The organism is Rhodoferax sp. PAMC 29310 (genome assembly GCF_017948265.1).
GTDB lineage: Bacteria > Pseudomonadota > Gammaproteobacteria > Burkholderiales > Burkholderiaceae_C > Rhodoferax.
This window is the reverse complement of the sequence record NZ_CP072852.1, coordinates 745,700-803,370: the sequence shown is the minus strand read 5'-3', so window position 1 is coordinate 803,370 and position 57,671 is coordinate 745,700. Positions and strand designations below refer to the sequence as shown.

At 57.9% G+C, this 57,671-nt stretch carries 46 protein-coding genes and 8 pseudogenes (2 of these 54 running past the window's edge); 21 read left to right on the top strand and 33 right to left on the bottom strand.

Annotation, left to right across the window (positions count from 1 at the left end; translation table 11 throughout):
* Positions 1-502: the 5' end (the start) of a YihY family inner membrane protein gene (locus tag J8G15_RS03715; protein ID WP_210546220.1), read on the bottom strand. It extends 737 nt beyond the left edge of the window; the window shows 502 of its 1,239 coding nt (coding positions 1-502); the start codon lies at positions 500-502; its stop codon lies beyond the left edge, outside the window.
* Between the two features lie 21 nt (positions 503-523).
* On the opposite strand from J8G15_RS03715, the gene J8G15_RS03710 reads away from it, so the two are divergent.
* From J8G15_RS03710 to xth, 7 genes are all read left to right on the top strand, one after another.
* Entirely contained in the window at positions 524-943 is a 420-nt protein-coding gene (locus tag J8G15_RS03710; RefSeq protein WP_210546219.1) for a DUF2069 domain-containing protein, read from the top strand.
* Entirely contained in the window at positions 924-2,357 is a 1,434-nt protein-coding gene (locus J8G15_RS03705) for an FAD-binding oxidoreductase (RefSeq protein WP_210546218.1), read from the top strand. The genes J8G15_RS03710 and J8G15_RS03705 overlap by 20 nt, the downstream gene beginning before the upstream one ends.
* Before the next feature lie 64 nt (positions 2,358-2,421).
* The gene (locus J8G15_RS03700) at positions 2,422-3,585 is read left to right on the top strand and encodes a sugar MFS transporter (protein WP_210546217.1); all 1,164 of its coding nucleotides are present in this window, start codon (positions 2,422-2,424) and stop codon (positions 3,583-3,585) included.
* A gap of 50 nt (positions 3,586-3,635) precedes the next feature.
* Complete coding sequence (locus J8G15_RS03695) at positions 3,636-4,460, top strand: thymidylate synthase (protein ID WP_210546216.1); 825 nt, start codon at positions 3,636-3,638, stop codon at positions 4,458-4,460.
* Positions 4,457-5,344: a DMT family transporter gene (locus tag J8G15_RS03690; protein WP_210546215.1), complete on the top strand. Its 888-nt coding sequence runs from the start codon at positions 4,457-4,459 to the stop codon at positions 5,342-5,344. Before J8G15_RS03695 ends, J8G15_RS03690 begins: the two co-directional genes overlap by 4 nt.
* Positions 5,341-5,835: a dihydrofolate reductase gene (locus J8G15_RS03685; RefSeq protein WP_210546214.1), complete on the top strand. Its 495-nt coding sequence runs from the start codon at positions 5,341-5,343 to the stop codon at positions 5,833-5,835. Before J8G15_RS03690 ends, J8G15_RS03685 begins: the two co-directional genes overlap by 4 nt.
* A gap of 56 nt (positions 5,836-5,891) precedes the next feature.
* Positions 5,892-6,662 carry an exodeoxyribonuclease III gene (gene xth / locus J8G15_RS03680; RefSeq protein ID WP_210546213.1) on the top strand — a complete coding sequence of 257 codons (771 nt, stop codon included), beginning with the start codon at positions 5,892-5,894 and terminating at the stop codon, positions 6,660-6,662.
* A 96-nt stretch (positions 6,663-6,758) separates the two neighbouring features.
* Here xth and J8G15_RS03675 read toward each other — a convergent pair whose 3' ends face one another.
* Positions 6,759-8,480, bottom strand: a complete 1,722-nt coding sequence (locus J8G15_RS03675; RefSeq protein ID WP_210546212.1) for a diguanylate cyclase — start codon at positions 8,478-8,480, stop codon at positions 6,759-6,761.
* Between the two features lie 1,116 nt (positions 8,481-9,596).
* On the opposite strand from J8G15_RS03675, the gene J8G15_RS21915 reads away from it, so the two are divergent.
* The gene (locus J8G15_RS21915; protein WP_304621854.1) at positions 9,597-11,168 is read left to right on the top strand and encodes a methyl-accepting chemotaxis protein; all 1,572 of its coding nucleotides are present in this window, start codon (positions 9,597-9,599) and stop codon (positions 11,166-11,168) included.
* Positions 11,169-11,264: 96 nt separating this feature from the next.
* On the opposite strand, the gene J8G15_RS03665 is transcribed toward J8G15_RS21915, so the two are convergent.
* Positions 11,265-12,143 (bottom strand): helix-turn-helix domain-containing protein, encoded by an 879-nt coding sequence (locus J8G15_RS03665; RefSeq protein WP_210546210.1) that lies wholly within the window; start codon positions 12,141-12,143, stop codon positions 11,265-11,267.
* A 159-nt stretch (positions 12,144-12,302) separates the two neighbouring features.
* Here J8G15_RS03665 and J8G15_RS03660 point away from each other — a divergent pair, with 159 nt between their 5' ends.
* Positions 12,303-12,512: a DUF2061 domain-containing protein gene (locus J8G15_RS03660; protein ID WP_210546209.1), complete on the top strand. Its 210-nt coding sequence runs from the start codon at positions 12,303-12,305 to the stop codon at positions 12,510-12,512.
* A gap of 82 nt (positions 12,513-12,594) precedes the next feature.
* Here J8G15_RS03660 and J8G15_RS03655 read toward each other — a convergent pair whose 3' ends face one another.
* From J8G15_RS03655 to J8G15_RS03645, 3 genes are all read right to left on the bottom strand, one after another.
* Entirely contained in the window at positions 12,595-13,908 is a 1,314-nt protein-coding gene (locus J8G15_RS03655; RefSeq protein ID WP_210546208.1) for a HAMP domain-containing sensor histidine kinase, read from the bottom strand.
* The gene (locus J8G15_RS03650; RefSeq protein WP_210546207.1) at positions 13,896-14,573 is read right to left on the bottom strand and encodes a response regulator transcription factor; all 678 of its coding nucleotides are present in this window, start codon (positions 14,571-14,573) and stop codon (positions 13,896-13,898) included. The genes J8G15_RS03655 and J8G15_RS03650 overlap by 13 nt, the downstream gene beginning before the upstream one ends.
* Before the next feature lie 184 nt (positions 14,574-14,757).
* Positions 14,758-15,057 (bottom strand): hypothetical protein, encoded by a 300-nt coding sequence (locus tag J8G15_RS03645; protein WP_210546206.1) that lies wholly within the window; start codon positions 15,055-15,057, stop codon positions 14,758-14,760.
* 310 nt (positions 15,058-15,367) lie between these two features.
* Between J8G15_RS03645 and J8G15_RS03640 the strand changes: the two genes are divergently transcribed.
* From J8G15_RS03640 to J8G15_RS03620, 5 genes are all read left to right on the top strand, one after another.
* Entirely contained in the window at positions 15,368-16,384 is a 1,017-nt protein-coding gene (locus J8G15_RS03640; protein ID WP_210546205.1) for a class I SAM-dependent rRNA methyltransferase, read from the top strand.
* Between the two features lie 302 nt (positions 16,385-16,686).
* A complete protein-coding gene (locus J8G15_RS03635; protein WP_210546204.1) occupies positions 16,687-18,315 on the top strand; it encodes a BCCT family transporter in 1,629 nt (542 codons plus the stop codon).
* Positions 18,316-18,320: 5 nt separating this feature from the next.
* Complete coding sequence (locus J8G15_RS03630) at positions 18,321-20,210, top strand: DUF294 nucleotidyltransferase-like domain-containing protein (protein WP_240538427.1); 1,890 nt, start codon at positions 18,321-18,323, stop codon at positions 20,208-20,210.
* Between the two features lie 2 nt (positions 20,211-20,212).
* Positions 20,213-20,962, top strand: a complete 750-nt coding sequence (locus J8G15_RS03625; RefSeq protein ID WP_210546203.1) for a 3'-5' exonuclease — start codon at positions 20,213-20,215, stop codon at positions 20,960-20,962.
* A gap of 420 nt (positions 20,963-21,382) precedes the next feature.
* Positions 21,383-21,724: a hypothetical protein gene (locus J8G15_RS03620; protein WP_210546202.1), complete on the top strand. Its 342-nt coding sequence runs from the start codon at positions 21,383-21,385 to the stop codon at positions 21,722-21,724.
* A gap of 349 nt (positions 21,725-22,073) precedes the next feature.
* On the opposite strand, the gene J8G15_RS03615 is transcribed toward J8G15_RS03620, so the two are convergent.
* The 3 genes from J8G15_RS03615 to J8G15_RS03605 are packed head-to-tail and all read right to left on the bottom strand — an operon-like array spanning position 22,074 to position 24,840.
* Positions 22,074-22,532: a hypothetical protein gene (locus J8G15_RS03615; protein ID WP_210546201.1), complete on the bottom strand. Its 459-nt coding sequence runs from the start codon at positions 22,530-22,532 to the stop codon at positions 22,074-22,076.
* A 27-nt stretch (positions 22,533-22,559) separates the two neighbouring features.
* Entirely contained in the window at positions 22,560-23,645 is a 1,086-nt protein-coding gene (locus J8G15_RS03610) for an acyl-CoA desaturase (RefSeq protein ID WP_210546200.1), read from the bottom strand.
* Between the two features lie 52 nt (positions 23,646-23,697).
* A complete protein-coding gene (locus tag J8G15_RS03605) occupies positions 23,698-24,840 on the bottom strand; it encodes a ferredoxin reductase (protein WP_210546199.1) in 1,143 nt (380 codons plus the stop codon).
* A 172-nt stretch (positions 24,841-25,012) separates the two neighbouring features.
* On the opposite strand from J8G15_RS03605, the gene fabR reads away from it, so the two are divergent.
* A complete protein-coding gene (gene fabR, locus J8G15_RS03600; RefSeq protein WP_210546198.1) occupies positions 25,013-25,711 on the top strand; it encodes an HTH-type transcriptional repressor FabR in 699 nt (232 codons plus the stop codon).
* 33 nt (positions 25,712-25,744) lie between these two features.
* Here fabR and J8G15_RS03595 read toward each other — a convergent pair whose 3' ends face one another.
* Positions 25,745-25,921, bottom strand: a complete 177-nt coding sequence (locus J8G15_RS03595) for a hypothetical protein (protein WP_210546197.1) — start codon at positions 25,919-25,921, stop codon at positions 25,745-25,747.
* Positions 25,922-26,152: 231 nt separating this feature from the next.
* On the opposite strand from J8G15_RS03595, the gene J8G15_RS03590 reads away from it, so the two are divergent.
* Positions 26,153-28,279, top strand: coding sequence for an acyl-CoA dehydrogenase (locus tag J8G15_RS03590; RefSeq protein WP_370627484.1), 2,127 nt, complete (start codon positions 26,153-26,155; stop codon positions 28,277-28,279).
* A gap of 317 nt (positions 28,280-28,596) precedes the next feature.
* Positions 28,597-29,028 carry a hypothetical protein gene (locus tag J8G15_RS03585; RefSeq protein ID WP_210546195.1) on the top strand — a complete coding sequence of 144 codons (432 nt, stop codon included), beginning with the start codon at positions 28,597-28,599 and terminating at the stop codon, positions 29,026-29,028.
* Positions 29,029-29,371: 343 nt separating this feature from the next.
* Here the strand turns inward: J8G15_RS03585 and J8G15_RS03580 are convergent, their stop codons facing one another.
* Complete coding sequence (locus J8G15_RS03580; protein ID WP_210546194.1) at positions 29,372-29,545, bottom strand: hypothetical protein; 174 nt, start codon at positions 29,543-29,545, stop codon at positions 29,372-29,374.
* A gap of 81 nt (positions 29,546-29,626) precedes the next feature.
* Positions 29,627-29,785: pseudogene (locus tag J8G15_RS03575) on the bottom strand (transposase); the annotation flags it as partial.
* Between the two features lie 32 nt (positions 29,786-29,817).
* On the opposite strand from J8G15_RS03575, the pseudogene J8G15_RS03570 reads away from it, so the two are divergent.
* A pseudogene (locus J8G15_RS03570) lies at positions 29,818-30,148 on the top strand (Tn3 family transposase); the annotation flags it as partial.
* 35 nt (positions 30,149-30,183) lie between these two features.
* Here J8G15_RS03570 and J8G15_RS03565 read toward each other — a convergent pair.
* The 6 genes and pseudogenes from J8G15_RS03565 to J8G15_RS03540 all read right to left on the bottom strand — a co-directional run.
* The gene (locus J8G15_RS03565) at positions 30,184-30,408 is read right to left on the bottom strand and encodes a DUF3079 domain-containing protein (RefSeq protein WP_210546191.1); all 225 of its coding nucleotides are present in this window, start codon (positions 30,406-30,408) and stop codon (positions 30,184-30,186) included.
* A 59-nt stretch (positions 30,409-30,467) separates the two neighbouring features.
* Positions 30,468-31,254 (bottom strand): annotated as a pseudogene (locus tag J8G15_RS03560) (FAD-dependent oxidoreductase); the annotation flags it as partial.
* Between the two features lie 403 nt (positions 31,255-31,657).
* Positions 31,658-32,110 (bottom strand): CHRD domain-containing protein, encoded by a 453-nt coding sequence (locus J8G15_RS03555; RefSeq protein ID WP_210546190.1) that lies wholly within the window; start codon positions 32,108-32,110, stop codon positions 31,658-31,660.
* A gap of 325 nt (positions 32,111-32,435) precedes the next feature.
* On the bottom strand, positions 32,436-32,774 hold the full coding sequence (locus tag J8G15_RS21375; protein ID WP_240538426.1) for a BLUF domain-containing protein: 339 nt from the start codon (positions 32,772-32,774) through the stop codon (positions 32,436-32,438).
* 510 nt (positions 32,775-33,284) lie between these two features.
* A pseudogene (locus tag J8G15_RS03545) lies at positions 33,285-33,614 on the bottom strand (IS91 family transposase); the annotation flags it as partial.
* A gap of 361 nt (positions 33,615-33,975) precedes the next feature.
* Positions 33,976-34,827: pseudogene (locus J8G15_RS03540) on the bottom strand (FAD-dependent oxidoreductase); the annotation flags it as partial.
* Positions 34,828-34,831: 4 nt separating this feature from the next.
* Between J8G15_RS03540 and J8G15_RS03535 the strand changes: the two are divergent.
* Positions 34,832-35,175: pseudogene (locus J8G15_RS03535) on the top strand (LysR substrate-binding domain-containing protein); the annotation flags it as partial.
* A 35-nt stretch (positions 35,176-35,210) separates the two neighbouring features.
* On the opposite strand, the gene J8G15_RS03530 reads toward J8G15_RS03535, so the two are convergent.
* The 7 genes from J8G15_RS03530 to J8G15_RS03500 all read right to left on the bottom strand — a co-directional run bounded on the left by J8G15_RS03530 (position 35,211) and on the right by J8G15_RS03500 (position 42,908).
* On the bottom strand, positions 35,211-36,197 hold the full coding sequence (locus J8G15_RS03530) for an NADPH:quinone reductase (RefSeq protein ID WP_210546188.1): 987 nt from the start codon (positions 36,195-36,197) through the stop codon (positions 35,211-35,213).
* Positions 36,198-36,252: 55 nt separating this feature from the next.
* A complete protein-coding gene (locus tag J8G15_RS03525) occupies positions 36,253-37,002 on the bottom strand; it encodes a hypothetical protein (RefSeq protein ID WP_210546187.1) in 750 nt (249 codons plus the stop codon).
* 15 nt (positions 37,003-37,017) lie between these two features.
* Positions 37,018-37,785, bottom strand: a complete 768-nt coding sequence (locus J8G15_RS03520) for an SDR family NAD(P)-dependent oxidoreductase (RefSeq protein ID WP_210546185.1) — start codon at positions 37,783-37,785, stop codon at positions 37,018-37,020.
* A gap of 78 nt (positions 37,786-37,863) precedes the next feature.
* The gene (locus tag J8G15_RS03515; protein WP_240538425.1) at positions 37,864-39,519 is read right to left on the bottom strand and encodes an ABC transporter ATP-binding protein; all 1,656 of its coding nucleotides are present in this window, start codon (positions 39,517-39,519) and stop codon (positions 37,864-37,866) included.
* Positions 39,512-40,342, bottom strand: coding sequence for an ABC transporter permease (locus tag J8G15_RS03510; RefSeq protein WP_210546184.1), 831 nt, complete (start codon positions 40,340-40,342; stop codon positions 39,512-39,514). The genes J8G15_RS03515 and J8G15_RS03510 overlap by 8 nt, the downstream gene beginning before the upstream one ends.
* A 9-nt stretch (positions 40,343-40,351) precedes the next feature.
* On the bottom strand, positions 40,352-41,308 hold the full coding sequence (locus tag J8G15_RS03505; protein WP_240538424.1) for an ABC transporter permease: 957 nt from the start codon (positions 41,306-41,308) through the stop codon (positions 40,352-40,354).
* Positions 41,309-41,321: 13 nt separating this feature from the next.
* The gene (locus tag J8G15_RS03500; protein ID WP_210546182.1) at positions 41,322-42,908 is read right to left on the bottom strand and encodes an ABC transporter substrate-binding protein; all 1,587 of its coding nucleotides are present in this window, start codon (positions 42,906-42,908) and stop codon (positions 41,322-41,324) included.
* A 221-nt stretch (positions 42,909-43,129) separates the two neighbouring features.
* Between J8G15_RS03500 and J8G15_RS03495 the strand changes: the two genes are divergently transcribed.
* Entirely contained in the window at positions 43,130-44,008 is an 879-nt protein-coding gene (locus J8G15_RS03495) for a LysR substrate-binding domain-containing protein (RefSeq protein WP_210546180.1), read from the top strand.
* A 73-nt stretch (positions 44,009-44,081) separates the two neighbouring features.
* Here J8G15_RS03495 and J8G15_RS03490 read toward each other — a convergent pair whose 3' ends face one another.
* The 8 genes and pseudogenes from J8G15_RS03490 to aceE form a co-directional block, all read right to left on the bottom strand.
* On the bottom strand, positions 44,082-45,119 hold the full coding sequence (locus J8G15_RS03490; RefSeq protein WP_210546178.1) for an IS630 family transposase: 1,038 nt from the start codon (positions 45,117-45,119) through the stop codon (positions 44,082-44,084).
* A 118-nt stretch (positions 45,120-45,237) separates the two neighbouring features.
* The gene (locus tag J8G15_RS03485; protein WP_210546176.1) at positions 45,238-45,837 is read right to left on the bottom strand and encodes a sensor histidine kinase KdpD; all 600 of its coding nucleotides are present in this window, start codon (positions 45,835-45,837) and stop codon (positions 45,238-45,240) included.
* 3 nt (positions 45,838-45,840) lie between these two features.
* Entirely contained in the window at positions 45,841-46,101 is a 261-nt protein-coding gene (locus J8G15_RS03480) for a HAMP domain-containing protein (protein WP_210546174.1), read from the bottom strand.
* A 219-nt stretch (positions 46,102-46,320) separates the two neighbouring features.
* Positions 46,321-47,685: pseudogene (locus tag J8G15_RS03475) on the bottom strand (IS1182 family transposase).
* Positions 47,686-47,980: 295 nt separating this feature from the next.
* A pseudogene (locus tag J8G15_RS03470) lies at positions 47,981-48,835 on the bottom strand (transposase zinc-binding domain-containing protein).
* Positions 48,836-49,116: 281 nt separating this feature from the next.
* The gene (gene lpdA, locus J8G15_RS03465; RefSeq protein WP_210546172.1) at positions 49,117-50,967 is read right to left on the bottom strand and encodes a dihydrolipoyl dehydrogenase; all 1,851 of its coding nucleotides are present in this window, start codon (positions 50,965-50,967) and stop codon (positions 49,117-49,119) included.
* A gap of 15 nt (positions 50,968-50,982) precedes the next feature.
* Positions 50,983-52,677, bottom strand: coding sequence for a dihydrolipoyllysine-residue acetyltransferase (aceF, locus tag J8G15_RS03460; protein ID WP_210546170.1), 1,695 nt, complete (start codon positions 52,675-52,677; stop codon positions 50,983-50,985).
* 66 nt (positions 52,678-52,743) lie between these two features.
* The gene (aceE, locus tag J8G15_RS03455; protein ID WP_210546169.1) at positions 52,744-55,455 is read right to left on the bottom strand and encodes a pyruvate dehydrogenase (acetyl-transferring), homodimeric type; all 2,712 of its coding nucleotides are present in this window, start codon (positions 55,453-55,455) and stop codon (positions 52,744-52,746) included.
* Positions 55,456-55,616: 161 nt separating this feature from the next.
* Between aceE and J8G15_RS03450 the strand changes: the two genes are divergently transcribed.
* Positions 55,617-57,671: the 5' portion of a PAS domain-containing sensor histidine kinase gene (locus tag J8G15_RS03450; protein WP_210546167.1), read on the top strand. Its footprint extends 474 nt past the window's final position; 2,055 of the gene's 2,529 nt are visible here — the first part of the coding sequence; it begins with the start codon at positions 55,617-55,619; its stop codon lies off the right edge, out of view.

Below are 57,671 nucleotides of genomic sequence, written 5' to 3'. Positions count from 1 at the left end.
ACCCCAACAACAAGGGTCCCAACGTCATGGCGGACCAATACACCAGCACCCGTTGTCCCAAATGACGGGGTTTGCGCACCCGCCAAATGCTGTTGAGCGTGCGGTCAATCGTCAAAATCAATGCCAGCGCCGAGGTGAACAAAATCACAGCGCCTGCGGCCCCCAGTTTGCTGGCCTGGCCGGCAAACTGGGTCAGGTATCCCAGGACTTGGCGCGCGATATTGTCGGGGATCAGGCTGGTCAGCAACCACTGGTGCAACACCTGCTGAAACTTGCCAAACATGGGAAAGGCAGTGAACACGGCCAGCGCGACCGTGAAAAATGGAACCAGCGCAATGGTGGTCGTGAAGGTCAAGCTACTCGCGGTCAGCCCGAGTCGGTCCTCCCGAAAGCGGGCGCGAAGCGTTTGCGCGGTGCTTTGCCACGGAAAATGGGTCAAATCACTCAACAAGACTTCCAGGCGCTGGGGCCAAGTCAGTGTCGGCGGAGTGGGGAAATTCATGGCCGCTATGATGCCACCCCAATGACCTCGTCTCTCACTCCCGAACAAAACATTCCTTCTCCCCAAGTGGCCCTCACCCGAATACTGGCCGTGGGCAGCCTGCTGGGTCTCATTGTGCTGGGCCTTGCCTGGGAACTGGTGATCGCACCGATACGGCCCGGTGGCTTTTTGCTTGCATTCAAGGTGCTGCCGCTTTGCTTTCCACTGGTGGGGCTGCTCAAAAACCGCATGTACACCTACCGTTGGGTCAGCTTGCTGGTGTGGCTCTACTTCACAGAAGGAGCGGTTCGCGCCTATAGCGACCGGGCGCCCGGCAATTACCTGGCCATGATTGAAGTGGTGTTGTGTCTGATACTGTTTACCGCCTGCGCCCTGCACGTTCGCCTTCGCCTGAGAAACGCCAAATCTGCCCAAACTGACCATGCAAACCCTGCTGACTGAACTCACCCGCATTGTGGGTGCTGCCCATGTCCTGACTGAGGGCGATCTGAGCGCGTGGGAGCAAGATTGGCGCCAACGCAGTCGTGGCAAGGCGCTGGCCGTGGTTCGCCCCGGTTCAACCGACGAAGTCGCCCAGGTGGTGAAAGCATGCGCCGCGCACCTGAGTCAACACCGCGGCTGCGGTTTGAGCCTGGTGCCGCAAGGCGGAAACACTGGCTTGGTGGTCGGTTCCACGCCCGACACCACAGGGCAACAAATCGTACTCAGCCTGCAGCGCATGAATGCGGTACGCCGCCTGGACGCTGACAACCTGACCGTCACGGTCGAGGCCGGCTGCATCCTGCAAAAGCTGCAAGAGCAGGCCCAAGCTGCTAAGCTGTTGTTTCCGCTCAGTCTGGCGGCCGAAGGCACCTGCACCATCGGTGGCAACCTGAGCACCAACGCCGGCGGCACGCAGGTGCTGCGCTACGGGAACACCCGCGAGTTGTGCCTAGGGCTTGAAGTGGTAACAGCGCAAGGCGAGGTGTGGCACGGCCTCTCGGGACTGCGCAAAGACAATACCGGCTATGACCTGCGTGACTTGTTCATTGGCTCGGAAGGCACATTGGGCATCATCACAGCGGCCACGCTCAAGGTTTACCCCCTGCCCTGCGCCCGCCTCACCGCATGGGCTGCTGTGCCCTCTTTGGCAGCGGCGGTGCAGTTGCTGGGCCTGGCGCACCGACACTTGAGTGCCGGACTCACTGGTTTTGAGGTGATGGGGCAGTTCGCACTGAGCTTGGTGAGCAAGCACTTTCCCGACATGCGGGTGCCATTTCAACAAACATCTGCGTTTTGCGTCCTGCTGGAAAACTCCGACCACGAATCCGAGGCGCATGCCCGGGCCTTGTTTGAGCAACTGCTGGAAACGGCTCTGGAGTCGGGGTGCGTCACAGACGCCGTGGTGGCCGAGAACCTGACGCAGGCCAAGCAGCTTTGGCACATTCGCGAGAGCATTCCCCTGGCCCAATCCAAAGAGGGCCTGAACATCAAACACGACATTTCATTACCCGTGTCCGCCATCCCGGAGTTCGTGACGGCGACCGACGCTTTGCTCGAAGCCGCTTTTCCCGGCGTGCGGCTGGTCAATTTTGGACATTTGGGCGACGGCAACCTGCATTACAACGTGCAAGCACCGGTTGGGGTGGACGCCGCGGCCTTCCTCAGAACACAGGAGGAGCAGGTCAACACGCTGGTGTTTGATTCGGTGACTCGCTTCAATGGCTCCATCTCTGCCGAGCACGGCGTGGGCAGTCTCAAGGTGGACCACCTCACGCATTACAAGTCACCCGTGGCATTGCAGCTCATGCGAGCCATCAAGGCGGGGCTGGACCCGCACAATCTGCTTAACCCCGGGCGAGTGATCCGCCCCTGACCCGGGTTCAGCCAGTGGCCACCCAACCACTGGCGGCGTCCCGCCCAACTCACCGAAAACCTCTGTGGCGCATTTCCTGCTGCTCGTCGTCATCTATATCGCCTTTGTGAGCCTGGGCTTGCCCGATGGTGTGCTGGGCGTGGCCTGGCCGGCCATGCGGGCGGATTTTGGCCAGCCCCTCGCGGCGGTAGGCCTGATCACCATTGTGATGACAGTCTGCGGCGCCTTTTCCGCGATCTTCAGCGGGCGCGTCATCGCGCGCTGGGGCACGGGCGTGGTCGTCATGCTCAGTGGCCTGCTAACCGGGTTGGCGCTGCTGGGGTTTTCATGGGCGCCCTCGTTTTGGTGGTTGTTGGCGCTGGCCACCCTGCTCGGGCTGGGTGCAGGGGCCGTTGATACCGGGTTGAACCACTTTGTGGCCAAACACTACTCCTCGCGACACATGAACTGGTTGCATGGTTTTTGGGGCCTTGGCGCGACCATGGGGCCATTCGTCATGGGCTCGGCCTTGGCAAGCAACGTAGGCTGGACTGGCGGTTACCGCACCATAGGTCTCGTTCAACTGTCGTTGGCCGCGCTTTTATGTGTGGCGCTGCCACTTTGGAAGCGCGAAAGCCCTGGAGAATCCAGCGACGACACAGAACAGAGTAGTGCGCTGGCCGGCTTCAAACCCATCAATCCGTGGGCGTTATGGCTGGCGCCCCTCACCTTCCTCCTGTATGTCGCTGCCGAAGTGGGCACGGCCCTGTGGGCCGCCAGTATTCTGATCACGTCGCGCCAACTGGATGCGCTGACGGCTGGCGTGTGGGTGTCGCTGTTTTTTGCATCCATCACCGCTGGTCGTTTTGGCATCGGCGTGGTGGCAAACCGGCTGGGCAACCGACACTTGGTTCGAGTCGGTCTTTGCACCGCTGTGGCGGGCGCCACGCTTTTTGCCATTCCGGTGTTGCCGCCGCCTGTTTCGTTGTTTGGTCTGATGCTGATGGGCCTGGGATGCGCGCCGGTTTACCCCTCGCTAATGCACGAGACCGCCCGACGCTTCCCGCCGCTCACGGCGCGCCGGGTGATTGGCCGCCAACTGATGTTTTCTTACGTGGGAGGTTCCTTCATGCCGGCCGCCTTTGGCGTGCTGGCCACCTATGCGGGACTGGTTTGGGTGATGCCGGTCGTGGTGGTCTTGTTGCTACTTCTGTTGGCAGTCACCCGCCCCCTGGACCAACAGACTTAATTCCCCTATCGGCTACTAGAATGGTCGGCTGTTTTCCGCGCTAACTCAAGATGTCAAACACCCCAGCAGCCCACCCCATTCGCAGCCAGTACGAAGATTTCATGCGCCATGTGGACACGCATGGCGTCCTCAAAGCCGACCGCACTGGCACAGGCACCAAGAGCGTGTTTGGCCACCAGATGCGTTTTGACTTGAATGAAGGCTTTCCACTGGTGACCACCAAAAAGGTGCACCTGCGCTCCATCATTCAAGAGTTGCTGTGGTTTCTCACAGGGTCCAGCAACAACAACTGGTTAAAAGAGCGCGGCGTGAGCATTTGGGACGAATGGGCCCGCCCCGATGGCGATTTGGGACCGGTTTATGGCGTTCAATGGCGCAGCTGGCCCACGCCAGACGGCGGCCAAATTGATCAGATCGCCGAGGTCATCAAAACCCTGAAAAGCAACCCCGACTCGCGCCGCATCATCGTCAGTGCCTGGAACGTGGCCGAGCTGGACAAAATGGCGCTCATGCCGTGCCACGCGTTCTTCCAGTTCTACGTGGCAGATGGCAAGCTGAGTTGCCAGCTTTACCAGCGCAGTGCCGACATTTTTCTGGGTGTACCCTTCAACATTGCCAGCTACGCCTTGCTCACCCACATGATGGCGCAGCAGTGTGATCTGGCCGTGGGCGACTTCATTTGGACGGGCGGCGACTGTCACATTTACAGCAACCATGAGGAGCAGGTCGCGCTACAACTCAGCCGGGCGCCCATGGCCTACCCAACACTGAACATCAAACGCCGCCCTGCCTCTATCTTTGACTACGAGTACGAAGATTTTGAAGTGATGGGCTATGAGTGCCACCCTGCCATTAAGGCCCCGGTGGCCGTGTGATCACCCGCCCCCAGCTGATTTCCCTGCTGGCCCTCACGCTGATGTGGGGGGTGAACTGGCCCATGATGAAGCTCTCACTGAGCGAACTGACCCCGATGTATTTCCGCGCGGTCACCATGTCGGGCGGTGCGTTGTGGTTGTTCATCTATTACCGCCTGAGAGGTTTGCGCATGCTGCCCCAAGGCAGCGAGTGGAAATCCATCGTGACGCTGGCATTGCCCAATATGCTCGGCTGGCACGCGGTGTCGATTTTGGGCGTCAAGGAGCTCGCATCGGGGCGGGCCGCCATCCTGGGCTTTACCATGCCCATTTGGACCGTGCTGATCGGCGTTTTGTTTTTAGGCGAGCGACTCACACGCCGGGTGGCCTTTGCCGCCGCCGCTGTGGGTCTGGCGATTGCCCTTTTGATTTCTCAAGAGTTTACTGCGCTGGCGGGGCGCCCCTTGGGCATTGCCTGGATGGAAATCGCTGCCGTGCTGTGGGCGATTGGCACCTTGATGATGCGCCGGGCCCGGCTTACCCTGCCCGTCGAGACTCTGATTGTCTGGATGATGCTGTTGACCAGCGCGCTGTTGTGGGTCGTGGCCTGGGTGAGTGAGCCTTTTCCCCAATGGCAGTTTTCGCAGCCCATGTGGCTGAGTCTGGCCTATGGCGTTATCTTTAACTACGGTTTTGCCCAGATCATCTGGGCCGGCCTGGCCCGCAACCTGCCGCCGGCCACTAGCGCCATGAGTATCATGGCTGTGCCCATGGTGGGCACCTTGTCGGCCACGCTGATTATGGGTGAGTGGCCGCTGTGGCAGGATTACGTCGCCATGATCTTTGTGATGAGTGCCATTGCAGCCGTGCTTTTACCCAGCCGAACCCGGGCCCCAACGCCATGAAACTGAACCTGATTTTCGCCCGAACCGCCAACGGTGTCATCGGCCTGAACAACGCCATGCCCTGGCATTTGCCCGAAGACCTGGCGCACTTCAAACGCCAGACTCTGGGTTGCCCCGTCATCATGGGCCGAAAAACATGGGACTCATTGCCCCCCCGTTTTCGACCCCTGCCGGGTCGCTTGAACATTGTGCTCAGCCGCCAGCCTGCCTGGCAGGCAGACGGCGCCCTGCGCGCCAGCACATTGACCGAAGCTTGTTCGCAATGCCCCGCCGACAGCGATGTCTGGGTCATTGGCGGCGCTGAGGTTTATGTGCAAGCCTTGCCAATGGCCACCAAAGTAGTCGTTACCGAGATTGACGCCACTTTTGAGGGCGACGCCTTCGCCCCCGAGTTGGGCGCAGAGTGGGTGGAAACAAGCCGTGACCGACAGGTGTCGGCTGCAGGTTTGGGCTTCAGCTTTGTGACCTACGAGCGAACGACACCCGTTTAACTATTATTTTAATAGCACCTTGCGCATATTTTGCGAGGGCTAGAGGACGTTTTTCTATGAAATTTTCCACCTGGAATGTCAACTCTCTGACGGTTCGCCTGCCCCAAGTTCTTGACTGGCTGGCCGCGAACCCGGTCGATGTACTGGTACTGCAAGAACTCAAAATGACGGACGACAAGTTTCCGGTAGAAGCGTTCATGCAAGCCGGTTACCACGCTCAATGGTTTGGCCAGAAAACCTACAACGGCGTCGCGCTGCTGTCGCGCACACCTGCCGAAAACGTCGTCAAGAACATTCCTGGTTTTGATGACGACATGGCCCGGGTCATCACTGGCGACGTGAATGGCGTGCGGGTCATTGGCGGTTACTTCCCGAACGGCCAGGAGCCCGGCAGCGACAAGTTCGAGTACAAGATGAACTGGCTCAAAGGCCTGCGCGACTGGGTGCGCACTGAATTGGTCACCCACCCGAACCTCGTGTTGATGGGCGACTACAACATCACCTTTGATGACGCCGACGTCTGGGACCCGGTCGGCTTGCAAGACACCATTCATTGCACCGAAGAAGAGCGTTACCACCTGCGCGCCCTGATCGCACTGGGTTTGCACGACGCCTACCGATTGTTCCCCCAAGAGGACAAGAGCTTCTCCTGGTGGGATTACCGCGACTTCGGTTTTCGCCGCAACCGGGGCATGCGCATTGACCACATCCTGATCAGCGACGCGCTTAAACCGCTGGCGACCAGTTGCATCATTGACAAAACGCCACGCAAAAACGAACGCCCCAGCGACCACACACCTGTCGTGGTGGATATTCAGCTGTCTTAGTTCGCCGCACCTGTATTTAGCCGGGCCGCTGCGCGAGCGACTGTGGAGCACTCTCAGAGTTGAAATTGATTGGACTCATCAGCCAGGGGTCAAGGGTCAGGTGCCCTGCAATACCCGGTTGCGCCCCGCGCTTTTCGCTTCATACAGTGCCTTGTCTGACGCAAGCAGGAGCGACTCAATCTTCGTGCCGTACGCTGGAAACTGCGCCAACCCAATTGATACCGTGATGCTGCCAACACTCTTGCCATCGACATGAAGTACCAATTGTTCAACGGCCATTCGCACCCGCTCGGCGCGCTCCATCGCCAGCTTGTCCGTGATGTCTGCCAGCAAGATGATGAACTCTTCCCCCCCGTAGCGCGCCGCAACGTCGCTGCCACGTGTCTGGGCCTGTAGTACCTGCGCCACTTCGCGCAGGACTTGGTCACCTACCTCATGGCCATGTTCGTCATTGAAGCGCTTGAAATGATCAATATCTATCATCATCAATGCCAACCCGGCGTAATCGCCCTTGGCCTGTTGTCGAACGGCCCGCAGCAACTCGCGCTGGGACGACTCGTCAAAGTAACGACGGTTGAACAGGCCAGTCAGGACATCCCGTATGGAAGCCTGGCGAAGTGATTCACGTAATTTCAGATTGCCAATCGACAGTCCAACCTGTTCGAGCGCAAAACGCCGGTTGCCCTCAATTTCCAGGCTCTCCTGCGAGTCGCTCACCTTGTCTGCCTCCAAAACAACAATACCCAGCAGCTCACCGTAAGCCATTAAGGGCAGGCATTGAATATGGTGGTCATGGGTGACACTCGCGCAGGCCGACTGTAGATGCGCGCATGAAGCAGAGCCTGTTTTGAATGGTTGAAGGAACGGTTGCCGTAGCCGAGCGGCCCAGCATTCTTCAGGTCCAAAAGAGTCGATAAATAACTTCTCACCCCAGATAAACGCCTGGCGCAGGGGTTCTGACACGGCATCTGCCAGGTAGAGTGCTCCGCTGGTCGCTCCCATCAAGGGCGGCAGGTGCTGTTTGAGCAATCCTGCGGCTTCCGCCTGATCTGCGCAAGATTGCAGAAAGCGATTCAACTCTGACAAGCCCTGCACATGGGCGTTTCGCCTTGCCGCAGTGGCAAGAAGCCGCGACAACTCGTTGTTGCGATCATCAAGCTCTCGTTGGGACGCATCTGACTGGATGGCAGCGTTTCGAAAGCGCAGGACCAAGCCGACCAGCAAAATCAAATTGGCGGCAATGGACGCCCCCAGCACCAGGTAGTAGTTCTCGATTTCCCGCTTGATGCCAGCCTGCGATAAATTCGTGCGCACGACTTGATCAGTTTCCAGGCCACGCAAAGCCACTCGCACAGCGTTCATCGTCTGGTTGGCAGAATCCGCGAGGACGGACTCCGCCGATTGAGTGGATCGCCCCTCACTTTTGAGGCTCAAGGCACGATCCAAGTCCTGCAATTTGGCCGCAATCGCCTTGTCCAGCCCCTCGAGTTGTGAAACTGTGGCCGGATCCTGACTCAACGCAATACCGAGATCCCCACGTGATTGCCGCATTTGCGACAACGCCGTGTAGTAAGGCTGTAAATACGGCGCACGACCGCTGAGAAGAAAACCGCGCTGACTGGTTTCAGCGTCCAGAACTTGAGTCCTCAGGTCTGTCAGGGCCTTGTTCACAATCAGAGAGTGTGCAACGACTTCGCGAGAGTCAGCCAGACGAGCCAGACTGCGCTGGGTTAGAACTGCGCTGGTGAAAATGCTCACAATCAGCAGGACCCACAGTGTTGTCGTCAGGCTTCTTACTCTGTTATTTTGGTTCGTCATCTGAGTTTCGGGGCATTGCCTTGAAGTAGAAACACGAACTTTGCGCTCTCTCGAATGATTCCTCTGTGCGTTGGCGCACTCACCGCGATTCACACCTTTCCCGGATGCTATCCCGAGGAGTTCAGTTTGACTCAGTGTTCGTCGGGTCGGAATCGCCACACCTTCACACAGCCATTTTTCCGTTGAACATCCTGCGTAGATAGGGCGGCCCGGATCGTAGAGGCAGAAAAAAATGTGGTTACGCCGAGCTACATCCCAGTGGGGGCAGAGTTTGGCGAAGTGATCCGTGACAAACACCTGTCGCGCTCAGCGACTCCAGGCACACCATTGCAGTTCCACACCGACACAGCACGTATGGCCGTTTCACGGTGCCGAAGTTCAGCCTGGTGCTTGCCCTCGGCTACAACATGGTGAAAGGCGAATAGCAACCCCAAGGCGCAGAGCAAAGCAAGCACCACTGGCATCATTGGCGCTCCCGCCAAAAGGTCACGTTTGATGACTAAGGAACTAAACCTCGTATGCTGACTTGTGATGTGGCCTGGACCGCTGTGAAGTATAAAAATAGGACCCCCAAGTATTGACTATGTGCTAGCAAAATTTGACAGCGCCTCGGATCAATTTTTGTTCGTGCGTGCACTTCCAAAAACCTCGATAGATTTCGTTGCCACCAAGCCCAGTGAAGACTGGCGGTTGAATACTATTGAGTTGGAGCGACTTGTTCTGTGCGCTTGCATACATAGCCAGAAATTTTTGAATAAGTGCAGACCTCAGCGCTGGTTGAACGCTACACCCCACCTCACCATGCGACGCGACAGGGGTGGCTCAAAACTCCGAAACGGTCATCGGCGACAAGCGAGAGAATCTGATGTTTGAACAGCTGATCCCGATCGTCCACGACCCCACATGCGGAGTCGGGCACCGACGCGGGGCGACTCACCTGAAATCGCGTGTCCACAATTAAAGTTCTGAACTTATCTGTCGTATATTGAAAAGGGCCAACGTCATACAACCACTCGCAAACGGTGGATCAATCACCAAGTAGGAAGTCATCCATCGGAAACCTCTGATCCAAGCCAAAAATCGATGTCCGCAGGGGTTTTCGGCTATCAAATCATAATGCTCGCTATTGCACTGAGCGCAATCACGAGCATCATTCTTGGCTTTCAGTTTATCGACTCAAGTTTGGCCATGGGTGCGACTCTGGTCTTGAGCGTCATCGCTGGACTGGTGTATGCCGGTGGCAAAGGCACGGCCACCAGTCGATACCTGCTGACCTTTGTATTGGTGAGCTTGGTCGCTCTGCACATTCAACTGGCCCGTGGCATGTTGGAGTTTCATTTTCGGGTCTTCGTCTCATTGGCCCTGTTGCTGGTTTATCGGGATTGGCGGGTTATTTTTTTTGGGGCCGCACTCTTCGCCGTCCATCATGTCGGGTTTGACCGATTGCAGGCAGCAGGCTTTGGCCTCTATTGTCTGACCGAGCCAGACTTTTCACGCGTTGTACTTCATGCTGTGTATGTGGTAGTTCAGACAGCCGTAGAAACCGTTTTGGTTATCGGCATGGCCCGTTTGGCACGAGAAGGGGAAGAGTTGGGTCTTCTTGTTCAGGCGGTCAATCAGGCGGATGGTATTGCACTCAATGTATCTAAGCTGGGCGTCGAAACGTCCGCAGGCACGGCACTGAAGGCCACGTTGGCGCGAATGGAAGAGGCTGTGTCGGCCGTTCGGACAAGCTCCTCAAGCATCGAGATCGCGTGCTCGGAAATTGCCAGTGGTAACCAAGATTTGAGTGCACGCACGGAGCAGACCGCCAGCAACCTCCAGCGCACCTCTAGCAATATGGAGCAGTTGACCAGCACGGTCCGCCAATCGGCAGACAACGCACGCAAGGCGAACCAATTGGCGATGAACGCAAGTACCGTGGCCATTCATGGCGGTGAGGTCGTGGGTCAAGTGGTCGAAACCATGAAAGGGATTAACGAGTCTTCCCGCAAAATATCAGACATCGTCGGCGTGATTGACGGGATTGCACTTCAAACCAATATTTTGGCGCTTAACGCAGCCGTGGAAGCAGCCCGGGCCGGCGAGCAAGGCCGAGGGTTTGCTGTGGTGGCCTCCGAGGTTCGAAGCTTGGCCGGTCGTTCCGCCGACGCAGCCAAGGAAATCAAGTCCTTGATCAATGCCAGTGTTGAGCGGGTTGAGCACGGCACAACGCTGGTGGACCGTGCAGGCGCGACGATGACTGACGTCGTTAACAGCATTCGTCACGTCACCGACATCATGGGCGAAATCAGCGCGGCAAGCAGCGAGCAGGCCAGTGGCGTTGCTGAGGTGGGTGAAGCGGTGACTCAAATGGACCAAGCGACACAGCAAAACGCGGCCCTGGTTGAGGAAATGGCGGCGGCCGGTAGTCTCAAAACCCAGGCTCAAGAACTGGTTCAAATCGTTGCCGTGTTCAAAGCCGATGGAGATCGGACCTCGCCGCGCCTACAAAATGTAGCGTCGCCTCGGTTGAACCAACCAGCTGTGCGCCAGCCTCCTCGGCCCAAACTCCCTGCACAGACTCGCGCCCAGCCCGCCCCAAGACTGTCAACTAAGCCAAAGACAAGCGGCGCCGTCAAGCCGACACCCGCTGCAAGCGACAACGACGATTGGGAGCCCTTAAGCGGCCCGCGTCAAAACCACTGACCAACAAGTGGGTTGCGACGAGCAATTTTCAGGATGTTGCCTGTCACAAGCACTCTTTTCCAAACAGGTCCGTTAAAAATTTTCGAACTGAGGGGGTCACACCCTGTTATGCGGTGCGCCGTCCACTGTCTTGGCAAGCCGGCGAAGCCAGGTGGCCGTCTCATGGCTCAGCACACTCGCATCCCTCACCAGCTGGTCAAAGTGACGTGTCAAGGTTTCCACATGCTCTCGGGTGTTGAACACAAAGTAAGCGCTGCCAACATAAATCACCGCGCGGCGTTGCCCAAAAACAGTCACCGGCGCGCTGTAGTGGCGACGCAAATCAAACAAATGAAGGCGGGTGCTGGGGTACAACTCCTCACACAGGTCTGCCATGCGAAGCAACTGGGCTTGCACTTGCTCTGGGCTCAGCGCCGCCCAAAGACCCGAACGATTCGCAAAGTCAACCAGACTTTGCTGGGAAAGTGCCAACTCGTGGTCCATGCCGGTGATGCGATTTAAACGCAATCGAATTTCGTTGCTGGCCATGACCTGTTCTGGCGACTTGCCCGGGTAAGTGGCGTATTCCAGTTCAATCACGGTGTCCATTTTCATGAACTCTGGCAGGGTAGTCGGCACATTTCTGATTTTTGTTCCCACCGACTCCTGTAACCAGCGGTCAATATTTTCGTCCGCCAAGGCCGGTCGGGCTGGTGCCACCTCCAACGATTCCCGGAGGATTTCTCCAGGCGCCAGCGTATGGCTGCTTAACCCCAACAGCCAGTCGGCGCTGACATTGAGCGCAGCCGCCAACTCGGCGACCACATGACCGGAAGGCAGGCGCACCTGATACTCCGAGAGCAATTGAGACACCGTGGACCTGTCGACCCCGGTGCGCTGCGCCAAAGTGGTCCGATTCAGTGCCTGCGCCAGCATGGCCTCTGACAGTCGCTCCCGAAAAAGTGTCGCGCGTTGGGATTTGGCCAAGTTTTCCATGATTCGATCATTTTAACAACCGCTGGTGATAAAAATCACCAAATGCTTGAAAACAATACAAAACAAACGTTGATTCACGTATTGATGAAAAACACAGTGGCCACTCCAACACGTGGAGCGTCATTCATACGTCGACCACATCAACTTCACAAAAGCAGCATGGAAGATAAAAAAAGAACCCTGACCAAAGCACTGACGTGGCAAGCCATTGGCTTTGTCTTGATGACCGCGATCAACTACTTCTACTTGGGTAGCTTGCGTGAGGGCGTGGGACTGTCCACCCTTCTCACCCTGATGGGACTCGTCAGCTACTACTGGCATGAGAAACTCTGGGCGCGCATTTCGTGGGGGCGACTCACCAAAAATTAACCTCATACCCAAGCGAGGTGCTTGTGACGCGAACCACAACGTGGACAAGGGAACTTCCCTCGCCGTCATGGCCTGGACCGAGTTATGTCGACATTGGAAAGCTGAGACGCACCAACAGCCCTTGGCCCTCTGACGGCGTCTCTAGCGACAAAGTGGCACCATGATTAAGCACCACCTCCTGAACAATAGACAACCCAAGTCCAGCCCCCTCAATGGCGGCATCAACACGCACAAAGGGAAGCAGCATGCGCTCGCGCAGCTCCGGCCCAATGCCTGGGCCATGATCTCGCAGCAGCAAAGTCACCTCCGAGCCTTGTCGGGTCAAGGTCATGGTTACCACCATATTTGGTGGCGAAAACTTCAAGGCGTTGCCCAGCAGGTTGTCCAGCAGAAGTCGCAAATCATCCGGATCCCCCTGCACCATTGCCTGGCCATCGATGTCCAGTTCGAACTCAACTCCACGGTGGCTGGCTAGTGCTGATAAATCCATCATGGATTGCTGGGCCAATTGCTGCAAGTCGACCGTGACTCGAGGACGGGGCTGTGTACGGGCCTCCAGGCGCGCCAGCGTCAGCATTTGCTGTAAAAGATGTTGCGCACGCTGCGTTCCCAGCTTCAAACGAGCGGCGGTTGCCAGCATGTGCGCGGGATCTTGGTCACGCAGCAGGTTATCCGCCTCCAGACTTAACGCCGTGATCGGTGTGCGCAATTCATGGGCGGCGTTCGCAATAAATCGCTTGTGGGCCTGCAAGCTGGTGTCCAGTTGCTGCAACAGGGTATTGAGCGTGGTCACCACACTGGCCAGCTCCATGGGTGCGTTCGCCAGTGAAACAGGCTGCAATGAGCCCGCATCGCGCCGACCCAATTCATCGTCAAGCTCACGGATAGGCTCGAGCTCCTTGCGAATTGTCATTGTCACCAGAATCGCCCCTACCAGCATGACCAGCATCGCGGGAATCAACACCTCCAATTCCGCATCCATGTGCAAAGCATCTCGCAGACCCTGCGCGTGCATTACCTGCACGGTGCGTTGTCCATTGCTGAGCGTAAACACCTTGAGTTTCACGGCATCACTTTGGTGGCCGCTTCGTACCGCCGATAACCCGGGGGACGTATCGAGGTCAACGTCTATCAGATCGCTGGATCGGTAGAGCAGCATGCCATCAGCATCCCAAATCTGGACATCCAGGTGCAGTGCGGGATCGGAATCCCAAGTCTGCACCGTGCCTTGCAAGTCGCTGAGGATGAGCGCTCTTGCAACTTGCTCAAGCTGATAATTCAACAGTTTTGACTGCTCTTGATGAACCTTCATACGAACCGTCACTCCCAGAACGATGCTGACCAGCAGTACGCCCCACAGAAGGCGGTTCCGGAGCCGCGTCTCTAGGGAGAACATGGCGCCTCTTCCCGGGGCACAAAGTAGCCCACGCCGCGAATGTTCAAAATACTGGACACGCCCAATTTGCGTCGGAGGTTGTGAATATTCACCTCTAGCGCATTGCTGGCCACCTCTTCGCCCCAACCCAGCAGTCGCTCTTCAAGTTGGGCCCGTGTCAGGGGCATGCCGGGGTGGCGCATCAGAAGCGCCAGCAAGGCAAATTCGCGCGCTGAAAGGCTCACAGCAATTCCATTCCTGGTCACGATTTTGGTGTCCGGGTGCAAAGCCAGCTCGCCACTGCGCATCACCGGGTCCGCCCTGCCCGACCGGCGTCGGATGGCTGACCTCAGGCGTGCAGCCAATTCATCCATTTCGAACGGTTTGAGAATGTAGTCATCAGCGCCCGCGTCCAGCCCGGCGACTCGGTCCGCAAGGGCATCGCGGGCTGTCACCACCAAAATTGGAAGCAGATTTCCAGCCTTGCGCAGGTCACGCAACACTTGCATGCCATCGCGCTTGGGTAGTCCCAGGTCGAGCACTACGGCGTCAAAAGGCTCACTTCGGGCACATTGCAGCCCCAACTCACCGTCACGCACCCAGTCGACGGTCATGCCCAGCCGGGCCAAGCCCACTCGAACGGCTTCACCAACCAACGAATCATCTTCTATGAGGAGTACGCGCATGGGAAATATAAATTCAATTGAAATTGTCAGGATCAGAGCCGCCATGTATTCAACGGCATCGTTGATGGCACCTGCATCTTAAGTTTGTACACGCCCGTTAGGCACACCAGACGTAAAAAAGGCCACGACAGGTGACGCAGCCTTTTGGGATCAAGGCGAGCCGAGGCCCGCCCTGGTAGGGCCCTTACATGGCCGCAGGTGCCTTGGCAGCTTCTTTTTTGGCTTTAGCCGCTGCGTGTTTCTTGACGATTTTTTTCGCAGGCGTTGTCACAGCTGCGGCAACCGGAGCCGCTGCAGGCGCGGCAGCTGCTGGTGTAGGCGCTGGCGCGACCACGGCGGCAGGTGCAGGTGCAGCAACGGCCAGCTTGGCAGCTGGCGCGACCGCGGCAGCTGGTGCGGCGGCAGGTGCTGGAGTCGTTGCAAATGTCACGGCTGAACCCAACAGGCCGGCGGCGACAAACAGAGCGGTGAGACTTGATTTCATGATGGATCCTAAAAGTAATGACCATTTGGTCGGTTGCGGTTACGTTGGTTTGGAACCAACTGGGAGTGACTTTAAGCGTCCAAACTTAGGTTGAGCTTAAGGTTGGCTTAAGAGAGACTTAGGCTACAAAATAGTCCACGGCCACTCAGACCCCCGCCGGGATTCAGGCCAGCAATAAGGCAGCGCATCAAAATGCGTAGGCGCCCCAGCAACTCCGACACCAAAAACTGAGCCCAAGCGCATTGAAATGAAGTCTCGGCCCGGGTTACTTGGTAGACTTCGCGACTTTTCAACTTAGGGGCCTTTGCGCATGATCACTGTCACCCAGGCGCTGAGCGCTGCCCTTGTCAACCGTCAATCATTGCTGAGTGAGCTGCATCAACAAGACACTGACTGCTACCGCTTGTTCCACGGCAGCCAGGAGGGCGCGGGCGGTTTGACCATTGACCGCTATGGCCCACAACTGCTGGTTCAAAGTTTTCACCAGAGTTTGAACGCGGATGACTTGCAGACTCTGGCCGCGCAATGCTGCAGTACCTTGGGCGAAGATTTGCTGCTGGTTTACAACGACCGATCGCGGGGCAACTCGCGGGTTGATCGCAGCAACGCCATTCACCAGGCTGCACCTGCTGCATTGGCTGACATGGTGGCCCACGAATGGGGCCACAACTACCGCATCCGCGGCCGCCACGCGGGCCAGGACCCACTGCTTTTCCTGGATTTGCGCAATGCCCGCGGCTGGGTCAAAAACAACAGCGCCGGGAAATCAGTGTTGAACCTGTTTGCTTACACCTGCGGCATCGGCTTGTGTGCAGCTGCTGGCGGCGCTAGTGAAGTCGTGAACCTTGATTTTGCGGAAGGCAATCTGGCAGTTGGACGTGAAAACGGTGCGCTCAATCCGGGGTTTACTCCCATGCAGTTCATTCAATCTGACTATTTTCCGGCCATTCGCCAACTGGCTGGTTTGCCCGTTGCCGGCCGGCGGGGCCAGCAATTTCCGAACTACCCCAAACTGGAGCAACGCCAGTTTGACGTGGTCCTGTTGGACCCGCCTGCCTGGGCCAAAAGCGCGTTTGGGACGGTTGACCTGTTGCGTGACTACCAGAGCTTGCTGAAACCTGCGATTCTTGCTACCTCTGATGACGGTGTTTTGATCTGCTGCAACAACCTCGCCAAGGTGGCGATGAGCGAGTGGCGCGAGCAGGTGCTGCGCTGCGCCGCCAAGCTGGGGCGGCCAGTGCGCGACTGCCAAGTCCTTGCGCCGGGCGCAGACTTTCCCTCCTCAGACGGGCAACCTCCGTTGAAAACCCTCATTCTGCAGTTCTAAACTGTTTTAGGAATTCGCCAGACCCGCCAAATGCTCCATCCCGCAGACACCTTTTCCACACCGTGTGGCCGTCGCCGGCAGAGAAAAATTCCTTGACATCTTAAGGTTTTTCGTGTTTTATTAACTAACAAGACTATAAAACCCAGGGCAGGCAGGACACTCCATCGTCTGAGACCAGTGTTGAAGATTGACGCGGCGACCGGAGAGAATCGAAGCGCACGGAAAGCCATGCATAGCTGCGGGGCATTTACCTGACTGTTCGCCGTGATGGCTGATTTTGACGAACTAAAAGAAAGAAAAAAATGACAGAAAAATACAATCCGATGGCCCCTGACGGAGACGTCAACCCGATCAACACCGACTACAAAATTGGCCAAGACAACATCGTAGTTCAGTTCGGACCGCTGGGCCTGGACATTCACAACCGCGTTTTTGCCATCTCTGGCCTGGCCGTGGTGGCGTTTGTTTTGCTGACCCTTATATTCCAAGCGCAGGCGGAGCCTCTATTTAGCAGCCTACGAGGCTGGCTAACCAGCAATCTGGACTGGTTCTTTATTGGGGCGGGCAACATATTTGTACTGGTATGCGTGGGTCTGGCCATTTCGCCCTTGGGCAAAGTGCGATTGGGCGGCACCAAAGCCACGCCTGATTACACCTACCTCAGTTGGTTCTCCATGCTGTTTGCCGCAGGCATGGGCATTGGTTTGATGTTCTTCGGCGTGTCTGAGCCGCTTTCACACTTCGGCAGTGCGATGGGCGGCATCAATGTGGAAAACGGAGTACGCACCGACTGGGCGCCGTTGGGCGCTGCCGCCGGAGACGCCAGCGCGGCCCAGCGGCTTGCGATGGCCGCGACCATCTTCCATTGGGGCCTGCACCCGTGGGCGATTTACGCCATTTTGGCCTTGGGCTTGGCGCTGTTTTCGTTCAACAAAGGCTTGCCTTTGACGATTCGCTCCGTTTTTTACCCCTTGCTGGGTGAGCGGATCTGGGGCTGGCCCGGTCACGTCATCGACATTTTGGCGGTACTGGCCACCATGTTTGGACTGGCAACCTCGCTGGGTCTTGGCGCATCACAAGCCGCTGCGGGCTTGAATTACCTGTTTAACATCCCCTTGGGCAACAACACCCAAATTTTCCTGGTGATCGGTATCACCGCCATGGCGCTCACCTCCGTTCTGGCCGGCTTGGACGCTGGCGTCAAACGACTGTCGGAGATCAATATGGTGCTGGCCGCCTTGTTGCTGGGCTTCGTCATTTTGGTCGGCCCCACTTTAGCCATTGCCACAGGATTCATTAGCAACCTGGGCGCCTACATCGAGTACTTGCCAGCGCTGGCCAACCCGATTGGTCGCCAAGACGTGAACTTTTCGCAGGGTTGGACCGCTTTTTACTGGGCCTGGTGGATCTCCTGGTCGCCCTTCGTTGGTATGTTCATCGCCCGTGTCTCGCGCGGACGCACAGTACGTGAATTCCTTGTGTCGGTGCTTGTGGTGCCGTCACTGGCCTGCGTTTTGTGGATGACCGTGTTTGGTGGCACGGCAATCTCGCAGCTGGTGAATGACGGCTACAAGGCCGTGGCTGAAGCCGCCTTGCCGCTGCAGATTTTCCAGATGCTGGATGTTTTGCCCTTCGCGCAAATTTCCTCTTTCCTCGCCATTGTGTTAGTAGTGGTGTTCTTTGTGACCTCGTCTGACTCCGGTTCGCTGGTGATTGACGTGATTGCCGCTGGCGGAAAAGTGGACTCACCCACGCCACAGCGTGTGTTCTGGTGCGTCTTTGAAGGCTTGGTCGCCATCGCCCTGATTTTGGGCGGTGGACTGGTGGCGTTGCAGGCGATGGCGGTATCTACCGGGTTTCCGTTCACCGTAGTGCTTCTGGTGGCCACCATCTCAGTGGTCAAAGGACTGGCCTCTGAACCACGGGCTTGAGCCCGTTGGGCGAACCACTAATGCAGGACGAACAGCTCGAAATTCTGCAGTTCCTGCAGCGGCAAACCCCGTTTGCGCCGCTGCCTGAAGACGTACTCCACCGTGTGGCGAAAGCGGTGGATGTGCGCTACTTCAAGGCGGGCAGTCAGATCCTTGAGTTCGGCCAGGTGGCCCAATCGTGGTTTGTGGTTCGCAGCGGTGCCGTCGAGGTCTTTCGCCGCGACGGCACGCTGTACAACCGCCTGACCGAAGGCGGCCACTTTGGCGAGGCCGGCCTGCTGCAAAAGAAAAAGGTCCGTTTTCCCGTGGCTGCGCTGGAAGACACCCTGCTCTACCTGATTCCTGAGCCCTTGTTTACCGAACTGTTTGACACGCAAGAGTCTTTTACCGACCTGGTGGAAACAGAAGACCGCACACGCCTTCGTCAAGTCGTGTCGCGCCAGACGGAGTCCAATCAGCTCATGTCGGCCACAGTGGAGAGCCTGATTGGCCGTGAGCCCGTGACCTTGCCTCAAACTGCCACGGCCCTGGAGGCCGCCCGCTGTATGACGCAGGCCGGGGTTTCATCGCTTTTGATCGTGGATGAAACCGATTCAAACGACCATCCTGTCATGGCGGGCATCATCACCGACCGTGACATTCGCACCCGTTTGGTGGCGGGCGGGCTGAGTTATGACACCCCGGTGAGCCAGATCATGACCGCGAAGCTGGTCACGGTGGAACACAGCCAACTGGTGTTTGAAGCCATGTTGCAAATGTTGCGCCACAACGTGCACCATTTGCCCGTGATGCGCCGAAAAATTCCGATCGGCGTCATTGCCCTGTCTGATGTCGTGCAATACGAGTCCCGCAACAGCCTGTTTGTGGTGAGCAGTGTTTTTCGCCAGGCCAGCGTTGACGAGTTGGCCACACTGACGGCCGATGTGCATGCCAGCTTTGTGCGAATGGTCAATGAAGATGCCAGCTCTCTCATGGTTGGCAGCGCGATGGCGCTGATTGGGCGCAGCTTCAAGCAGCGCCTGCTAGAACTGGCTGAAGAAAACCTCGGCCCCCCGCCGGTTCCCTATTGTTTTCTGGCATTGGGTTCTATGGCCCGCAATGAACAACTGGTGGTCACCGACCAGGACAACGCCCTCGTGCTGGACAACCGGTTTGACTCTGCCCCGCATGACGGCTACTTCAGCGCACTGGCCGCTTTCGTGAGCGATGGCCTGGCACGCTGCGGCTACAGCTACTGCAGTGGCGGCATCATGGCCACCAATACCAAATGGCGCCAACCGCTGAAAGTGTGGGAAGGTTATTTCAACCAGTGGATGGAGCAGCCCACGGCAGAAACCTTGCTCAGCGCCAACATTTTTTTTGATTTGGACGGCGTTTGGGGGCAGACAGAGTGGGCAGACAAATTACGCACCTTGGTGGCGCGCAAAGCCAAAAATCACCCGCGGTTTTTAGCCAGCATGGCACGCAACGCCTTGCTGCGCACACCACCACTGGGTTTTTTCAAGGATTTTGTGGTCGAGGCCGATGGCCGCCACAGCAAAGCCATCAACCTCAAGCGACGCGGCACAGCCCCCATGGCCGACCTGATTCGCGTGCATGCGCTGGCAGTGGGCTCCATGGCGCAAAACTCATTTGAGCGTTTGCAAGATGTCATTGCGGCCGGCATTTTGCCGCCCGGTCGCGGGCAAGACCTGCACGACACGCTGGAGTTCATCTCGACCGTGCGGATTCGCAATCAAGCCAACGACCTGAGCGCCGGGCTGGAGCCCGACAACAGTATTGACCCCCAACAACTCTCCGCCTTTGAGCGCAAGAGCCTGCGCGACGCCTTTCTAATTCTGGGCGACGCGCAGAGTTTTTTGAAGTTTCGCTACCAATCAGCCCGAGGTGCCTGACGATGCTGCACCGCGGCCTCTTGAGCCAGTCCGGCCAGAAGGTCGGGCTGCCCAACACCGATTGGGCGCAGCGTTTTAAAACCCTGGCTGAGATCGCTCGCGACCCGAGACTGAAGGCGTTTTATGCCGCTGGAGCAGTCCCGGGCGACACCCTTGTCGAAGACACGCCTTTAATGGCACTGGATGTGGAAACCACCGGCCTGGCCCCTGCACGCGACGGCATGGTCAGCATTGGCCTGGTGCCCATGAGCCTCACCTGCATCCGGGCCAGTGCCTCGCGTCACTGGCTGTTGAAACCCCGGGAACCGCTGGGTGCGGAGTCGATCACCATCCACGGCATCACGCATACACAGGTTCAAACGGCGCCGGACTTGAATGAGGTCTTGGGCGATGTATTGCAAGCCATGGCGGGCCACGTGCTGGTTGTGCACTGCCGAGACATCGAGCGTCAATTCTTGAGCGCGGCCTTGCAAAGGCGCCTAGGTGAGCGCATCGAATTCCCCGTGATTGACACCATGGAACTGGAAGCCAGGCTGTACCGCAGCCAGCGCCGCGGCTTGATGGACTGGGTGCTCGGGCGCCAGCCGCCCCAAGTCTCGATTCGACTGGCTGACAGCCGGCGCCGCTACGGACTGCCGCGCTATCGGCCCCACCACGCACTGACAGATGCCTTGGCATCAGCCGAACTGCTACAGGCCCAGGTAGCGCATCGGTTCACACCCGACGCGCCCATCAGCGCGCTCTGGTGTTAGGCCCATTGCTCCAAGTTGGTGGGTTCAGCGCCAGCTACAGTGCATGACCGCGACTCCTTTTTTTAACTAATTTTTCCGCGACCTACCCATCCATGTAGACACAAGAGTTTTTGTACGACTACACCAGTGTGTCGATCACGAAGTGTCCTTTTGTCCTGATCACTATTTTTTTTGACGAACTTAGGTTTCAAATTGGTCGATTTGTGCAGTGTCACACGGACCACGACTTTGAATTTTTTGCCGGCTCCATTCAAGCCAGCGTCTTGGGCCTGTCGGTGTTGTTGCGAGATGTCACTTGCGCATGTGCATGCAGCGTAGGTGCAACCGAAGTCAGACACTCATCGACGAGGCCGACGCCAGAAACGCAAACAACTAAACCCAACGACCACGTAGACACAGAACAAACTGTGGCGGTTGGCAGTGCTTGCCACCAACGACGACTCACGCCCGGTCACGATCGGAGAATTTGTCAACTCACTTGATCAGATGATTGACAACCAGGGACGCCGAAATGCGCTGCATCGCCTGCTTGTCCGGGAAGTCGTGTTGCTCTTGCTGTTTACGGCATTCCTTGCCTGGAGCAGCATGCTTGGCTATTCCAGCGGCTTGAGCGGTCGACTCGTGGTCGCACGGGCTATTTTGGTGTCCCTGCTGATATCGCTGACAGTGTTCATCATCATTGATCTAGACCGCCCCAAACGTGGCTTGATTCAGGTGGATCAAGGCATTTTGATGGAACTCAAGCAGGCCCCCGCGAACTGACATCACCTAGCCACGCGGGCTCACCGCCACAGATACAGTCCATCTATTGAACATGGAAAAAAACCGCTTGGTCCTGATGCAATAGGCTCATAGTGCTATTTATTAAATAGCAGTTCGTCGACAAGTACTGTCGTTCGATAGCTCCATCAACTCAATCGCAGATTGAAGATAGCAAGAGGCACAGTGGCAAGACACCGGTCACCTCACGCGTGACCATCGTGTCGTTGTATAACTTGAAGCTATCAATCCCCTATAGGACAAGGGATAGGCTGGATTTACGGCGGTGTGCTTGACCAGCTCAATCGCCCGAGTGCAACCGAGTGGTTGTGAATGCCACTGTTCAACTGAATCAGCTGAGTTCTCGGATGTGGCTGGCGACCACCAGCAATTGGTCTTTGTCCATGCGAACAATGAATTTTCGGCTCACTGAGCTGAGCAGTTTGACCGCACCACTCATACCGAGTCGGGCAGATTGTTCGCTCACAAAGCCCATCTGGGCTTTTTTGAGTGCCCGCAAAAAATAGTAATCCATGCCGGCGTCGATGAGCTCATTAACCAGATCGGCCATGGACTCCCCATGCGTGGCGAGGTCGGGCGCCGCCTCGATCGCGTCCAGCACGGCATTGGTTTTGGCACGCAGTTCCTTGGAGTGGTAAAAGCGCAACGAGGGTTCAGATGACACTATGGCCTCCCCCTTTTTCGCCACCATCGTTGTCGCCACGGGGCTCGGCGTGATTGATTTTTTAGCAACCGGTTTGGCGGTCGGTTTCGCCTTGCCATTGGTGGTTTTATTTGCGGAAGTTGTCATAGCCATGGACTCCTATTGGAAACATGATTAAGCGGGCGATGTGGTCGCGTTTTTGGGTGGAAGCGTGTGGGTCAGAATACGTTTCATCACCGTCTTGTACTGGCTGTACAGGCTACCTGTGTTGTAGAGCAATCCGTATTTGACACAGAGAAGACGAATTTTCGGCGCCACTTCTAAATAGCGGTGGGCGGGCATGTCTGGAAAAAGGTGGTGCTCAATCTGATGACTCAAATGTCCGGTCAGGATGTGAAACACGCGCCCACCTTCCAGATTGCTGGATCCCGACAACTGGCGCAGATACCAGTCCCCGCGTGTCTCGTTGCGGGTGTCTTCTTCCCGGTAAATCGCCACTCCATCGGTGAAGTGACCGCAAAAGATGACCACATAGGTCCAGAGGTTGCGAATCAGGTTGGCGCAGAAGTTGCCAGCCAACACGCGCGGAGCGCTCCACAGCGCCAGGGCGGGAAACAGCAGATAGTCCTTGAACCATTGTTTCGCAGTTTTCGTCAGGAAACGATTCAGTCGGGCTTTGAACTCGGGCTTGGAAATGGCACCATGGGTGTACTTTCCAATTTCCAGATCGTGTGAACCCACACCATACTGAAAACCTGCGGCCAGCATCAGGTTGGCCATCGGCTGAAGCCAGTGTCGAGGTTTCCATTTTTGCGCGTCTGTCATGCGCAGCAGGGAATAACCCAAATCGCGGTCTTTGCCCAAAATATTGGTGTAGGTGTGGTGGGTCACATTGTGCGAATGGCGCCACTGCTCACCGTCGCAGGCAATGTCCCACTCAAACTTTTGCGAGTTGAGCGCGGGGTCGCCGGTCCAATCGTATTGGCCGTGCATCACGTTGTGCCCAATCTCCATGTTGTCCAGGATCTTGGCGTTGGCCAAGGCCAAGACGCCTGCGACCCAGCTCAGTGGCCCAACGCCGAAATGCAGAAGCGCACGCCCCCCCACTTCGCTGGCGCGGCAAATGCGAATCATGCGTCGTATGTGGTCGACGTCCGATTGACCGAGATCATTCATCACGCTGGCGCGAATCGCGTCGACCTCTCTCTCAAAATCGTCAACTTGTTGGCGGGTCAGGTGGGTCGGTTTGGCAAAGCTCATGGTGTGTTTCGAGTGGTGGGGAATGGAAGGAAAAACAGCGGAGAGACGTGCCTTAGAGGTCTAGTGAAAGATCCGTTCTGGCCACCGAAATGCACAGGCGAATCTGCTCATTTGGCATGCTGGAGAGTTCGCCGGTTTGCAGGTTCTCAACGGTGCCGCTCTTCTTGGTGCATTGGCAGGAACGACAGATGCCGATGCGACAGCCGTGTTTGGGGGACAAGCCCGCTTTTTCGGCCTGCTCCAGCAAAGGCGCATTGCCGCTGGTGACAAATTGCTCACCGCTGAGCGCCAGCATGACTGTCACTGGGGTTCCGGGTGACGTCGTAGGCAGCATCGGGATGGCCACAAAACGCTCGCTTTTCAGTGGAGCGGTCAAGTTATTGGTAGCCCAATGGCCCTCCACAGCGTCCATGAAGCCACTGGGGCCGCACATCCAGGTTGCGCGCTCGCCCAAATCTGGCACGGCCGACTGCAAGCTGTCAGGCGTAAAGCGGCCCACGCTGTCATCGAAATGAAGGAGCAACGATAGCGCAGGGAATCGATTCGCAGTGCTCAGCAACTCTTTGGCAAAAATAAACTCAGCAGGGTTGCGACACACATGCATGAACACAACGTCGCCCTGATAGTTCCGTGCTTTCAGATCTCGCAGCATGGACATCACCGGGGTGATGCCACTGCCGGCACTGAGCAGTAGCATCTTGGCGGGCAACAGCGTGGGCAGCGTGAAGTCACCGTCGGCTTGGCCGATGGTGATCACGTCACCCACTTTCAGGTGCTCGTGCAAATGCGGTGAGACCAATCCACCCGCCTGGCGCTTGACTGTCACGGCAAGCAACCGGGCACCTGGGCGGCTCGACAGGCTGTAGATGCGCTCGACCCGGCGGCCATTGATTTCCAGGCGCAACTGCACAAACTGCCCGGCCCGTGGCCCGTGCTCACCGTGCCGTCCATGCCACAAGGCATTGGGTTGAAGGACAAAGGTTTTAGTGTCAGCCGTTTCATCCACGATGCGCACCACTTGCGCCCGCACCTCAGTGAGAGACAGCATGGGGTGCAGCGACCGCAACGTGTCCTCAACAGCACTTAAACGAACAATGGATTCAACCCACGGATGCTGGAGGGCGGCCTTGAGCGGCGCGGCCAGTTTTTCGACCCAGGTGCTGGGGGCGGCGGAGTTGCTTGCTGCGATCATCATGGTTTCCTTTGGCTAGTCTGGCTGAATGCCTAATTGTGTACGAACGTACACATACTTTCCATAAAAATTTCATAATTTAGAGATGAAAGCCAATAATCAGCAAATTCACCTCTATTTATATAGGATCAACTCAGGCCTCTATAAAATACAAACGTACACAAATATAGACAAAATGACCAATTTTCCGACCGCCAGCAAGCGCACAGATGCGTTAACCCGCAGTGAGCGCAAAGACTTGACCCGCGCTATCCTGTTGCAAGCCGCGTTGGACCTGATTGGCGAGGGGCGCAGCTTCACCAGCCTGGGGATTCGCGAGATCGCGCGCGAAGCTGGCATGGTGCCCAACGCGTTCTACCGACATTTCCGCAACACTGATGAGTTGGGCCTGGCCTTGGTGGAAGAGGTCGGCATTACACTGCGCCGCCTATTGCGCGAGGCTCGCCAAGTGGGGGTTGCGCCCAACTCCATGGTGCGCCGCTCGGTTGATGTGTACTACGAGTACGTCAAGCAAAACCGGCTGCAGTTCTTGTTCATCTCCAGTGAACGTTCAGGCGGCAGCCGCATCCTCCGCCTGGCCATCCGCAACGATGTGACCCATTTCACCAATGAAATGGCGCAAGACTTTCGGCGTTTGGGCGTCTACCCTGAAATGCCGACCAGTAGCCTGCAGATGGTCTGCGGCCTGATCGTCACCACCATGCTCGCTGCCGCGCCCGAAATCCTCGACTTGCCTGCAGACCAGCCCTTGCTTGAGGCCGAAATGACAGAAAATTTTGTGCAACAACTGCAAGTGGTGTTGCTCGGTGCAACGTGCTGGAAAGATAAATTCACACGCACAAGCACGCTCAACATGGGACAACCCCGTCCGTAGAATCATCGCGATTCCCCTGGCGCTGGGCCAAACCTATGCGCTATTGGTTGCATCTGCGTCTTCAGCGCCACGACCCTTGCCAATCAACTGGCTGGCGGCCTTCCACGGAGGCTGGCTCTTGCTGCCATTGATCACCCGCGCCCTGACCTGAAGGTTAAGTGAAGGCGGCCCGCCCCCTTCAGAGTCGACGTAAGCCGCGGACAGCGTCACGTGAATCTATAACCCAGTGGCTTCCAACCCTTGTTGCCGGTCACTGGCAACAACTTCTGTCTTGCAATATGCTTCCTGCCCCACCTTGTGCAAGGGCTAGCCCACGATGCTGCTGGGCTGTATCCGTAAGATCAAAAAAAGCTGTGGCGGAATTTCGTGCAGTCGTTAGACTGAGCCTATCAACGGCAGGAGACCACGATGGGCGTCGCACGATGGGTTGGACAAATGGCTATGGGACCGTTTTCAAAAGCGTTGCCCCGCATGGGCGACACTGAGCGGGCCGCTCTTGAAGCGGGAACAGTGGGCTTTGAGGGGCAACTGCTGAGCGGCCGCCCGGACTTTGATGCGCTGATTGCCAGCGGCCCCAATGTCCTGACCGGTACAGAACAGCAGTTTCTTGACACCGAGGTTCGCACCCTGTGCGGCATGCTGGACGACTTTGCCATCGACTCTGCCGGCGACATGCCGCCCGAGGTTTGGCAGTACATGCGAGACCAGCGCTTCTTCGGAATGATCATCCCCACTGAATGGGGGGGGTTGGGCTTTGGGCACTTCGCCCATGCTGCCGTGGTAACACGACTGGCCACGGTCAGCGTCACAGCCGCAGTGACCGTCATGGTTCCTAACTCGCTCGGACCTGCCGAGTTGTTATTGCACTACGGCACCGAAGCCCAAAAGAAGCACTACCTGCCGCGATTGGCCGACGGCCGCGACCTGCCCTGCTTTGGATTGACCTCACCCTATGCAGGGTCCGACGCGGCCTCCATTCCCGATCGCGGCCACCTGACCACGCGCGAGATCGATGGCCAGATGGTGCGCGGATTCAGTGTGACCTTCTCCAAACGCTACATCACGCTGGCCCCGGTGGCCACCGTGGTGGGTTTGGCCTTCAATGCGCGGGACGAGAGTCGGCCCGAAGGCGAGCGCGATCTGGGGATCACCTGCGCCCTGATTCCCGTGCCCACCCCCGGCATGCAAATCGGCCGCCGTCACCGCCCCATGGACAGCGCCTTCATGAACGGCCCTATTGAGGGCGAGGACGTTTTTGTACCCATGGACTGGATCATCGGTGGAGAAAAGCAGGTCGGTCAGGGCTGGCGCATGTTGATGGAAAGCTTGGCGGCGGGCCGCGCCATTTCGCTACCGGCCCTGGGCGCGGCTACCCAGCAAACTTCGGTGTTCGTGGCCAACGGCTATGGCAAGGTGCGCGATCAGTTCGGGCTGCCCATCGGCAAGTTTGACGCCATTGCCGGCATCATTGCCGGCATGGCTGTTGAGCTTTACGCCACCGACGCGGCGCGGCGCTTCACTGCTGGTGCACTGGACCACGGGGAGCAACCCAGCGTTGCCAGCGCCATCCTGAAAGTGCACCTCACGGAGGCCGGGCGCCGTTCGGTCAACCATGCCATGGACATCCTGGGCGGCAAAGGCATTAGCAATGGTCCGTCCAACCTGTTGTCGGTGGCCTACCGCCACATGCCGGTGGCGATCACCGTTGAAGGCGCCAACATCCTGACCCGCTCACTGATCATTTTTGGTCAGGGCGCTGTACGCTGTCACCCGTTTGTGATGGCGGAAATGCAGGCTGTTGAAAAACAGGATGCGCAGGCGCTGGGCCAAGCCCTGCTGGGCCACGGCGCCCATGTGGCGCGCAATTTCTGGCGCAGCCTGTTTGGCGCGCCAGTGGTGGGTACCCCACCGCAAGCGCTGCTCAATGAAGCGCGCATGCTGGCCCGCCTCAGCGCCAAATACGCGCTAACTTGCGACCTGGCCATGGGCCTGCTGGGCGGCAAGCTCAAGCGCATGGAACTGCTGTCGGCCCGCCTGGGCGACTGCCTCTCGCACCTTTACATGGCCAGTGCCTGCATTTGGCGCTACGTCGCAGAGGGGGATGAGCACATGCAGCCCCTGGCGCGCGCGGCCTTGCGCACGCAACTTGATGCAGCCGAGGAGGTGCTGAAAGACCTCTACGCCAACCTGCCTACGCCAGGACGCCGACTGATCGGCCAACTGGTGCTGAGCCGGACCGCCCATTTGGTGCCATTGCGGGATGTGCAGATGTTGGCACTGGCAGCCCAGTTGCGCGACCAGCCCGAGGTGATCGTCCGCCTGTGCCCAGACGTGAGTGTGCCCAAATCAGGTGGACTATTGGACCTGATGCGGGCGCTGGCGCTCACCGAACAACTGGGCAGCGACACCACCGCTGAGCTCAACAAGCTGGTGCGCCGAACGCGATCTTTCGAAGACGCCGCCGCAGACATGCCTGATCCGGCATTGGCACTGGCCTATTTGCGGGCGGCGGACAAGGTCATTCAAGTGGATGACTTCCCGGGAATCCAGGGCCGGGCAGGTATGTGATGGGCGTGGCGCCATGCATGATGAACGCAATGATGCACATCTGCCCACCGCGCTTCGGGCACAGCAACGGGAACACCGAGTAGATGGAGGCAATAAACGCGACCCCCAAGTAGTGCGCCGGTTGGCCCTCGGGTGAAGCCAAACACCGTGTTTCGCTATAAGAGAAATGGGGGTTTGCCACCCATTCTTCTGGCCGATTTGAAAAAAACGGCCTGATCGGATAAGGTTAAAGCGTTTGGCAGCACATTTTTCCTTGCGCTCAGCACACATGTGAGCAGCTGTCAGGCTCTCATCTATTCATCTAAAAGGAGAACAACATGGGACTACTGGACAAGCTATTTGGCAACAAGGAGGTTGAATATCCGCCGCTGCCGGTCGGCAACGATGCGCTGGCTCAACTCGATGAAATCAAAGCCCCGTTGGAGGAGCTGGCGCAGAAGGTGTCTGACCACCTGGAAGTGGTTCCGGCAGAGCATGAAGCCTTTGTCTTCCTGGGCAAGCCACCCAAGAGCTTTGGCATTGCCTGGATTCACGATGGGAAGGTTACTGGGCTCAAGGAGTTCGCTGAAGAAAAAAAACTGTCGCAGATTGACGTTGGAAAATTGATTGTTCGGCTTGGCGAAGCCTATCAGAATGCCAGCGACGCGCCGCGCTACTCGGCTGAATTCGGCGGCAAACAGATGGTGATCCTTCCATCGAAGGGCCTGGAGAAGGAAATACACCAGATCATGGCGAACACGCTGCACTGAACGAGTGCGGCATGGGGTAAGCAGCCGTCCCCCTTGTCTTGCCCTTTGGCTTGGACGCGTGAATTGGCGGGAGTTTTGGACTCCAGACTGAGCGGGTGGCCGATGCGCGGAAGTTTGGTGCGAAAAAACCCCAGGGCGATGGCCCGCGATGGTGGTGCTGAAAGCCAACACACTGATAGAGAGGTCCTTGCGGAACGACTTGAGGGCGATGGACTGGCGCCCAAAGCGGTGATTGCGGGCTGCACATGCACAAGCTGATCCACAGATCTACGGTGGGCTCCATTCAGGCGCCGCGTTTGATTCCCATCTGCCCGCTGCGTTTCGGTCACAGCAACGGGAACAACTAATAGATGTGGGCAAACAACACCACCCACAGGCAGGGCACCGGTGAGCGCTTGGGTTCCAAGGACTCTGACTGGGCGTGGATTTCATTGCCCAGCGGCACCACTGCAGGTGCGCCCTCACTCGTGGTGACCGGCTTGGCTTGCGCAGTAAAGCGATCGCCTAAGCGCTGCATGGCAATTGATAAGCGGGCGCGGCATCGAAGCAGCCGCTCCAGTGCTAGGTGACAGGTGCTTCTTGGCGATGAGCCTTAAACGTCGGCATCAGCGTCGCCTCCCACCTCATCGAATACACCATCGACCACGCAAACACCGAAATGCACATGGCCGCTCAGGTTGGAGCCATAACGGTGAATGAAAACGATTCCACCAATTTGCAGAGCCGCCTTGTCCACATTCGCCGCGCATGGGCTGTTGAATGGCTGGCTTTACGCCGTAAAGATCAAAAAGACCTGAAGCGCCGGTGTTCATTCTGAACTGGCTACAAAGTGATGCGCTTCGCGCCGCGTGTAAGCCGAGTTGAGCACAGGCGAACCGCACAATGCGCTTGCCATGGCGGTGTTCTTCAACCCGCTGAGCGAAATTCGTGACCGATGTTTCGGGCGGAAGAACTACCGGGCCAGTGGGCTCAACCTGCTGACGATGGTTTTATGTTGTGAAACACGGTTTATCTGGAGCGCGCAGCGCATGCGTTACCAAGCAATCGCCATGCCATCGCTGAGGCGCTGCTGCAATACCTGTCGTCGCTGGGCTGTCAATACATCAACCTGATCGGTGAGAGTCAGGGCTGGCAGGTAGCCCGACTTGCCCAAGACTACGCAGAGGAAGAACTTTTCTCCAACGAATCAGCTGCGGCATCAGGCTCTTCACTGGACTGGTTGTCTCCCCATTCCCAGCAATCGTCGCCGAACAACTCCACGGGGTGGGGTGCTCGGTCAGCCCCATTGCCGCACCGCATATCGCTGGCCGCGCAGTGCCGATCACAACCCCAACACACCCGCTCGTGATGCGTGGGGAGGTTGGGGACCTTCTTGGCCATCAAACAGTGTTCGTGAGATGCCGTTCTACCCGCTATTTGCGTGCCGGCGGCAAGTCGGTTCAGCTACCATGCGCCACTTCCGCGGCCATTCCGATGGATTCCCCAAGTGTGGGGTGTGGGTGGATGGTTTTACCAATGTAGATGGCATCTGCGCCCATTTCAATCGCCAGCGCCACTTCGCCAATCATGTCACCATGCGTGGGTGCCGACCATGCCGCCGCCCAGGATCTTGCTATGACCGTGCGCTTCCGGCGAGTCAGCAAACAACAGTTTGGCAACGCCTTCGTCGCGGGCGTTGAAGGCGGCGGCTGCCAGCTCTTTGTTGCCCTACAATTCACCCGCTATGACTTCTGCCGCCACGTGCGCTTCATGCACCGCTTTGTGCGCCAGCAAGGGCTGGCCCACGATGTCGCCAATCGCGAAGATGTGCGGCACGTTGGTACGCATCTGAATGTCGACGTTGATGAAGCCACGGTCTGTGACAGCCACGCCGGCTTTCTCAGCGGCAATCTTCTTGCCGTTGGGCGTGCGACCCACGGCTTGCAGAACCAGGTCGTAGACCTGAGGTGCTGGGACGGTGCCGCCCTCTTCTGCTGCAGCAAATGTCACCTCAATGCCTTCGGGCAAAGCGCGAGCGCCCACCGTTTTGGTCTTGAGCATGATGTTGTCAAAGCGCGGCGCATTCATCTTGTGCCAGATCTTGACGAGGTCGCGGTCGGCGCCTTGCATCAGGCCGTCCATCATTTCCACCACGTCCAGGCGGGCGCCCAGCGTGCTGTCAACCGTGCCCATTTCCAGGCCAATGATGCCACCGCCCAAAATCAGCATGAGCGTGGGGACGTGCCGATCTCAAATTGCGCGGCCAGCGTGCCAACGCCGCCTACCAGCGCCGTGGTGCCGCAGTGGTGCTGCAGTGGTGCCCCTCGGCCTGCAAGATCTGGTCTTTCTCAATGGCACCGCTTTGCCTTTTGGCACCGTCCACCGGGCAAATCCAAGGCGCGGCCGTTAGCGGACGGGCACCGTCTTTGAGGGCGCTGGGCGGATATCGGCGGTTCTCCCCGAAACACGTCACAGAACACGCTGCCAACGAATCGATACGGGACGCTGCTTCGTCCTCGTAGGGCCAGAACACAAGCAACTGAGTTGGCCCGCCCACGGGGTGGCAGGCGGGCCGCCCATAGGAAAACCGCCACGTTTAAAAGTGGTGGTTTTTCATATTTGCAAACGATGGCAGAGCCACCCGGAACAATTACATGCCGGATTTAAGTTGTCCGCGAATCTCGCCGCCGGGGTTGGCCGCAGTGTGGATATTGGCGTACCACTTACCAGCCATCAAATCCTGTACCTGCGCATCAGTCAACTTGGCTTCGCCTTTGATAGGGCTCTCCACAGATCCTGTGAAAGGCAATGCAACGCCCGCGTTAGAACCTGCCATGGCGGGGCCGTGGAAGTGACCCGCCTTGGCGGGGCCTGTCAAACCCGCGTAGGTGACTGTCCACTGCAGCATACTGGTCTTTTTGTCAAGTTTGGCGTCAACCTTGCCTGTGGCAGCGCTGGTGTTGGCAGGTACTTCGCTGGCACCGGATAGCTGTGCCGAATAGGTGACGGTGTCACCTGACGGGGCCATCATGGAGCAGCCAGCAAGTGCAGCAATGCCTGCAGCGGCAATGGCGGATTTCAGTGTGAGGGACATGGTTTTCATAAAAGATCCTAGGGTGTTGTGGGGAAAGTGTAAAAAGACTTGTTCTCTGTCGAGTTTGCTTGCGGCGTGTTGAACCACAGGGTTTCTTGGTGAATCACATCAATATCGTGACCTCCCTTTTTTTGCGCGAGTCATCAGGCAATTAAATCGCGTTCATGGCCCTCAAGAATACGACCTATTCCAACCAGCGCACGTTTTGCAAAATTTCGTCAAAGAAACTTCGCAAGGTCAGTGTGCTCATGCTGTAGGGATCGAAGTCGGATTTAGTGGAGTATTTGAGAAACAGCTGACGGTTCGCCTCAAGCGAACCCAGCAACCCCATCGATCAGCTTGCAAAGCGGCGGTATGGAATTTCGCCGAAGTCCAACACTGCGGTGCCATGGTGGCGCTTGTCGCCTAGCAGTCGGTGATAAAGCTCATTGACAGCTGCGCGATCGCCTTCGAGCTGCTGCAAAAATATTCCGTTGCTGAGGCACAGGGCACCCGTGATCCCGGCACGCAAGTTATTGCGCTGCGACGCACCCAAGATGCCTTGACATCTCCAGGGCCAAGAATGCGTGAGGTGCGGCTTGCATACGTTAGCTGTATCAACATTTGAAATTCCTTGAAACATCGCTGGACCGAGCAAAGTCGTCAGGCCAACCGCCGTTGTGGCGATCAACAACGATATTACTCAATAGTCTACAAAAGAACAAGCAAGTATTTTTTTGAACTTATTGGCTAAACCGGGTTTGCCAGCCATTGGGCTGGCCTGGCGCGTTCTTTGAGGGCGCCAGTGAAACAAGCGTTGGACATGGTGTAGCTGGCCAGTTCCAGCGGGCACCTGTGCGCCCATAACAAGGAGCTCCATCAACCCGAAGATATCCATACATGAAGGCTGATCCTCACATTTATGCAATTGCGTGAAGTAGATGCTGTTTGCACAATGGCTGCATCACATGACGAGGAAGATCACTATGCACCGCCGAAACTTCATTTGAATCTCGATCGGATCGGAGATTCAAGCCCATGAGGCCCAATGTGGCGCGGGTTTGGGGGCTTCGAAACACGTTTGGCTCAGGTAGTTTGAGTGCCCGCAGCCGCTCAAAGGCGAGACCTTGGGATGCAAGATGGATTTAGGTCTGGCGCGCACGCAGCTGCTCCCTGCAGCTGTCGAAATCGCCGCTTCACTGAGTCACCAATTGACGCGCTGATCCACCTCGTAGTCTGGAACGGGTTGTGCCGCCATGTCCCAATCTGGCTCGCCGCCAGCACCCTCGCCCACCTGCGCGTCACAGTCATCCCACAAAGGCGGGCCACGTGCTGGCGCGATTTGTGGTGGTTCAGAATCTGCCCCAATGTGTTCGAGTGTTTGCCGGATGTCGGCACGGTGCGTGACGAATGCGATGATGCGCATATGGCTGTCTCACAGCGGGCACAGCAGCGGAAAAACCTCGTAGAGGCGGGCTATCAAAACGGCCCAAAGGTTATGCGCTGCGCGCTTGAGATGCGCTGGTTCGGGCGAGCGCCCAGCGTGCTGTAAACCCTGCCCATCTCCAGACTGATGATGCCGCCACCCAAAATCAGTACGCGCTTGGGGCAAACCTGCACCAAGTATGGGCACCGGGAGTTGGAAGATTGCCCAGCAGCGCGACAACCCGGTGTGTGCGGATGCCGAGCACGCCGTTGCCGGTGCTGAGAAGGACCCCGGTCTGCACGTTTACATGCCAAATAGCGCTCTAGCCTTGGTAAATTATGTACGAGGAGCTATCAAAAACGAAGCGCCCAACAACCTTTACCTTCAGGACAATTATTTCCGAGCCGCCAGACAGCAAAAAGCCCGAACTGTGGCCAGTTCGGGCTCGGTGTGCAAGTGTCAGCCTGGCTTACTTGCGTGCGGGTGGCAAATCAGTGCAGCTACCGTGAGCCACTTCCGCCGCCATGCCGATGGACTCCCCAAGCGTGGGGTGGGGGTGGATGGTTTTGCCGATGTCGATGGCATCTGCGCCCATCTCAATGGCCAAGGCCACCTCGCCAATCATGTCGCCCGCGTGGGTGCCGACCATGCCGCCGCCCAGAATCTTGCCGTGGCCGTGCGCTTCTGGTGAGTCATCGAACAGCAGTTTGGTAACGCCTTCGTCGCGGCCATTGGCAATGGCACGGCCTGACGCGTTCCACGGGAACAGGCCCTTCTTGACCTTGATGCCTTGGGCTTTGGCTTGGTCTTCGGTGAGACCCACCCAGGCGACTTCGGGGTCGGTGTAGGCCACGCTGGGGATGACACGGGCATTGAAAGCGGCGGCTGCCAGCTCTTTGTTGCCTTGCAGTTCACCGGCGATCACTTCCGCCGCCACATGGGCTTCATGCACCGCCTTGTGCGCCAACATGGGCTGGCCCACGATGTCACCAATGGCAAAGATGTGGGACACGTTGGTGCGCATCTGAATGTCGACGTTGATGAAGCCGCGGTCTGTGACGGCCACACCGGCTTTCTCGGCAGCAATCTTCTTGCCATTGGGCGTGCGACCCACGGCTTGCAGAACCAGGTCGTAGACCTGAGGTGCGGGGGCGGTGCCGCCCTCCTCTGCTGCAGCAAACGTCACCTCAATGCCTTCGGGCAAGGCGCGGGCGCCCACCGTTTTGGTCTTGAGCATGATGTTGTCAAAGCGAGGCGCGTTCATCTTTTGCCAGATCTTGACGAGGTCGCGGTCAGCGCCCTGCATCAGGCCGTCCATCATTTACCTTTCCGCATGGCCCTCCCTGGCGCTGGGCTCCCCGCAAACCGAAGCGATCTGGCGGCTACACCACATTGATGGAGCCCACGCCCAACTGCCTCACACGCCGCGCATGGTGACGGACGACATGGTGGCGCTGCGCTGGCTGGCGTCGGGGGGGGGGTGCAATTGCCCACCATGATGGTGTGTGAGCAAGTGAAAGACGGCTCGTTGGTCCGCCTGCTGCCAGACTGGGCACCGCGCAGAGAGATCATTGACGCCGTTTACCCGTCGCGGCGCGGGCTGTTGCCCTCGGTTCGCGCCCTGATCGACTTTCTGGCGGACCGCTGTGCTGCCATGGATGAGAATTGAACGAAAGCAATGTGTCCGCGCTGACGCAAACGGACTCAATCAATGTCGACCACCACACAGCCCAAAAAGCCGCCTTGCTCGATTTTTCGATTCGACTCAGCAAACTGCTCCAAGGGATAGCGGGCAGCAATACGATGTTGCAGGGTGCCCTTCTCCAATGCCAACGTGATGTCCCGGATGGCTGCCTCTTTGGCGTCCTCGGGCATCGCATACACAATGACCATGCGAACTGTCAGGTCCATGAACATCATCCGTTTGAAAGGCAATGCCGGCTCCGCCACAACCGTTGATGAATAGCTCGCGATGACTCCGCCGACTCGGATCACGTCCAGGATTTTGGGCAGGTTTTGGCCGAACTCAACGTCGATCACCCGATCGACCTTGCGGCCCTTCGTGATCTTTAGAACTTGCTCGTGCCAGTCTGCCTCGTGGTGGCTCACCAAGAAGTCAGCGCCTGCTTCCAGGCTGTCTTTTTGGGCCTCCGCGCTGTGCGCCGTAGCAATGACCGTGGCGCCGCCCTGTTTGGCAAACTGAATCGCGTAGTAACCCACTCGGCCTGCGCCGCCAGTGATCAGCAGGACTTGTCCTTTTACTGAACCGTCAGCAAACACACATCGGTGTGCCACCATGGCAGGGATACCCAGGCAGGCGCCAATGTCAAAGTCGACGTTGTCAGGCAAAGGCACGGCACGGCAGCTGTCAATAGCCAGGTACTGGGCGGCTGTGCCATGCAGGCGCCCGAACTGGGCCTGATAGATCCAAACCCGCTGGCCAACGCGGGAGTGTGGAACCCCAGTGCCAACCGCTTCGATCACGCCGGCCCCGTCGCTGTTCGGAATCACGGGTCCGTTGTCCAAGAGGTTGGGGAACGCGCCATCCCGTTTCTTGGTGTCGGACGGGTTCACGCCAGAGGTTTTCATGCGCACAAGCACCTCACCATGCCCTGCGGTTGGCTTGTCAAACTCACCGACTTGAATTACCTCAGAGGCAACACCAAATTTTTCGTACCATGCAGCTTTCAAAATACACTCCTTAGAAATAGGGGGGGGACAGCTGGCCAATGCCATCTGACGTCAATCAATGGGCTTGGGGCTCAAGTGCCAGTCGACCTAAAACGGCCCGGTACAACGCCCGGTCGGCGCTGACCAGAGGGATGCCCAACTCCTGTTCAAGCGACTCGATCCAGTGCAGGGTGCGAACCCCCGAGCCACCAATGACAAGCACCTCGGCCAAAGGCGCATCGGCCCGGGTTTGGCGCACGCTGCGCATCACTTCGTTGTCGGTGAATCGGTAGTTTCTGGCGGCCACCAAGTCATCTGTGGCAATGATCCCCTGGGCGACAAAGGTCCCAAAGTGGTCGATGACATAGTTGGCGTCTTGCAAAAAACCACTGAATTCTTGTTGCCAGGCCGGGTTGTAATACGGGCAGGCTACGGCGATACGCCGGCGATCGAGCTGCTCCAGCGCCTCCAGCACGGCCACGCCATTGAGCACCACCGGCACCCCGCAGGCACTGCTGAGTTGCTGCCCCACCGCCTTGGCACCGGCCGGGTTCTGTCCCAACTGGTAGGCGAAGGCTGGACCAACCTGGGCGATCACTTGCGCGCCGGCCTCGACCAATAGCCGGGCGGAACGCTCCAACCAGGGCAGAGATGCTCTGATTTGTTCAAAGCTGTAGTCAAAACCAACTGGCGGCAGAATGGTTTGGGTCACGTCCAGCTCATGGGCGTGACGTAGCAGAAACTCCCGCATCGTCGGGTCAAACCAACCCGGCGCGGCAATGATGCCCAGTTTATTTGACGCTTGGGTAGGCACGCGAGCACGCATGGAAATGGATTGCGTTTAGGCCAGCAGGCCGCCATCCACAATCAGGGTCTGCCCCGTCATGTAGCCCGCCCCGGCACACAAGAAAAAAATCACTTCGGCAAAATCAGCGGGCAGACCGATGCGGCCCAAAGGCAACTTGGCCGCGGCGGCATTGGCCTCGGCCTCGTCCCAGCCGCAGTCCCACCCGGAGCCACCCACCCAGCCCGGCGCCACACCGTTGACCCGTATGGCGGGACCTAAGCCTTTAGCCAGTTCACGGGTCATCAATACCAAAGCCGCTTTGGCACTGGCGTAGGCTGTACTGCTCCCCCCTCCACCAAATGCCGCGGTGGACGCCACGTTAACCACCGCACCACCGTTTTGACTGAGGTAGGGCTGCGCGGCCCGAATGCAACGAAACGGACCGACTAAATTGACCGACAGCAGCTTGCTCCAGAAGGCCTCGTCCTGGCGATCAAGATCACTTGGCGGAATGGCGATACGCGTTCCAGGCGTCGCGGCGTTGTTCACCAGGTAGTCCAGCCCGCCCAGGGCTTGCGCTGCCGCGCACACCATGCGTGCAGCGCTGTCAGGGTCACCAACATCACCCTCGGCTGAATACACCTGCAGTCCAAGCGCGCTCAAACGGGCGACCTCGCTGGCCAGCAGGGTGCTGCCCGGCAAGTCGTTGATGGCCACTGCGGCACCCGCACGTGCAAATATCTCGACGGTTGCCAGGCCGATGCCAGAAGCACCGCCGGTAACCAATGCTTTTTTGCCCTTGAGATTGGCCGATATCGTCATTCCATGTCTCCTATTGATGGATGCAAGCACTTGTCGCAGCACCCGAGTGTTCAATCATTCGCAGCAATCGCGGCGTTGCTAATTCCCAGAACTTGCCATGCGCCTATGGGCAATCGCCTGTTCCAGCCAGCCCAGTTCCATTTTCGGCACCGACGAGAGCAACAAATCGGTGTAGTCATCAAATGGGGGGGTCAACACTTCGGACTTGGTGCCGTAGCGCACAACGCGCCCTTGGTGCATGACGGCGATGGAGTCCGCGATTGCTTTGACGGTGGTCAGGTCGTGGGTGATGTAGAGATAGGCCACATCCTCGACTTTTTGCAGGTTCAGCATCAGGTTCAGAATGCCATCGGCCACCAGAGGATCCAGCGCGCTGGTCACTTCGTCGCAGATGATGAGCTTGGGCTTGGCGGCCATGGCCCGCGCGATGCACACCCGCTGCTTTTGTCCGCCAGACAACTCGGCCGGGTAGCGGTCCATGAAGCCGGCACCCATTTCAATATCGTCAAGTAGCTGCTGAACCCGACGGGTTTTCTCTTGGCCCTTCATGCCAAAGTAGAACTCCAGCGGTCGTCCAATGATTTGCCCCACGGTCTGACGTGGGTTCATCGCGGCGTCGGCCATCTGGAAAATCATCTGCAGTTCACGCAGGTCGGTCTTGCTGCGCTGACCCAGTCGGGGCGCCAAAGCGACCCCGTTAAAGATGATCTCGCCGTTTGTGGGGGCCAGCAGTCCAGTGATGACCCGCGCCAAGGTGGACTTGCCCGAGCCGGACTCCCCCACCACGGCCAGGGTTTGCCCCGGGCTGAGGTCCATGGACACCTGGTCCAGCACTTTGGCCTTGGCCCGGCTATATTGGGCGCTCACCCCCTTGATCGTCAGCAAGGGCTGTGGCGCTGGCGCCTTCTCTTCATGGCGGATGGTGTGCATCCCCACCAAGGCTTGGGTGTACGCTTCTTTCGGTGCATGAATGATCTGGCCGGTCTCACCCTGCTCCACCAGCTTGCCGTGTCGCAGCACCATGATGTCGTCTGACACTTGCGCCACCACGGCCAAGTCATGCGTGATGTACAAGGCCGCTACACCGGTTTCACGAATCGCGTCTTTGATAGCGGCCAAGACATCAATCTGGGTCGTGACATCCAGCGCCGTGGTGGGTTCGTCAAACACAATCAGATCGGGCTGCGGGCACAAGGCCATGGCCGTCATCGCACGCTGCAGCTGTCCGCCAGACACTTGGTGCGGAAACCGCTTTCCGAAATTCTCCGGGTCTGGCAGACCCAAGGTTCTAAAAAGGCCCACCGCACGCTGCTCCAGCGCGGCGAGGGGAGCCACACGGTGATGAAGAGCGGCCTCCACCACTTGGTCCATCAAACAGTGCGATGGGTTGAATGCGATCGCGGCGGACTGGGCCACATACGACACCGCTAGGCCTCGAAGGGCGCGCAGTCCGCTGGAACTGGACTTCAACATGTCCTGGCCCTTGAGTAGCACTTCGCCCGCCGTGATTCTGACGCCGCCGCGACCATAGGCCAATGATGACAAGCCTATGCTCGACTTGCCAGCCCCAGACTCGCCAATCAGACCCAGCACCCGCCCTTTGTACAGGGTCAGGGACACGTCATCCACAATGACCAACTCGCGCGGGGCCTCGCCCGGCGTCCTCAAGGTGGTTTCCAGTCGCAAGTGGCGAATCTCCAGAACCGGTGGGTCCATCAGCAGGACTTCACGCATGACCACGCCCTCCCTTGAGGTCAGCCGTTCGGTGCAAGACCCAGTCTGCGACCAGATTGACCGAAATCGTCAGCACCGCAATGGCGGCCGCGGGAATCAGCGCAGCGGGCACACCGAACACTATGCCGTCCTTGTTTTCCTTGACCAAGCTCCCCCAATCGGCGTCCGGCGGCTGCACACCCAGCCCCAGAAAAGAAAGCGAAGACAAAAACAACACCGCAAAGATGAACCGCAAGCCCAGCTCGGAGATCAGTGGCGTCAAGGCGTTGGGCAGTATTTCCGAAAAAATGATCCAACGTGAACCCTCGCCGCGCAGCTTGGCCGCCTCCACATAGTCCATCACATTGATGTCGGCGGCCACCGCACGGGAGAGCCTAAAGACCCGGGTGGCGTCCAAAATTCCCATAACCAAAATAAGAACTGTCATGGTGGAGGGAAACACCGACAACACCACCAGCGCAAAGATCAGGGTTGGCACGGCCATCAACAGATCCACCGAGCGTGACAGCACCTGGTCTAACCAGCCCCCCGCCTCAGCCGCCATGAAGCCCAACACCGAGCCCAAGACGAAGGACAAGGCGGTGGCCAGTCCGGCAATGGTCAAGGTCACCCGAGTGCCGTGGATCATGCGAGAGAGCAAGTCACGCCCCAGGTTATCGGTCCCCATCCAATGCGTCGCCGACATGGGGGCCCACACGTCGCCCACCACCTCACCCGGCCCAAACGGCGCCAACCAGGGTGCGAAGACGGCAGTCAATGCAAAGGCGGCGCTGATCGACAGGCCCAGCAAGGCCGCCAAGGGAATTCGTTTCCAGTCAAACATCGTGAAACCTTATTTGGGATGGCGCAGGCGCGGGTTCGACAAGATACCGGCCACATCGGCAAAGATGTTCATTCCGATGTATACGCTGGCAAACACCAGACTGCAGGCCTGAACCACCGGGACATCGCGTTTGGCGACGTGGTCGACCAGGTACTGGCCGATGCCCGGGTAGACAAAGATCACCTCCACGACCACCACACCAACAATCAAAAACGCCAGGTTCAGCATGACGACGCTGATGATGGGCGCCAGGGCATTGGGCAAGGCGTGTCGATAAATGATTTGCAAGGCGGACAACCCTTTAAGCTCGGCGGTCTCGATGTAGGCGGACTGCATGACATTGAGAATGGCGGCTCGCGTCATGCGCATCATGTGCGCCAACACCCCTAGGGTCAGCACCATCACCGGCAGCACGATGGCCGACAAGCGCTCCCCCAGTGACATGCCCGCATACACCATCGCCACGCTGGTGAACCATTGCAACTTGACCGCGAAAAAATACATCAGCCCATAGCCGACAAAGAACTCCGGCAAGGCCGTTGACGCTAGGCCGAAACCAGAGATCACACGATCTACCACACCGCCACGGTGCTTCACCGCCAGCAAGCCCAGGCCCACCGCCAGCGGCACGGACACCAGTGCGGCGCAGGCGGCGAGAAACAGCGTGTTTAGCAGGCGCCCGCCCATGGCGCTGGCAATGTCCTGCCCGTTGGACAGGGCCTGGCCAAAATCACCCACCACAAAGCCGCTCAGCCAATACCAATACCGCGTGAGCGGCGGGTCATTGAGCCCCATTTGCTGACGCAGATTGGCCAACGCCTCGGGCGTGGCCGATTGCCCCAGAATGGCATGTGCAGGGTCACCCGGCAGAAGTTGTGTGCCCACGAAAATCAGACCTGACACACCCAGCAACAGCAACAGGCCCATGGCAACGCGCTGCGCCACTTGTTTCAGCATGGGAGACATCGTGGACACCGCCTTAAGCCGCCAGCCAGCACTCAGACGCGGCCATGTAGCCCATCATTTCCATGTTGGGGTTTTTCACCCAACCACCGACTTTTGGTCCGGTCGCCGCAATGGTGTCGTTGAACATCGGCACGATCGTGCCCCCTTCATTGCTGACAAGGACAGCAATGTCGCGGTACATGGCTTTGCGCTTGGTCGTATCGAGCTCGCCCCGTGCTGCAATGACCAATTGGTCAAATTTGGGATTTGAGAACTTGGTTTCATTCCAGTCGGCGCCCGAGATGTACGCCGTGGAGTACATCTGATCCTGAACCGGACGGCCTTCCCAATAAGACATGCTGAACGGTTGCTTGTTCCAGACCTCGGTCCAGTAGCCGTCTCCCGGTTCGCGCTTGACCTCCAGCTTGATACCCGCCTTGGCACAACTGGCCTGAAACAGTTGGGCTGCATCAACCGCGCCAGGAAAAGCCACATCCGCAGAGCGCAACACGATAGTGTCGTTGTGGCCGGACTTCTTGTAGTGAAACTTGGCCTTTTCTGGATCAAAACTGCGCTGCGGAATTTCCGAATAAAGAGGATAGGCCGCATTGATTGGCGTGTCATTACCGACCGAGCCGTAGCCCCGTAAAATCTTGTCCACCATCTCCTGACGGTCGATGGCGTACTTGAGAGCCAGTCGCAAATCTGGGTTGTTGAATGGCGCGGTGTTGCAGTGCGCAATAAAAACATAGTGCGCCCGACCTGAAGCTGTCTGAATCTTCACTCCAGGCACATTCTTGATCAGGTCAACCACTTTCGGGTCAATGCGGTTGATCATGTGAACGCGCCCGCTTTGCAAAGCGGCCATGCGCGCCGTGGTGTCGTTTAGCACCAAAATTTCGATCTGCTCGGCATGCCCCCGCACACCGGACGCCCAGTAGTTGGCAAATCGAGCCCCAACATACCGCAGGCCGGGTTCGTTGGAGACCATCTTGTAAGGCCCGGTGCCAATCGCTGCCGCTGGCGCGTCTTTGCCTCCGTTGGGCTGAATCAACAAATGGAAGTCGTTGAGCAAGTACGGTAGATCCGCGTTCGCGTCGGTGAGCGTGAACACCACGTTGTCACCGTCGCGCTTGATCGAGTTGATGCCGCGCATGATCCCCAACGCGCCAGATTTTGTGTCTTTTCCGGAGTGGCGCTCCATGGTTGCCACGACATCGTCGGGCGTCATCACCTTGCCGTTGTGAAACTGCACGCCTTTGCGAATCTTGAAAGTCCAAACCTTGGCATCGGCCGAAGAGCTCCATTCCGTCGCCAATTTGGGCTTGAGTTCGCCAGTGACGGTCAGCTCCACCAATTCCTCACCCCAGGTGCGGCCAATGTTGTTGGCCACCGAGTTGCCGCTCAGCGCGGGATCCAGACTGTCGGTAGAGGTGCCTCCCGCCAATCCGATCTTCAAAATGCCGCCGCGCATGGGTCCTGCCGCCATGGCTGCGCCGGACAGCAAGGTATTGGCAAACGTGCCCGACACACCAAGGGCCGTCGCACGACCCAGAAAATCCCGGCGCGAGTGGCGCCCGGCTACGACTTGATGACTCAAAAACTCTATTTCTCTTGACATGGTTTTGTCTCCTGTTAAGTAGCGGTATTTGCAAGACCCAGCCCTCTTCGTGGCTTGGAAAAGCGTCTGGTCAGTGCAGATCATGGCACTCCGTCCGGATGTTGGGAAACGAATAATTGAAATAAAAACTATGACGAAACGAAATACATCAGTGTATGATTTCCAGCCCATCCCGCTGTGATCCGGGTGCCGATTACATCGCTTTTAAAGATGAACAAACTATGAGACAGTCGAATCTTGATCTGGACTTACTGCGCAGTTTTGTCACTGTGGTGGACACCGGCGGTTTCACTGCGGCGTCCGAGCGTCTTTACCGAACGCAATCCTCGGTCAGCGTTCAGATCAAACGCCTGGAGGACGCTGTTGGGCAAGCCCTGCTTGAGCGGGGCAAAGGCAAAACCATTCCGACCGATCAGGGTGAACTGCTGCTGAGTTACGCTCGGCGCATTCTTCAACTTAATGACGAAACCATTCTGCGCATGTCTGGCTCCGAGATGCAGGGGGAACTTCGACTCGGGGTTGTGGAATACCTCGCACCCCACCGATTGCCCGAAATCATCTCCAAGCTGCGCTCGACTTACCCACGCCTTGACCTTCGCCTCAAAATTGATCTCAGCCGCCGTCTACGCAGCGATCTGGCCGAAGACAAACTTGATGTCGTCATCGCCGCGCGTCACGAACCCGACACCGAAGGCACACCCTTGTTTTACGAGCAATTGTGCTGGGCCGTCGGACCGATGGACATTCCGCCCCCCCCCATTCCTTTGCCCCTGGTTTTTTTACCTACGCCCTGCTTTTACCGAGAAGCCGCCATCAAGGCGCTGGACGGTATCGGCAGGCCATGGTCAAGTGCGGTAACCACAATGAACATCAGCGGCGTGCAGGCCGCCGTCAGTGCCGGATTGGCTGTCGGGGTGCTGAGCCAAACGTCCGTGCTGCCGCAAATGAAAGTGCTGGGTCCCGACAAGAGGTTCCCTCAATTGCCCAAGTTTTGTGTCGCGGTGTTCACCAAGCAAGGAAGAACCAACCCCTCGACCCAACCGTTGATCGAATTCATTGTCAAAGAAATTGGCGCGATACCGATCCTCAATCTGAACTAACAGGGGCTGCGGTCGGCCAATTTGTTCAAACGAAGGATTGAAATGTAGCCTATTGATGCGGCCCTGTGAAGTATCAAGCCGCATAGCGAACACGGCGGTCCTGGAAGTAGCCCATAACGCGCTCAGGGTTTTGCTCCAGCATCGCCATATGATCGTTGGCGGCCTCGCGTAACTTGGCCTTGGTTCTAACCGGTACGCGCTTGCCCATCTCTTGCTTCAAATCCGCATTGAGCCGCTCCTCTGGGTTGAGTTGAGGGCTGTAGCTGGGCAGGTAAAACAACTCAATTTCGTCTTTGTGCTCAGCCACCCAAGCCTTCACCAGTTTTCTATGGTGCACGCGAAAATTGTCCAGAATCAGAAAGACTTTTTTACCGGCGTCCTTGATCAAGGCTTGCAGGAATTCAATGAGCTTGTCGGCGTCAAATGCTTCGTCGATGATCATCCAGCGTGTCTTGCCCTGGTTGGTCACCGTGGCAATCATGGAGAGCTTCTGACGGGTGCCCCCAATGGCCATGGCCACCGGCGTTTTGCCTGTCGGCGCATAGCTTCTGCCGCGCACGTCCGTGTTGACCAGCGCGGTCTCATCGCCCCAGTGAATTTCGGCCCCTTCAGCTCTGGCACGCTGCTCAATACCGGGGTACTCGCCCTCCAACCAAGCCTGCACCGCAGCAGGGCTTTGCTCGTACGCGCGCTTGATTGGTTTTTGCGATGTGAAGCCCCAGCGGGTGAGGTACTTGCCGATACTGCGAACCTGTAGCTTGATGCCAAATTCTTGTTCGATCAATTGACCAACAGCAGCCCGACTCCACAGGTGAAAGTCCATCTTGAGTTGCTCGGGACGCTTGTCAATGATCATCCTTTGAACAGCCTCTTCTTGCACTTGGCTGAGCACACGACCATCGCCACGGCTGCGTCCCCGTGAGGCGGGTCGAATGGCGCTCCAGCCGCCATCTTCAAAGATGTCAATTGCAGCGCGAACGGGTGGGTAGCTCAGCCCTGTCATTGCCACGATTTGCATGATCTTGATGCCCTTCTTGTGCAGCCGCACGACTTGCTTGCGTCGCTCGTGAAGTTGCTCCAGTGTTTGCTTTCTTGCGTTCTCTTTTTCCATGAACTTCTGATCAGAAAATTCAAATAAAGTTCATACTTTATCGGGCCTTATCTATAGGATGAGCCTAGCGTACATTGGTTCACTGCGCATGTCCGGCAGCCAAATGTTTACCCCAACGCTACGTTGGCAAGGCATCCGCCGGCGAAATGGCTGGCAGCAGCACCGTGACCACTAAACCGTCCTCGACGTGGTTGTGCAGGCGTATTTCGCCACCGTGGGCCTGAAGGATGCTGCGGGCAATGCTCAGGCGCACATGGGGCTCAAAGGCGGCGGTCATGGAGGCCTGGGTAATGCCGGGGCCGAAATCGCGCACTTCCACTAAAGCCCGCGCACCTTGGCGAGTGAGGCGCACCTGAACGCGCTCGCCGAAGAGCACTGCGTTGTCCATCAAATTGCTCAGCGCCCGCTCCAGCGCCAGGGGGTTTCCCTGCACACTGAGGGGCTCAGTGGTGCATTCAATCGACGCGTCGGGGTGAATGGGGCGCTTGGCCAAGCGCCCCAGCAAGGTGTCCAGCCGCACAGACATGAGGTTTTCATGGATGTCGGTGTCGCGCACGCTTTGCAGGGCGGCTTTGACCATCACATACAGGTCGTCCGGGTCTTCATGGAAATCGACCTTTAGGGCCTCATCGTCCAACAGTTCGGTGCGCAACTTAAGCCGCATGATAGGTGTTTTCAAACCATGGGAGATGCCGGCAAACAGGCGCTCACAGTCCACCAGTTATCCGTGAATGCGCGCTTGCCTCTGGTTGAAGGCGCGGGCGATGCGGCGCAACTCGGCGGTGCCGATCTCGGGAACCGACTGCGGCGCGCCCGCGCTGCCAAAGGCATTGGCGGCAGAGGCTAGCCGATTGAGTGGGTGAATCAGGCCGCGCACCAGCAGGGCCGACAGGGCAATCACAGTGAGCAATGTCACCAATTGCAAGGCCAGGCGATCGGTGGTCCGGGGGTTGGCGTTGTCCAGAAAGTAGGGGTCGGGCATGGGGGCCGCCAGGTGGAGCCAACGGCCCGGCTCTACCTCGGCCTGAATCACCAATACTGGGGCCGGGCGAGGGCGCAGCAGCAGGGTGGGTGGCCTCGACCTAGCAGCCTGTCGGACTTGAGGTTTTGCAAAGCAGTCTGATTCCGAATTTGCCCAAAAAATAGACACCTCCCAGCGGGTGGTTTGCTTTTTGAGCGGTTTTCACGGCAATTTCCTGCTTCATCCAAGTTCTGGACGCAGTACCGCCATGCGCTTGACGTTCCAGGCCAGGCAAACCAGATTCCATTCACCACTGACTTTGCGCAATCCACGCAGCGAGAACTGCCTGAAGCCCATCACCGACTTGATGATGCCAAAGACCGGCTCCACGGTTTGCTTGCGAAGCGCGTAGACGGCTCTTCCTGTTTTTGTCGCCAGTCGATGTGCCATGGCTTGCATCGGCGTGGCATCTGCCTCTAAGGGCGCCGGCTCCGTAAAACGCGCACGCCACTGCGGATGGTGATCCTGTCGCTCCAGTGCAATCAGGGGCTCCATCTTGGCATCAACGCAAGCTTTGAGGTTGCTCTCGCTGCAAAAACCAGTGTCTGCGATCAGGGTCGTGACGCCACCCAGTCACTGTGCCTGATCCTGCAGGGTTTTGATCATCGGGGTGACTTGTTGCTTGTCGTTAGGAGCCTGGGTCAGCCCAGTGGCGACGACCAGCATCGTCTGAGCATCCACTGCGGCTTGTGCGTTGTAGCACTGCTCAAAGCCGCCACCACTGACTTTCATGATTCGGGACTCTTCATCCGTCAGATTGATCTGGTCGCGGTCTTTGACGCCAGGCTGGGGCTCTGCGGGTGGCTTGCCGCCGGGCTTTTTGCCTGTCTTCTTTTGCTTCGCTTCGCGTTTGTTTATCTTCTCGTTGAACTCAGCCCTCTCCCGCTCAAAGCGCTCTGCCGCACGGGCTGCGATCTTGGCTTTGGCAGTGGCCATGGCGGCGAGGCGGTCTTCGCGCAGCTTGAGTTCTTTGGGCAGGCTCATGCCGTCCGGGGTGTTGGCCGTGTCAGCGTCTTCTGCCAGTGCAAAAAGCTCCTGGACTTCTTGCTTGAGCTGGGCTTCGAGTTTGACGATGTGCCCATGCGAGAGGGCGCTGTGGCGCGAGGCGTTGGCGTGGATCTTGGTGCCGTCCAAGCACACGGTGCCAAGCTTGAGCAGCTTCATCTCAGTGGCCATCTCCAACACTTGCACAAAGAGGCCCGAGAGTTCATCGATGAAGCGCCTGCGAAAGGTGGCCAGGGTGTCGTGGTCGGGGTGGCTGCCAGCAGCGATGTAGCGAAAGGCCACGGAGTCGTAAGTGGCCATTTCCAGCTTGCGGCTGGAGAAGATGCCCGTTGCGTAGCCGTAAAGCAGAATCGCCAGCAAGGTTGCTGGGTGGTGCGCCTTGGAGCCCCGCCCCGCGTATTGGCGTGTGAGATTGGAGAGGTCCAGGCCATCTATGACTTCAACAACGAAACGGGCCAAGTGGTCTTGGGTGAGCCAGTCGTGCACCGATGGGGACAGCAGGTAGTCGGTCTTACGGTCGGTGAGGATGAAGTTGGACATGCTCAAAACCACTTATCGATACAGGCGTGTTTTTAATATTTTGCGATGCTCTTTGATGAGAATTCAGGGTTCGAAAGTCCGACAGGCTGCTAGGACTCCGGCAGATCTACGGATAGAAAAATTTAAGCGAATGAGGCTCAGTATGGCACCGGTTTGGGGCTTCGAAACATGTTTGACCTAGGCAGTTTGAGCGCTCGCAGCCGCTTTATGACGAGACCTTAGGATGCAAGATGGATTTAGGTCTGGCGCGCACGCAACTGCTCCCCGCAGTTGTCGAAACCACTGCATCACTGAGTCACCAATTGACGAGCTGGTCCACCTCGTAGTCTGGAACGGGTTGCGCCGCCAGGGCCCAATCTGGCTCGCCGCCATCACCTTCGCCCACCTGCGCGTCACAGTCATCCCACAAAGCAGGACCACGTGCTGGCGCGATTTGTGGTGGTTCAGAATCTGTCCCAATGGGTTCGAGTATTTGCCGGATGTCGGCACTTTGCGTGATGAACGCGATTGATGCGCATCTGGCCGCCACACATTGGGCATAGCAGCGGGAACACCTCGTAGATGCGGGCTATCAAAACGACCCATAGGTAGTGCACTGCCCGCTTGGGCTGCACTGGTTCTAGCGTGGTGGGCGGCGCGTTGCCCAGTGGCGCAAGGTGGCCTGCGCTTGGGCGACGATATCGGCATCAATTCCGATGGCCTGGTGGAAAATCACACCGCCGACAACTTCCCAAACACCCCATCGACCACACAAACGTCGAAGTGCACATGCTCATTGAGGCTGGAGCCGAACCGGTGAATGAAGGCGACTGCGCTGATGTGCAGGGTCGCCTTGTCCACATTTGCCGCACCGGCAGGCGGGTAAGACGTCATCTGTCAAGTACGCCGCCGTCTCCACCATGCGTCGTGTGTTGCACGAGGGGCAGACGCCCCGGCCCTTGCAAGAGAAGGCTATGAAGTAGTCGTGCCCGCAGTCATCACAGCGGGCGCGGGCAAAGCCGTGGGCAAAGATGCCGCACTCCAGATATTTGCGGAACGCCTGGCGGACATAGGGCTTTGGCGTGTGGTGGTCCCCCTGCCCGTCGAACTGCCCCGCACTGGCGAGTTAATACCAGGTCTCAAAGTGTTCGGCTACCGTTTGGTACAGCAGCGTGCGCTCGGGGTGGCGCGGGTTGTAGAGCTTGGATTTGGCGGCTGCGGGTACTTGGCCGCGACGGGCGCTCGGTGGCCTGCAGGGGGGGTGCGAATGGGGTCTGCCGTGTGGCTGGGCTGTGCCAGTGTGCATGGTGCAACGCCTTTTTGGGCGGGGCTTGCGGCACACAACTGTACACCCATACAGCATTTAGACGCCCTGCCACACCAAGCAGCCAGACAGCAAAAAGCCCGAACTGTTGCTAGTTCGGGCTTTTTGATGTGAAGTCGCAGGGACGCTTACTTGCGCGCCGGTGGCAAATCGGTGCAGCTACCGTGAGCCACTTCCGCCGCCATGCCGATGGACTCCCCAAGCGTGGGGTGGGGGTGGATGGTTTTGCCGATGTCGATGGCATCTGCGCCCATCTCAATGGCCAAGGCCACCTCGCCAATCATGTCGCCCGCGTGGGTGCCGACCATGCCGCCGCCCAGAATCTTGCCGTGGCCGTGCGCTTCTGGTGAGTCATCGAACAGCAGTTTGGTAACGCCTTCGTCGCGGCCATTGGCAATGGCACGGCCTGACGCGTTCCACGGGAACAGGCCCTTCTTGACCTTGATGCCTTGGGCTTTGGCTTGGTCTTCGGTGAGACCCACCCAGGCGACTTCGGGGTCGGTGTAGGCCACGCTGGGGATGACACGGGCATTGAAAGCGGCGGCTGCCAGCTCTTTGTTGCCTTGCAGTTCACCGGCGATCACTTCCGCCGCCACATGGGCTTCATGCACCGCCTTGTGCGCCAACATGGGCTGGCCCACGATGTCACCAATGGCAAAGATGTGGGACACGTTGGTGCGCATCTGAATGTCGACGTTGATGAAGCCGCGGTCTGTGACGGCCACACCGGCTTTCTCGGCAGCAATCTTCTTGCCATTGGGCGTGCGACCCACGGCTTGCAGAACCAGGTCGTAGACCTGAGGTGCGGGGGCGGTGCCGCCCTCCTCTGCTGCAGCAAACGTCACCTCAATGCCTTCGGGCAAGGCGCGGGCGCCCACCGTTTTGGTCTTGAGCATGATGTTGTCAAAGCGAGGCGCATTCATCTTTTGCCAGATCTTGACAAGGTCGCGGTCGGCGCCCTGCATCAGGCCGTCCATCATTTCCACCACGTCCAGGCGGGCGCCCAGCGTGCTGTAAACCGTGCCCATTTCCAGGCCGATGATGCCGCCGCCCAGAATCAGCATGCGCTTGGGGACTTCTTTCAGCGCCAACGCACCGGTGGAGTCGACCACGCGCGGGTCTTCGGGCATGAACGGCAAGCGAACCGCTTGCGAGCCAGCCGCAATGATGGCTTTTTTGAACGCAATGGTTTGCGTCTTGCCAGTTTTCTCTTGCGAGGTACCGCTGGTTTCTTCAACCGACACATGATTGGCGCCGACGAAGGAACCGTAGCCGCGCACCACCGTCACTTTGCGCATCTTGGCCATGGCGGCCAGTCCACCAGTGAGCTTGTTGATGACTTTGTCTTTGTGGCCACGCAAGGTGTCCACATTGACGCTGGGTGCGCCAAAGTCGATACCCAAAGCGGACATGTGTTTGACCTCGTCCATGACCGCTGCCACGTGCAGCAAGGCTTTGGATGGGATGCAACCCACGTTCAGGCACACGCCACCCAATTGGGCGTAGCGCTCAACAAGAACCACTTTGAGGCCCAAGTCAGCCGCGCGGAACGCCGCGGAGTAGCCGCCAGGGCCGGCGCCCAGCACCAGCAGGTCACATTCAAGATCAGCACTGCCGCCAAAGCTAGCCGCAACGGGGGCCGGTGCGGCAGCCGCTGGCGCTACGCTTTGTGTAGCTGCCTGCGCAGGTTCAACGGGCGCTGCAGCCTTTTTTGACGCTGAAGCAGGGGCCGAGGCATCGCCAGCGGCTTCCAGGGTGAGGACCAATGAGCCTTCTTTGACTTTGTCGCCAATGGCGACTTTGAGCTCCTTCACCACGCCCGCGTGACTGGAAGGAATCTCCATGGAGGCTTTGTCGCTTTCCACGGTGATCAGGCTCTGGTCCACCGCAACGGTGTCGCCGGGTTTGACCATCAACTCAATGACGCTGACCTCAGCGAAGTCACCAATGTCGGGTACTTTGATATCTAGGATTGCCATGTCGTACCTCTTTTTTTACAGCAATACCCGGCGGAAGTCGCCCAGTATTTGACCGAGATAAACGTTAAAGCGGGCCGCAGCGGCGCCGTCAATCACGCGGTGGTCCCACGTCAAGCTCAAAGGCAGCATCAAACGGGGCTGGAAGGCCTTGCCGTCCCACACCGGTTCAATGGTGGAGCGGCACACGCCCAAAATAGCCACTTCAGGGGCGTTGATGATGGGCGTGAAATAACGCCCGCCAATGCCACCCAATGACGAGATGGTGAACGACGCGCCAGACATTTCAGCCGGACTCAGTTTGCCGTCACGGGCTTTCTTGGCCAGTTCGCTCATCTCTTGCGAGATTTGCATGACGCCTTTTTTGTCGGCGTCTTTGATCACCGGGACCATCAGGCCGTTGGGCGTATCGGCTGCAAAACCAATGTGGAAGTACTGCTTGTAGATCAACGCATCGCCGTCAAGCGAGCTGTTGAACTCAGGGAACTTCTTGAGCGCGGCCACGCAGGCCTTGATCAGGAACGCCAGCATGGTGACTTTGACACCAGACTTCTCGTTTTCCTTGTTGGTGGACACGCGGAAGGCTTCCAGATCGGTGATGTCGCAGTCGTCGTGGTTGGTGACGGCCGGAATCATGATGGCGTTGCGCAACAGGTTGGCACCGCTGATCTTCTTGATGCGCGACATCTCCTTACGCTCGGTCGGGCCGAACTTGGTGAAGTCGACTTTCGGCCAAGGAATCAGACCCAGACCGGCACCGTCATTCCCAGCGCCGGCGCCTTTGTTCTGGGAAGCGGCAGCCAGCGTTTGCACCGCACCACTCATCACGGAGCGAGTGAAGGACTGAATGTCCGTGTCAGTGATTCGGCCTTTGAGACCGCTGCCTTTGACTTCGTTCAAAGGAACGCCCAGTTCGCGAGCGAACTTGCGCACCGACGGCGACGCATGGGGCAGGCCCACGGGCGCGGTGGTTGGGTTGTGGGCCGGAACAGCGGCCACCGCTGTAGGCGCAGAAGCAGCGGCCGGTGCGGCCGTTGCAGCAGCCGGAGCCTCCACCGCTGCTGGCGCAGCCGCGGCAACAGGTGCAGCAGCAGCAGCAGCAGGTGCGCTGCCTTCCAAAATAGCCAGCAGGTCGCCAATATTGACCTTGTCACCCATCTTGACTTTGAGCTCTTTCAACACACCGGCGCTGCTGGAGGGGATTTCCATGGCGGCCTTATCGGACTCGACGGTGATCAGGGATTGCTCCAAGCGGATGGTGTCACCCACATTGACCATGACTTCAATGACGGACACGTCTTTGAAGTCACCAATATCAGGCACAAAAACTTCAATTCGGCCGGTGGCGGCGGGCGCCTGATTCGCTACAGAAACAGAAGCAGAAGCAGAAGCAGAAGCAGCTTGCGTAGGTGCAGCGGGGGCTTCAGCCTCTTTTGGCGCTGAAACGGGTGCAGCAGCCGGTGCAGCGGCGGCGCCTGCTGCTTCCAGCATCAGGACGACGGAGCCTTCTTTGACTTTGTCACCCAGGATGACTTTGATTTCTTTGACCACACCCGCGTGGCTGGAGGGGATTTCCATGGAGGCCTTGTCGGACTCGACGGTGATCAGCGACTGGTCCACCGCCACGGTGTCGCCGGGCTTGACCATCAATTCAATCACTGTGACTTCAGCGAAGTCGCCGATATCCGGCACTTTGATTTCGATTGCAGACATGCGTCTCTCCTAACTTTTTTTGATTCAGGGAAAACCGGCCCAAAAGCTCGGTTTACCCTGCAGTTTTTATGCGTACAGCGGATTGACCTTGTCGGTCTGGATGCCGTACTTGGCAATGGCCTCAACCACTTTGGACACAGGCACAGTACCATCTTCGCTCAATGCCTTCAGGGCAGCAACCACGATGTAGTGGCGGTTGACCTCAAAGTGTTCCCGCAGCTTGCTGCGGAAGTCACTGCGGCCAAAACCGTCGGTGCCCAAGACCTTGTAGGTCCGGTCTTTCGGAATGAACTGCCGAATTTGGTCAGCATAAGCCTTCATGTAGTCGGTCGACGCCACAACGGGGCCTTCGTGCTTTTCCAACTGCTGCGCGACGAACGGCACACGCGGTGCATCCGCTGGGTGCAAGAGGTTGTAACGCTCGCAGTCCTGGCCGTCACGGGTCAATTCGTTGAAGCTTGGGCAGCTCCAGACGTCAGCAGTGACGCCCCAGTCCGCAGCCAACAGCTCTTGAGCAGCCATGCTTTCACGCAGAATCGTGCCGGAACCCAGCAGCTGAACCCGTGGTCCCTTGCCGTCAGTGGCACCGGGCTTGCACATGTACATGCCTTTGATGATCTGCTCTTCAGTGCCAGCGGTGAGGCCTGGCATGGCGTAGTTCTCATTCAGCAGGGTGATGTAGTAATACACGTTGTCCTGCTTTTCCACCATGCGCTTGAGGCCATGGTGCAGGATCACACCCACTTCGTGCGCAAAAGTTGGGTCGTAGCTGACGCAGTTGGGAATGGTGTTGGCCAACAAATGGCTGTGACCATCTTCATGCTGCAAACCTTCGCCGTTCAGCGTGGTACGGCCGGACGTGCCCCCCAGCAAGAAGCCGCGGGCCTGCATGTCGCCAGCCGCCCACGCCAAGTCACCCACACGCTGAAAGCCGAACATCGAGTAGTACACGTAGAACGGCACCATGATGCGGTTGTTGGTGCTGTAGCTGGTGGCCGCTGCGATCCAGCTGCTCATGCCGCCGGCCTCGTTGATGCCCTCTTGCAGAATCTGGCCCGCTTTGTCTTCCTTGTAGTACATGACCTGGTCTTTGTCGACCGGGGTGTACTTCTGACCTTCTGGGTTGTAAATACCGATCTGACGGAACAGGCCTTCCATACCAAAGGTACGGGCCTCGTCCACCAGAATAGGCACCACGCGGGGACCCAGTGCTTTGTCGCGCAGCAACGTTGTCAGGAAACGCACATAGGCCTGGGTCGTGGAGATTTCACGCCCTTCAGCCGTGGGTTCCATGACCGTCTTGAAGGTCTCCAAGGACGGCACAGTGAACTGCTCATCGGACTTGACACGACGGTGCGGCAGGTAACCGCCCAGTGCCTTGCGGCGCTCGTGCAGGTAACGCATCTCGGGTGTGTCGTCGGCCGGTTTGTAGAACGGAATGTCTGCAATCTGGCTGTCAGGAATCGGGATATTGAAGCGGTCGCGGAAGGTTTTGATGTCTTCGTCGGTCAACTTCTTGGTCTGATGAACGTTGTTCTTGCCTTCGCCGCTCTTGCCCATGCCAAAACCTTTGACGGTTTTGATCAGCAACACGGTGGGCTGGCCCTTGTGATTGACGGCCGAGTGGTAAGCGGCGTAGACCTTCTTGGCGTCATGACCGCCGCGGCGCAGCGCCCAGATGTCGTCGTCGCTCATCTTGGACACCATCTCCAGCGTGCGCGGGTCACGGCCGAAGAAATGCTTGCGCACATAAGCGCCGTCATTGGCTTTGAAGGCTTGGTAGTCGCCATCCAGCGTGTCCATCATCAGCTTGCGCAGCGCGCCGTCTTTGTCGCGGGCCAACAGCGGATCCCATTGGCTGCCCCACAAGAGTTTGATAACGTTCCAGCCGGAGCCGCGGAATTCGCCTTCCAGCTCTTGCACGATCTTGCCGTTGCCACGTACCGGACCGTCCAGACGCTGCAAGTTGCAGTTGACGACAAACACGAGGTTGTCCAGCTTCTCACGCGCGGCCAAACCGATGGCGCCCAGGGACTCCACCTCGTCCATCTCGCCGTCACCGCAGAACACCCAAACCTTGCGGTTTTCAGTGTTGGCAATGCCACGGGCATGCAGGTACTTCAGGAAACGGGCTTGGTAAATCGCCATCAATGGGCCCAGGCCCATGGACACGGTGGGGAATTGCCAAAACTCGGGCATCAACTTTGGGTGCGGATAGCTGGACAGGCCATTGCCATCCACTTCCTGGCGGAAGTTGAGCAACTGCTCTTCAGTCAGGCGCCCCTCAAGGTAAGCGCGGGCGTAAACGCCGGGTGACACGTGTCCCTGAATGTAGAGGCAGTCGCCGCCGTGGTTTTCACTTTCGGCATGCCAAAAGTGGTTGAAGCCCGCACCAAACATATGGGCGAGCGAGGCAAACGATCCAATGTGACCACCCAGGTCACCACCATCGGCAGGGTAATGGCGGTTGGCTTTGACCACCATGGCCATGGCGTTCCAGCGCATGTAGGCGCGCAAGCGGCCTTCCAACTCCAAATTACCGGGGCAGGCCTCTTCCTGATCGGGCTCAATGGTGTTCACGTAGCCCGTGTTGGCCGAGAACGGCATGTCGATGCTGCTTTGACGCGCATGCTCCAGCAGTTGCTCCAGTAGATAGTGCGCCCGTTCAGGCCCTTCTTTTTCAATCACGGCGGACAAAGCGTCCATCCACTCTCGCGTTTCTTGACTATCTACATCGGCCGGGGTGGATCCGAAACCGTTCTCTGGTACTACTGACATGCGGCGCTCCTTTGTTTTGGGTAATTTAGTACAGCGTATCTATTTTGTCACACCTTCTTTTAAATTTCAAATAATGCTTTTAACATTCACATTATGAAATATTTAACTTAAAGAACCGAAGCTTGACGGCCACAAAACTCGCCGTCCCCTACACTCAACAGATGCCGATTCCCTCGCACAACTCCACCCTTGAACCAACTGACTACACCGTGTGGGACAGACTACGCGAGTGGTGGCAAAAGCTCCCCCCCCAACGCCAAGACCGCTTCGCTGTATTGGCCCCATTGGCCGCCGTCATGCTGTTTTTGGCAGCCATCGTGACCGCGTTCGGTTACCTACGTATTGAAGAGATAGACCGCGAGCAAGAAGCGGTGAATCGCGACGTCGAGTACACACAGCAACGATTGCGTCTGCGCTTGCTGGAACGCCAAGAACAAATCATGCGCCTTGCCAAAGAGGTTTCCAACCGGGAACTCGACGTTGATGAATTCCAAAACCGGGCCATGACCATGGTCAATCAATACCCGGAACTTCGTTCATTGACCTGGATTGATGAGCGACAACGAATCAAGGCCAGTGCCGGGACCGCCAACCTCTCTAGCGCTCAACTCAAAGGTACGAACAACACCTTGATTCGAGGGGATACCGAAAATATCTTTAAACTGGCTCGGGATCTTCGCCAAATCATTTATGCCCAAGGCATTGCGGTAGCCCACCAGCCCGCCATGCTGCAGCTGCATATTCCATTGAATGATCGGGCCAAATTTGCCGGCGTTGTAATGGCGGAGTATTCCGTCGATGCCCTCTTCAGGTATGGCGTGCCGGCCGAGGTTTCTGCGCGATATGCCATCTCGTTTCATGACAGCGAAGGCAACATGCTGGCCGGCACGGTGATCACGCCACGAGGCCCGGCCTCTCGCCTGCTCCCTTGGACCGGTTCGGTGAATGCGTATGAGGTTCCGGTCTCCCCAGTCGGAAATGGACTCATCATCCGTGGGCAGGTGTACCGTACCTCCTTAGGTGTTGTCGGTAGTGGTTTGTTTTGGCTGGTCATCGTCTTGAGTCTGATGACCGCCTGGATGCTGATTGCCAACTGGCGCCACACCCGGCGCCGGCTGCGGACCCAGGAGGCGCTGGTGCTGGAAACCAGCTTTCGCCGCGCCATGGAAAACTCTATTCTGACCGGCATGAGGGCCCTGGACATGCAAGGTCGCATCACTTATGTCAATACTGCCTTTTGTCAGATGACGGGCTGGAATGAATCCGACCTTGTCGGGCGGACGGCACCCTTCCCTTACTGGCCCGAAGACGACCACGATGCATTGAGCACTCGGCTTGAAGACGAGCTCGCGGGTCGCGTCCAACCGGGTGGCATTCAAGTACGAATCAAACGACGCGACGGCACCTTGTTTGATGCCCGGCTCTACGTCTCCCCGCTCATTGACGCGCGTGGCGCTCAAACCGGCTGGATGACGTCAATGACGGACATCACCGAACCGAACCGCATTCGGGAGCAACTGTCTGCCTCGCACGAGCGCTTTACCACCGTCCTTGAAGCACTGGATGCGTCCATTTCCGTGGCCCCTTTGGGCAGCAATGAATTGTTATTCGCCAACAAACTCTACCGACAGTGGTTTGGCACCCAAACCATGGGGCACCTTCAATTGGTCGCCGAAGCTGGCGTGCCGGTACCCCCGCTCAACGATGACGCGCTAGACAGCGTGGATGCATTTGCCGGACTACCCACCAGCCTGCTTCCTGACAACGAGGCCGAAAGTGCGGAGATTTTTCTGGTGGACTTGGGGAAATGGCTTGAAGTCCGCTCCCGTTATTTGAGTTGGGTGGACGGGCGCCTGGCGCAGATGGTGATTGCAACCGACATTACTGCACGGCGCATCGCCGAGGAACAAGCTGCGGTGCAAGCCGAGCGCGCACAAACCTCCAGCCGGCTGATCACGATGGGAGAAATGGCATCCAGCGTGGCCCATGAGTTGAATCAGCCATTGACAGCCATCAACAACTATTGCAACGGCATGGTCTCACGCATTAAAGCTCAGCAAATCAGCGAGGAGGACTTGCTGGGTGCGTTGGAAAAAACTGCCAAACAGGCCCAGCGAGCGGGGCAAATCATTCAGCGCATTCGCTCCTTTGTGAAACGAAGTGAGCCCAATCGTTCCATGTCCAGCGTGGCAGGCATGGTCAGCGAAGCCTTGGAA

What these genes read in the sequence shown, in the direction of transcription:
- J8G15_RS03515 (WP_240538425.1), bottom strand. Translation starts at nt 39,519, where the DNA reads ATGCGTGAAGTCCTGCTGATGGACCCACCGGTTCTGGAGATTCGCCAC.
- J8G15_RS03490 (WP_210546178.1), bottom strand. Translation starts at nt 45,119, where the DNA reads ATGGAAAAAGAGAACGCAAGAAAGCAAACACTGGAGCAACTTCACGAG.
- J8G15_RS03505 (WP_240538424.1), bottom strand. Translation starts at nt 41,308, where the DNA reads ATGTCTCCCATGCTGAAACAAGTGGCGCAGCGCGTTGCCATGGGCCTG.
- J8G15_RS03605 (WP_210546199.1), bottom strand. Translation starts at nt 24,840, where the DNA reads ATGATGATCGCAGCAAGCAACTCCGCCGCCCCCAGCACCTGGGTCGAA.
- J8G15_RS03585 (WP_210546195.1), top strand. Translation starts at nt 28,597, where the DNA reads ATGGGACTACTGGACAAGCTATTTGGCAACAAGGAGGTTGAATATCCG.
- J8G15_RS03525 (WP_210546187.1), bottom strand. Translation starts at nt 37,002, where the DNA reads ATGCGTGCTCGCGTGCCTACCCAAGCGTCAAATAAACTGGGCATCATT.
- J8G15_RS03685 (WP_210546214.1), top strand. Translation starts at nt 5,341, where the DNA reads ATGAAACTGAACCTGATTTTCGCCCGAACCGCCAACGGTGTCATCGGC.
- J8G15_RS03665 (WP_210546210.1), bottom strand. Translation starts at nt 12,143, where the DNA reads ATGGAAAACTTGGCCAAATCCCAACGCGCGACACTTTTTCGGGAGCGA.
- J8G15_RS03555 (WP_210546190.1), bottom strand. Translation starts at nt 32,110, where the DNA reads ATGAAAACCATGTCCCTCACACTGAAATCCGCCATTGCCGCTGCAGGC.
- J8G15_RS03500 (WP_210546182.1), bottom strand. Translation starts at nt 42,908, where the DNA reads ATGTCAAGAGAAATAGAGTTTTTGAGTCATCAAGTCGTAGCCGGGCGC.
- J8G15_RS03645 (WP_210546206.1), bottom strand. Translation starts at nt 15,057, where the DNA reads ATGAAATCAAGTCTCACCGCTCTGTTTGTCGCCGCCGGCCTGTTGGGT.
- J8G15_RS03695 (WP_210546216.1), top strand. Translation starts at nt 3,636, where the DNA reads ATGTCAAACACCCCAGCAGCCCACCCCATTCGCAGCCAGTACGAAGAT.
- aceF (WP_210546170.1), bottom strand. Translation starts at nt 52,677, where the DNA reads ATGTCTGCAATCGAAATCAAAGTGCCGGATATCGGCGACTTCGCTGAA.
- aceE (WP_210546169.1), bottom strand. Translation starts at nt 55,455, where the DNA reads ATGTCAGTAGTACCAGAGAACGGTTTCGGATCCACCCCGGCCGATGTA.
- xth (WP_210546213.1), top strand. Translation starts at nt 5,892, where the DNA reads ATGAAATTTTCCACCTGGAATGTCAACTCTCTGACGGTTCGCCTGCCC.
- J8G15_RS03650 (WP_210546207.1), bottom strand. Translation starts at nt 14,573, where the DNA reads ATGCGCGTACTCCTCATAGAAGATGATTCGTTGGTTGGTGAAGCCGTT.
- J8G15_RS03640 (WP_210546205.1), top strand. Translation starts at nt 15,368, where the DNA reads ATGATCACTGTCACCCAGGCGCTGAGCGCTGCCCTTGTCAACCGTCAA.
- J8G15_RS03610 (WP_210546200.1), bottom strand. Translation starts at nt 23,645, where the DNA reads ATGAGCTTTGCCAAACCGACCCACCTGACCCGCCAACAAGTTGACGAT.
- J8G15_RS03590 (WP_370627484.1), top strand. Translation starts at nt 26,153, where the DNA reads ATGGGACCGTTTTCAAAAGCGTTGCCCCGCATGGGCGACACTGAGCGG.
- J8G15_RS03675 (WP_210546212.1), bottom strand. Translation starts at nt 8,480, where the DNA reads ATGACGAACCAAAATAACAGAGTAAGAAGCCTGACGACAACACTGTGG.
- J8G15_RS03710 (WP_210546219.1), top strand. Translation starts at nt 524, where the DNA reads ATGACCTCGTCTCTCACTCCCGAACAAAACATTCCTTCTCCCCAAGTG.
- J8G15_RS03480 (WP_210546174.1), bottom strand. Translation starts at nt 46,101, where the DNA reads ATGCCCGACCCCTACTTTCTGGACAACGCCAACCCCCGGACCACCGAT.
- lpdA (WP_210546172.1), bottom strand. Translation starts at nt 50,967, where the DNA reads ATGGCAATCCTAGATATCAAAGTACCCGACATTGGTGACTTCGCTGAG.
- J8G15_RS03580 (WP_210546194.1), bottom strand. Translation starts at nt 29,545, where the DNA reads ATGCAGCGCTTAGGCGATCGCTTTACTGCGCAAGCCAAGCCGGTCACC.
- J8G15_RS03520 (WP_210546185.1), bottom strand. Translation starts at nt 37,785, where the DNA reads ATGACGATATCGGCCAATCTCAAGGGCAAAAAAGCATTGGTTACCGGC.
- fabR (WP_210546198.1), top strand. Translation starts at nt 25,013, where the DNA reads ATGACCAATTTTCCGACCGCCAGCAAGCGCACAGATGCGTTAACCCGC.
- J8G15_RS03625 (WP_210546203.1), top strand. Translation starts at nt 20,213, where the DNA reads ATGCTGCACCGCGGCCTCTTGAGCCAGTCCGGCCAGAAGGTCGGGCTG.
- J8G15_RS03635 (WP_210546204.1), top strand. Translation starts at nt 16,687, where the DNA reads ATGACAGAAAAATACAATCCGATGGCCCCTGACGGAGACGTCAACCCG.
- J8G15_RS03615 (WP_210546201.1), bottom strand. Translation starts at nt 22,532, where the DNA reads ATGACAACTTCCGCAAATAAAACCACCAATGGCAAGGCGAAACCGACC.
- J8G15_RS21915 (WP_304621854.1), top strand. Translation starts at nt 9,597, where the DNA reads ATGCTCGCTATTGCACTGAGCGCAATCACGAGCATCATTCTTGGCTTT.
- J8G15_RS03495 (WP_210546180.1), top strand. Translation starts at nt 43,130, where the DNA reads ATGAGACAGTCGAATCTTGATCTGGACTTACTGCGCAGTTTTGTCACT.
- J8G15_RS03655 (WP_210546208.1), bottom strand. Translation starts at nt 13,908, where the DNA reads ATGTTCTCCCTAGAGACGCGGCTCCGGAACCGCCTTCTGTGGGGCGTA.
- J8G15_RS03565 (WP_210546191.1), bottom strand. Translation starts at nt 30,408, where the DNA reads ATGGCCAAGAAGGTCCCCAACCTCCCCACGCATCACGAGCGGGTGTGT.
- J8G15_RS03660 (WP_210546209.1), top strand. Translation starts at nt 12,303, where the DNA reads ATGGAAGATAAAAAAAGAACCCTGACCAAAGCACTGACGTGGCAAGCC.
- J8G15_RS03510 (WP_210546184.1), bottom strand. Translation starts at nt 40,342, where the DNA reads ATGTTTGACTGGAAACGAATTCCCTTGGCGGCCTTGCTGGGCCTGTCG.
- J8G15_RS03705 (WP_210546218.1), top strand. Translation starts at nt 924, where the DNA reads ATGCAAACCCTGCTGACTGAACTCACCCGCATTGTGGGTGCTGCCCAT.